50 protein-coding genes and 3 tRNA genes (2 of these 53 cut by a window edge) are annotated in these 57,671 nt (G+C 65.3%); 31 read left to right on the plus strand and 22 right to left on the minus strand.

Annotation, left to right across the window (positions count from 1 at the left end; all coding sequences use genetic code 11):
- The 4 genes in view from yidC to rpmH are tightly spaced (at most 53 nt apart) and all read right to left on the minus strand, a layout consistent with a single transcriptional unit that may run on beyond the window.
- A protein-coding gene (yidC, locus tag VX037_RS08685) for a membrane protein insertase YidC (RefSeq protein WP_235721476.1) crosses the window boundary here: on the minus strand, nucleotides 1–784 show its 5' portion. 566 nt of this gene lie to the left of the window's left edge; only the first 784 of its 1,350 coding nucleotides appear in the window; it begins with the start codon at nucleotides 782–784; its stop codon lies off the left edge, out of view.
- Between the two features lie 3 nt (nucleotides 785–787).
- Nucleotides 788–1,114 carry a membrane protein insertion efficiency factor YidD gene (gene yidD, locus VX037_RS08690; protein WP_235721979.1) on the minus strand — a complete coding sequence of 109 codons (327 nt, stop codon included), beginning with the start codon at nucleotides 1,112–1,114 and terminating at the stop codon, nucleotides 788–790.
- 50 nt (nucleotides 1,115–1,164) lie between these two features.
- Nucleotides 1,165–1,602 (minus strand): ribonuclease P protein component, encoded by a 438-nt coding sequence (gene rnpA / locus VX037_RS08695; protein ID WP_442903651.1) that lies wholly within the window; start codon nucleotides 1,600–1,602, stop codon nucleotides 1,165–1,167.
- A gap of 53 nt (nucleotides 1,603–1,655) precedes the next feature.
- Nucleotides 1,656–1,799, minus strand: a complete 144-nt coding sequence (gene rpmH, locus VX037_RS08700; RefSeq protein ID WP_006337454.1) for a 50S ribosomal protein L34 — start codon at nucleotides 1,797–1,799, stop codon at nucleotides 1,656–1,658.
- Nucleotides 1,800–2,307: 508 nt separating this feature from the next.
- On the opposite strand from rpmH, the gene dnaA reads away from it, so the two are divergent.
- The 10 genes from dnaA to VX037_RS08750 all read left to right on the plus strand — a co-directional run bounded on the left by dnaA (nucleotide 2,308) and on the right by VX037_RS08750 (nucleotide 14,616).
- Nucleotides 2,308–3,834 (plus strand): chromosomal replication initiator protein DnaA, encoded by a 1,527-nt coding sequence (dnaA, locus tag VX037_RS08705; protein WP_235721478.1) that lies wholly within the window; start codon nucleotides 2,308–2,310, stop codon nucleotides 3,832–3,834.
- Between the two features lie 541 nt (nucleotides 3,835–4,375).
- Nucleotides 4,376–5,539, plus strand: coding sequence for a DNA polymerase III subunit beta (gene dnaN, locus VX037_RS08710; RefSeq protein ID WP_235721479.1), 1,164 nt, complete (start codon nucleotides 4,376–4,378; stop codon nucleotides 5,537–5,539).
- Nucleotides 5,536–6,507: a phosphogluconate dehydrogenase (NAD(+)-dependent, decarboxylating) gene (gene gnd, locus VX037_RS08715; protein WP_328714061.1), complete on the plus strand. Its 972-nt coding sequence runs from the start codon at nucleotides 5,536–5,538 to the stop codon at nucleotides 6,505–6,507. The genes dnaN and gnd overlap by 4 nt, the downstream gene beginning before the upstream one ends.
- Before the next feature lies 1 nt (nucleotide 6,508).
- Nucleotides 6,509–7,702 (plus strand): DNA replication/repair protein RecF, encoded by a 1,194-nt coding sequence (gene recF / locus VX037_RS08720; protein WP_328713912.1) that lies wholly within the window; start codon nucleotides 6,509–6,511, stop codon nucleotides 7,700–7,702.
- Entirely contained in the window at nucleotides 7,699–8,262 is a 564-nt protein-coding gene (locus VX037_RS08725; RefSeq protein ID WP_235721482.1) for a DUF721 family protein, read from the plus strand. The genes recF and VX037_RS08725 overlap by 4 nt, the downstream gene beginning before the upstream one ends.
- 325 nt (nucleotides 8,263–8,587) lie before the next feature.
- Nucleotides 8,588–10,663, plus strand: coding sequence for a DNA topoisomerase (ATP-hydrolyzing) subunit B (gene gyrB / locus VX037_RS08730; protein WP_308191626.1), 2,076 nt, complete (start codon nucleotides 8,588–8,590; stop codon nucleotides 10,661–10,663).
- A 100-nt stretch (nucleotides 10,664–10,763) separates the two neighbouring features.
- Complete coding sequence (gyrA, locus tag VX037_RS08735) at nucleotides 10,764–13,268, plus strand: DNA gyrase subunit A (protein ID WP_328713914.1); 2,505 nt, start codon at nucleotides 10,764–10,766, stop codon at nucleotides 13,266–13,268.
- Between the two features lie 65 nt (nucleotides 13,269–13,333).
- Nucleotides 13,334–14,179, plus strand: a complete 846-nt coding sequence (locus VX037_RS08740; RefSeq protein WP_266061892.1) for a DUF3566 domain-containing protein — start codon at nucleotides 13,334–13,336, stop codon at nucleotides 14,177–14,179.
- Nucleotides 14,180–14,407: 228 nt separating this feature from the next.
- A tRNA-Ile gene (locus VX037_RS08745) sits at nucleotides 14,408–14,481 on the plus strand.
- 59 nt (nucleotides 14,482–14,540) lie between these two features.
- Nucleotides 14,541–14,616 (plus strand) — tRNA-Ala (locus tag VX037_RS08750).
- A gap of 65 nt (nucleotides 14,617–14,681) precedes the next feature.
- On the opposite strand, the gene VX037_RS08755 is transcribed toward VX037_RS08750, so the two are convergent.
- Nucleotides 14,682–16,343: an RNA-binding domain-containing protein gene (locus VX037_RS08755; protein ID WP_328713916.1), complete on the minus strand. Its 1,662-nt coding sequence runs from the start codon at nucleotides 16,341–16,343 to the stop codon at nucleotides 14,682–14,684.
- 240 nt (nucleotides 16,344–16,583) lie between these two features.
- On the minus strand, nucleotides 16,584–16,955 hold the full coding sequence (locus VX037_RS08760; protein ID WP_328713917.1) for an ABZJ_00895 family protein: 372 nt from the start codon (nucleotides 16,953–16,955) through the stop codon (nucleotides 16,584–16,586).
- Nucleotides 16,956–17,977: 1,022 nt separating this feature from the next.
- On the opposite strand from VX037_RS08760, the gene VX037_RS08765 reads away from it, so the two are divergent.
- From VX037_RS08765 to VX037_RS08775, 3 genes are all read left to right on the plus strand, one after another.
- Nucleotides 17,978–18,844 (plus strand): hypothetical protein, encoded by an 867-nt coding sequence (locus tag VX037_RS08765; RefSeq protein ID WP_328713918.1) that lies wholly within the window; start codon nucleotides 17,978–17,980, stop codon nucleotides 18,842–18,844.
- 81 nt (nucleotides 18,845–18,925) lie between these two features.
- The gene (locus tag VX037_RS08770) at nucleotides 18,926–20,188 is read left to right on the plus strand and encodes a hypothetical protein (RefSeq protein ID WP_235721488.1); all 1,263 of its coding nucleotides are present in this window, start codon (nucleotides 18,926–18,928) and stop codon (nucleotides 20,186–20,188) included.
- A 120-nt stretch (nucleotides 20,189–20,308) separates the two neighbouring features.
- Nucleotides 20,309–21,016: a hypothetical protein gene (locus tag VX037_RS08775; protein WP_266061901.1), complete on the plus strand. Its 708-nt coding sequence runs from the start codon at nucleotides 20,309–20,311 to the stop codon at nucleotides 21,014–21,016.
- 39 nt (nucleotides 21,017–21,055) lie between these two features.
- On the opposite strand, the gene VX037_RS08780 is transcribed toward VX037_RS08775, so the two are convergent.
- A complete protein-coding gene (locus VX037_RS08780) occupies nucleotides 21,056–21,574 on the minus strand; it encodes a DUF4190 domain-containing protein (protein ID WP_328713919.1) in 519 nt (172 codons plus the stop codon).
- A 421-nt stretch (nucleotides 21,575–21,995) separates the two neighbouring features.
- Here VX037_RS08780 and VX037_RS08785 point away from each other — a divergent pair, with 421 nt between their 5' ends.
- Nucleotides 21,996–22,268 (plus strand): hypothetical protein, encoded by a 273-nt coding sequence (locus VX037_RS08785; RefSeq protein WP_287016093.1) that lies wholly within the window; start codon nucleotides 21,996–21,998, stop codon nucleotides 22,266–22,268.
- Here the strand turns inward: VX037_RS08785 and VX037_RS08790 are convergent, their stop codons facing one another.
- Nucleotides 22,269–22,451 carry a hypothetical protein gene (locus VX037_RS08790; RefSeq protein WP_235721492.1) on the minus strand — a complete coding sequence of 61 codons (183 nt, stop codon included), beginning with the start codon at nucleotides 22,449–22,451 and terminating at the stop codon, nucleotides 22,269–22,271. It lies immediately after the preceding gene.
- A 119-nt stretch (nucleotides 22,452–22,570) separates the two neighbouring features.
- Between VX037_RS08790 and VX037_RS08795 the strand changes: the two genes are divergently transcribed.
- Both VX037_RS08795 and VX037_RS08800 read left to right on the plus strand, forming a co-directional pair.
- The gene (locus VX037_RS08795; protein WP_235721493.1) at nucleotides 22,571–23,092 is read left to right on the plus strand and encodes a peptidylprolyl isomerase; all 522 of its coding nucleotides are present in this window, start codon (nucleotides 22,571–22,573) and stop codon (nucleotides 23,090–23,092) included.
- On the plus strand, nucleotides 23,089–24,033 hold the full coding sequence (locus VX037_RS08800; RefSeq protein WP_372474946.1) for a rhomboid family intramembrane serine protease: 945 nt from the start codon (nucleotides 23,089–23,091) through the stop codon (nucleotides 24,031–24,033). Before VX037_RS08795 ends, VX037_RS08800 begins: the two co-directional genes overlap by 4 nt.
- 21 nt (nucleotides 24,034–24,054) lie before the next feature.
- Here VX037_RS08800 and VX037_RS08805 read toward each other — a convergent pair whose 3' ends face one another.
- On the minus strand, nucleotides 24,055–24,564 hold the full coding sequence (locus VX037_RS08805; protein ID WP_328713920.1) for a PH domain-containing protein: 510 nt from the start codon (nucleotides 24,562–24,564) through the stop codon (nucleotides 24,055–24,057).
- Nucleotides 24,565–24,679: 115 nt separating this feature from the next.
- On the minus strand, nucleotides 24,680–24,970 hold the full coding sequence (gene crgA / locus VX037_RS08810) for a cell division protein CrgA (RefSeq protein ID WP_235721496.1): 291 nt from the start codon (nucleotides 24,968–24,970) through the stop codon (nucleotides 24,680–24,682).
- 210 nt (nucleotides 24,971–25,180) lie between these two features.
- Between crgA and VX037_RS08815 the strand changes: the two genes are divergently transcribed.
- Nucleotides 25,181–25,864 (plus strand): aminodeoxychorismate/anthranilate synthase component II, encoded by a 684-nt coding sequence (locus tag VX037_RS08815; protein ID WP_328713922.1) that lies wholly within the window; start codon nucleotides 25,181–25,183, stop codon nucleotides 25,862–25,864.
- Between the two features lie 14 nt (nucleotides 25,865–25,878).
- On the opposite strand, the gene pknB is transcribed toward VX037_RS08815, so the two are convergent.
- The 7 genes from pknB to VX037_RS08850 form a co-directional block, all read right to left on the minus strand.
- Nucleotides 25,879–27,807 carry a Stk1 family PASTA domain-containing Ser/Thr kinase gene (pknB, locus tag VX037_RS08820; RefSeq protein WP_266061911.1) on the minus strand — a complete coding sequence of 643 codons (1,929 nt, stop codon included), beginning with the start codon at nucleotides 27,805–27,807 and terminating at the stop codon, nucleotides 25,879–25,881.
- 104 nt (nucleotides 27,808–27,911) lie between these two features.
- A complete protein-coding gene (locus VX037_RS08825; protein WP_328713924.1) occupies nucleotides 27,912–29,300 on the minus strand; it encodes a protein kinase domain-containing protein in 1,389 nt (462 codons plus the stop codon).
- Nucleotides 29,300–30,805 (minus strand): penicillin-binding transpeptidase domain-containing protein, encoded by a 1,506-nt coding sequence (locus VX037_RS08830; protein WP_235721500.1) that lies wholly within the window; start codon nucleotides 30,803–30,805, stop codon nucleotides 29,300–29,302. The genes VX037_RS08825 and VX037_RS08830 overlap by 1 nt, the downstream gene beginning before the upstream one ends.
- Complete coding sequence (locus tag VX037_RS08835; RefSeq protein ID WP_328713925.1) at nucleotides 30,802–32,232, minus strand: FtsW/RodA/SpoVE family cell cycle protein; 1,431 nt, start codon at nucleotides 32,230–32,232, stop codon at nucleotides 30,802–30,804. Before VX037_RS08835 ends, VX037_RS08830 begins: the two co-directional genes overlap by 4 nt.
- On the minus strand, nucleotides 32,233–33,696 hold the full coding sequence (locus VX037_RS08840) for a PP2C family protein-serine/threonine phosphatase (protein ID WP_328713926.1): 1,464 nt from the start codon (nucleotides 33,694–33,696) through the stop codon (nucleotides 32,233–32,235).
- Complete coding sequence (locus tag VX037_RS08845; protein WP_235721503.1) at nucleotides 33,693–34,160, minus strand: FHA domain-containing protein FhaB/FipA; 468 nt, start codon at nucleotides 34,158–34,160, stop codon at nucleotides 33,693–33,695. Before VX037_RS08845 ends, VX037_RS08840 begins: the two co-directional genes overlap by 4 nt.
- Nucleotides 34,161–34,339: 179 nt before the next feature.
- Nucleotides 34,340–35,578, minus strand: a complete 1,239-nt coding sequence (locus VX037_RS08850; RefSeq protein WP_328713927.1) for a DUF3662 and FHA domain-containing protein — start codon at nucleotides 35,576–35,578, stop codon at nucleotides 34,340–34,342.
- 464 nt (nucleotides 35,579–36,042) lie between these two features.
- Here VX037_RS08850 and VX037_RS08855 point away from each other — a divergent pair.
- The 6 genes from VX037_RS08855 to VX037_RS08880 all read left to right on the plus strand — a co-directional run bounded on the left by VX037_RS08855 (nucleotide 36,043) and on the right by VX037_RS08880 (nucleotide 44,640).
- A tRNA-Leu gene (locus tag VX037_RS08855) sits at nucleotides 36,043–36,128 on the plus strand.
- A 458-nt stretch (nucleotides 36,129–36,586) separates the two neighbouring features.
- Nucleotides 36,587–40,111, plus strand: coding sequence for a DEAD/DEAH box helicase family protein (locus VX037_RS08860; RefSeq protein WP_328713929.1), 3,525 nt, complete (start codon nucleotides 36,587–36,589; stop codon nucleotides 40,109–40,111).
- A complete protein-coding gene (locus VX037_RS08865; protein ID WP_328713931.1) occupies nucleotides 40,108–41,511 on the plus strand; it encodes a restriction endonuclease subunit S in 1,404 nt (467 codons plus the stop codon). Before VX037_RS08860 ends, VX037_RS08865 begins: the two co-directional genes overlap by 4 nt.
- Entirely contained in the window at nucleotides 41,511–42,431 is a 921-nt protein-coding gene (locus VX037_RS08870) for a hypothetical protein (RefSeq protein WP_328713933.1), read from the plus strand. Before VX037_RS08865 ends, VX037_RS08870 begins: the two co-directional genes overlap by 1 nt.
- Complete coding sequence (locus VX037_RS08875; RefSeq protein ID WP_328713934.1) at nucleotides 42,400–43,122, plus strand: HIRAN domain-containing protein; 723 nt, start codon at nucleotides 42,400–42,402, stop codon at nucleotides 43,120–43,122. The genes VX037_RS08870 and VX037_RS08875 overlap by 32 nt, the downstream gene beginning before the upstream one ends.
- Before the next feature lie 30 nt (nucleotides 43,123–43,152).
- On the plus strand, nucleotides 43,153–44,640 hold the full coding sequence (locus VX037_RS08880) for a class I SAM-dependent DNA methyltransferase (RefSeq protein ID WP_328713936.1): 1,488 nt from the start codon (nucleotides 43,153–43,155) through the stop codon (nucleotides 44,638–44,640).
- 92 nt (nucleotides 44,641–44,732) lie between these two features.
- On the opposite strand, the gene VX037_RS08885 is transcribed toward VX037_RS08880, so the two are convergent.
- Entirely contained in the window at nucleotides 44,733–45,386 is a 654-nt protein-coding gene (locus tag VX037_RS08885; protein ID WP_328713937.1) for a cytochrome P450, read from the minus strand.
- 232 nt (nucleotides 45,387–45,618) lie between these two features.
- Here VX037_RS08885 and VX037_RS08890 point away from each other — a divergent pair, with 232 nt between their 5' ends.
- On the plus strand, nucleotides 45,619–46,326 hold the full coding sequence (locus VX037_RS08890) for a hypothetical protein (protein WP_328713938.1): 708 nt from the start codon (nucleotides 45,619–45,621) through the stop codon (nucleotides 46,324–46,326).
- Between the two features lie 121 nt (nucleotides 46,327–46,447).
- On the opposite strand, the gene VX037_RS08895 is transcribed toward VX037_RS08890, so the two are convergent.
- The 3 genes from VX037_RS08895 to VX037_RS08905 form a co-directional block, all read right to left on the minus strand.
- A complete protein-coding gene (locus VX037_RS08895) occupies nucleotides 46,448–47,017 on the minus strand; it encodes a class F sortase (RefSeq protein WP_328713940.1) in 570 nt (189 codons plus the stop codon).
- Between the two features lie 16 nt (nucleotides 47,018–47,033).
- Nucleotides 47,034–47,621: a hypothetical protein gene (locus VX037_RS08900; protein WP_328713942.1), complete on the minus strand. Its 588-nt coding sequence runs from the start codon at nucleotides 47,619–47,621 to the stop codon at nucleotides 47,034–47,036.
- Between the two features lie 115 nt (nucleotides 47,622–47,736).
- Nucleotides 47,737–49,143 carry an RNA polymerase sigma factor gene (locus VX037_RS08905; RefSeq protein WP_328713943.1) on the minus strand — a complete coding sequence of 469 codons (1,407 nt, stop codon included), beginning with the start codon at nucleotides 49,141–49,143 and terminating at the stop codon, nucleotides 47,737–47,739.
- A gap of 124 nt (nucleotides 49,144–49,267) precedes the next feature.
- Between VX037_RS08905 and VX037_RS08910 the strand changes: the two genes are divergently transcribed.
- From VX037_RS08910 to VX037_RS08925, 4 genes are all read left to right on the plus strand, one after another.
- A complete protein-coding gene (locus VX037_RS08910; protein ID WP_328713944.1) occupies nucleotides 49,268–50,104 on the plus strand; it encodes an SDR family NAD(P)-dependent oxidoreductase in 837 nt (278 codons plus the stop codon).
- Between the two features lie 1,025 nt (nucleotides 50,105–51,129).
- Nucleotides 51,130–51,954: an SDR family oxidoreductase gene (locus tag VX037_RS08915; protein ID WP_328713945.1), complete on the plus strand. Its 825-nt coding sequence runs from the start codon at nucleotides 51,130–51,132 to the stop codon at nucleotides 51,952–51,954.
- 51 nt (nucleotides 51,955–52,005) lie between these two features.
- On the plus strand, nucleotides 52,006–53,274 hold the full coding sequence (locus VX037_RS08920) for an acyl-CoA dehydrogenase family protein (RefSeq protein WP_328713946.1): 1,269 nt from the start codon (nucleotides 52,006–52,008) through the stop codon (nucleotides 53,272–53,274).
- The gene (locus tag VX037_RS08925; protein ID WP_328713947.1) at nucleotides 53,271–53,879 is read left to right on the plus strand and encodes a TetR/AcrR family transcriptional regulator; all 609 of its coding nucleotides are present in this window, start codon (nucleotides 53,271–53,273) and stop codon (nucleotides 53,877–53,879) included. The genes VX037_RS08920 and VX037_RS08925 overlap by 4 nt, the downstream gene beginning before the upstream one ends.
- A gap of 404 nt (nucleotides 53,880–54,283) precedes the next feature.
- On the opposite strand, the gene VX037_RS08930 is transcribed toward VX037_RS08925, so the two are convergent.
- Complete coding sequence (locus VX037_RS08930) at nucleotides 54,284–55,243, minus strand: phosphotriesterase family protein (protein WP_235721511.1); 960 nt, start codon at nucleotides 55,241–55,243, stop codon at nucleotides 54,284–54,286.
- 125 nt (nucleotides 55,244–55,368) lie between these two features.
- Between VX037_RS08930 and VX037_RS08935 the strand changes: the two genes are divergently transcribed.
- The 3 genes in view from VX037_RS08935 to VX037_RS08945 are tightly spaced (at most 56 nt apart) and all read left to right on the plus strand, a layout consistent with a single transcriptional unit that may run on beyond the window.
- Nucleotides 55,369–56,706: a sulfatase family protein gene (locus tag VX037_RS08935; protein ID WP_328713949.1), complete on the plus strand. Its 1,338-nt coding sequence runs from the start codon at nucleotides 55,369–55,371 to the stop codon at nucleotides 56,704–56,706.
- A 53-nt stretch (nucleotides 56,707–56,759) separates the two neighbouring features.
- Nucleotides 56,760–57,464 (plus strand): hypothetical protein, encoded by a 705-nt coding sequence (locus tag VX037_RS08940; protein ID WP_235721513.1) that lies wholly within the window; start codon nucleotides 56,760–56,762, stop codon nucleotides 57,462–57,464.
- A 56-nt stretch (nucleotides 57,465–57,520) separates the two neighbouring features.
- Nucleotides 57,521–57,671 carry the start of a histidine phosphatase family protein gene (locus tag VX037_RS08945; RefSeq protein ID WP_235721514.1) on the plus strand. The gene runs 434 nt beyond the window's last position, so the window shows 151 of its 585 coding nt (coding positions 1–151); it begins with the start codon at nucleotides 57,521–57,523; its stop codon lies beyond the right edge, outside the window.

The following is a 57,671-nucleotide window of genomic DNA, read 5'->3' on the forward strand; positions in this document are numbered from 1 at the left end:
TCCAGTAGAGGAGAATCGCCACCGGGAAGAACGCACCGGTGACCAGAATGCCCAGCGGGAAGATGTAGAGCGCCAGCATATTCATCATGCGGGTCTGCGGGTTCTCCAGCGCCGCTTCCGGCTGGCGGGCGACCGACGCACGGGAGTTCATGTGCGTGGCGATCGACGCGATGATCATCATGGGGATCACCACGATGGCGATCTGGGTGCGGGTGAAGTCGATGGCTGAGCCCGGCTCGACGAAGGCCTGGAATTCCGAGACCGGCTCGGTGATGTAGGACGACAGCGGCACCCCGAACAGGCGGGCGTCGAGGAAGTTCTGCACCAGCTCCGGGCTGAACGCGTAGTTGCCGAGTGACCGCGTCTCCTCGGCGGACATACCGGGCTGGCCGAGACCGGTCGCCATCCGGTTGAACGACCGCAACACGTGGAACAAACCGATGAAGACCGGGATCTGCAGCAGCATCGGGAGACAGCCGAGCAGCGGATTGAATCCGTGCTCGCGCTGCAGCTTCTGCATCTCCTCGGTCATCTTCACGCGATCCTTGGCGTACTTCTTGCGGATCGCCTGCAACTGCGGGTTGATCTCCTGCATCTTCTTCGTGGTGCGAATCTGCCGCACGAAGGGCTTGTAGAGGATCGCGCGCAGCGTGAACACGAGGAACACCACCGACAGCGCCCATGCCACACCGTCGCCGCCCGGCGAGTCCGGCGTCACATGGCTGAACAGCCAATGCCAGACCCACATGATCCAGGAGACCGGATAGTAGATGAAGTTCAGCACGGGTCAGTTACCCCTAACCTCTGACGGTGTCGATTCCTCGACAGATCGTTCACTGGTGACTGGTCGTTCACTGGTGGTGAAGAGTTCGCGGAGACCGCGTTCGGGAACCGGGTCGTAGCCCGGCTTGTGCCAGGGACCGCATTTCAGCAGCCGCACCACCGACAACCATCCTCCGTAGAGAAATCCGTGTCGGGAGAGTGCCTCGACGGCGTAGCCGGAGCACGTCGGTTCGAAGCGGCATGTCGGCAACCGCATCGGGGAGACCCACGTGCGGTAGAGCTCGATCACGAAGATGACCACCTGCCGGGGCAGGCGATGGATCCAGCGCAGCGGCGACGTGGTGCGGGGCGCGCCCGGATCCGGCGCTGCGGGGTCCTCGGTCACGATCGGACCCGAGACCCATGACTCGTGGAGAGGCGCTCATCGAACGCCTCACGGATCCGGCGTCGTGACAGCGCCGCGGTGATCTGCTCGGACAGCTCGGCGCTGCCGAGTTGTGCCGTAGAAGGACGTGCGCGGATCACCATCATCGTCTCGGGCACGGAGAATTGATCGTGCACGCGCGCGAACGCGGCGCGCAATCGACGCGCCACCCGATGCCGGGTCACCGCGTTCCCCACGGCCTTGCTGACGATCAGCCCCAGCCATGGACCACCGACCGTGGCAACCATGGCGGGTCGTTCGTCGGGGTCGGCTGGGGGTGAGGTGTTCAGCGGGAGCACATGGATGACGAGATCACGCGTCGTCACCCGCACACCGCTCTTCAGCGTGCGATCGAAGTCGGATCCACGTGAGATCCGATGAGCGGCAGCCACCATCGATACGAGTAGCCGGCGGTGGGAACGCCACCGCCGGTGACATCGACGTCGACTCAGGCCGTGAGCTTCGCGCGGCCCTTGCTGCGGCGACCGTTGACGATGGCCCGTCCGGCGCGGGTGCGCATACGGAGACGGAAACCGTGCACGCGTGCGCGACGACGGTTGTTGGGCTGGAAAGTCCGCTTGCCCTTGGCCATGGGTGACTCCTTGTGCTCTTGTGTGATCGCGCCGACAGCACGCGCGAACCACATCCCTGGTTGGTGGTCTGCTGATCCCGGTGCGGTGCCGAACTGACGCCGGATGGATGACCGGTGGCCATCACGCAAATCCGTCACCTGGATGACCAGTCGAGACTACTGAGTACGGCACCGCAAATCAAACGAACCGATGGCAAGCACCCACGCCGGTGACGCCGCCCACACCATGAGATCGATCATGCTGAGAGGGGCGCTCACCAGTTGCACGATTCGTCCGATCGATTGCCTCATTCACTTTGTCGGGCGCGCTGCACTCTGTTAACTTCGGCGCAGGCTCAACAAAGAGACGATTCAGTGAACTCCCTCCTGGCCGGCTTGAGACTTCGAGATACCCCCAGATCTGTACACAGCTGTGGACAACTATGTGGACAACTCGCGTTGGGGTGCGGCATGGTGACATGCTCATGACCGACGCTGGTCGTAGTTCCGGTAGGAGGGGCGCAGCACCGTGGTGAGTGATCGTGATTCGTTCGGCGAAGTGTGGCAGAGCGTCGTCGCCGAGCTCAACGACGACGCCTCCGCCCATCATCATGAGCCGCTGACCCGCCAACAGAAGGCGTGGCTGTCGCTTGTCCAACCGCTGACCCTCGCCGAGGGTTTCGCACTCCTGACCGTGCCGACCCCGTTGGTGCAGGAGCAGATCGAGCGCAATCTGCGCGACACCATCCGCTCGGCGCTGAGCCGCCACCTCGGACAACCGGTCGACCTCGGCGTCCGGATCGCCACCCCGATGGTCGAGGAGGCGGTAACCGATCCGCCGCCGCTCACCGACCATCACGACCCCACGGCCGCTCACACCGTCATCCCGCACACCGCCGGCCCGCTCGCGCCGTCGACGGCCCCGACCGGGTTCGACGGCCGTCCGGATAGAACCGCGCCTGCTCCCGACACGTCGGATTGGTCCACCTACTTCGCCGAACGACCCACCACCGGCCAGTCCCCGTCGAGTGCCAATCTCAGCCCGAAGTACACCTTCGACACGTTCGTGATCGGCGCTTCCAACCGTTTTGCCCATGCGTCGGCGGTGGCGGTGGCCGAGGCGCCGGCGCGCGCCTACAATCCGCTGTTCATCTGGGGCGAGTCCGGCCTCGGCAAGACCCACCTGCTGCACGCCGCCGGCCATTACGCCCAGCGACTGTTCCCCGGGATGCGGGTGAAGTACGTCTCCACCGAGGAGTTCACCAACGACTTCATCAACTCGCTGCGTGATGACCGCCGGGTCGCGTTCAAACGGCGCTACCGCGACGTCGACGTGCTGCTCGTCGACGACATCCAGTTCCTGATCGGCAAGGAAGGTATCCAGGAAGAGTTCTTCCACACCTTCAACACCTTGCACAACGCCAGCAAGCAGATCGTCGTATCCTCCGATCGGCCGCCCAAACAGCTTGCGACACTTGAGGATCGGCTCCGCACCCGCTTCGAGTGGGGTCTGATCACCGACGTCCAGCCGCCTGACCTGGAAACCCGGATCGCCATTCTGCGCAAGAAGGCGCAGATGGACAACATCGCGGTCCCCGACGACGTGCTCGAACTCATCGCGTCGAAGATCGAACGCAACATCCGTGAACTCGAGGGTGCACTCATCCGCGTCACCGCGTTCGCCTCGCTCAACAACGCCGAACTCGACAAGGCGCTCGCCGAAGTGGTGTTGCAGGCGCTGCTGCCCAACTCCGGGACCCTGGAAGTCAGTGCGGCCAGCATCCTGGCCATCACCGCCGAGTACTTCGACATCTCGGTGGAGGAGCTGCGTGGGCCCGGCAAGACCCGCTCGATCGCTCAGGCCCGACAGATCTCGATGTATCTCTGCCGCGAGCTGACCGACCTCTCGCTGCCGAAGATCGGCGAGACGTTCGACCGTGACCACACGACGGTGATGTACGCCGAACGCAAGATCCGCAAGGAGATGGCCGAACGCCGCAAGGTGTACGACCACGTCCAGGAACTCACCGCGCGTATCAAGCAGCGCGCGAACTGACGGCTCACCGCCAAGCTCTCCAGTCGCCAACTCTCGACTCGAACCACAGACTTTGTGATGCCGGGATCCCACGGATCCCGGCATCGTCATGTCCGGAATCGGTTCATCACCAGCTGTGGACAAAGCTCGGGATAACCGTCGATCACATGTGTACCGGACGTGGACAGTGATGGAACGATTGTCGGCGCGCCCACAGGGCATCGGATCCCCTCACGAGTTGTTCACCAGACATCCACACGCACGCATGCCCGATGACCTGCATGAGATCGCACTGGTGCACAGATCCACAGGCCCTATGACTGAGATGGATCCCTCTCTAAAGAGAATCTTTCAAAAGAAGGTCTTGTGCACAGACGGCTCGAACGTGTGATTCGTCCGAGCTCCGGACACCCACGCAGTTCGCCCCCATTGCCTCCCCGTCTGGCAGGCTCGTTCTACAGTTGGAATCCCATCTGGAAATCCCACCGACAGCCTCAGCGTGCTCGGCGGACGACGGTGGGTGTGGCGAGAGCAGCTGAACAGAGAAGGGCAACCACCCAGCATGAAGTTCCGTGTCGCGCGTGACGAGTTCGCAGATTCCGTTGCCTGGGTGGCCCGCAGCCTGCCGGCCCGCCCGCCGGTTCCGGTGCTCGGTTGTGTGGTGCTGACCGCCGAGGACGGCCTGGAGGTCTCCGGTTTCGACTACGAGGTGTCCGCCCAGCAATCCATCGGCGCCGAGATCGCCGAGCCGGGCAAGGTGCTGGTCTCGGGTCGTCTGCTCGCCGACATCACCAAGGCGCTGCCGAACAAACCGGTCGATGTGAGCCTTGACGGGTCGCGGGTCGCGATCAGCTGCGGGAGCGCCAAGTTCTCGCTGCCGACCATGCCGGTCGAGGACTATCCGGAGTTGCCCACACCGCCCGCGGTCACCGGCACCATCCCCGCCCAGGTATTCGCCGAGGCCATCGGACAGGTTGCGGTGGCCGCCGGCAAGGACGACACCCTGCCGATGCTCACCGGCGTCCGGGTCGAGATCGACGGCAACCGCGTCGTCCTCGCGGCCACCGACCGTTTCCGACTCGCCGTCCGTGAACTCGAATGGCAGCCGACCGGCGCCGAGGCCACCGGGGCCGTGCTGGTTCCGGCCAAGACCCTCTCGGAAAGCGCCCGCACCGCCGGATCCGGCACCGGCGAGATCTCACTGGCCTTCGGGACCGGCTCGAGTATCGGCGGCGAGGGCATCATGGGCATTCTCGGCGAGACCAAGCGCAACACGACCCGGCTGCTCGACGCCGAGTTCCCCAAGTTCCGTCAGCTGCTGCCCGCCAGCCACACGGCCATCGCCACCATCGACAGCGCGCCGTTGCTCGACGCGATAAAACGTGTGGCCCTGGTCGCCGAGCGTGGTGCGCAGGTCCGGATGGAGTTCAGCGACGGCCTGCTGGTACTCACCGCCGGTGGCGACGAGGCCGGCAAGGCGGAGGAAGAGCTGCCGGTGCAGTTCCACGGCGAGCCGCTGACCATCGCGTTCAACCCCGGCTATCTGCAGGATGGCCTCTCGGCCATCGGCGTGCCGACCGTGGACTTCGGGTTCACCACTCCCAGCCGTCCGGCGGTGCTGCGGCCCTCCACCGGTGAGGAGCCCGTCGCCGACGAGTCCGGCGCCTTCGTGGCCCCGGACAGCGTGTTCACCTATCTGCTGATGCCGGTGCGTCTACCGGGCTGAGTCCCGGCCGCGCCGTTCGCAGATCCGCACCGACCGAAGGGACGTCAATGCAGCTCGGGCTCGTGGGCCTCGGCAAGATGGGTGCCAATATGCGCACCCGCATCCAGGAGGCCGGGCATCAGGTTGTCGGTTACGATCCGCGGCCGGAGGTCTCCGACGTGGGGACCCTCGCGGACATGGTCGCCGCGCTCGACGCGCCGCGCGCGGTGTGGGTGATGGTGCCGTCGGGCGATCCGACCCGCACCACCATCGCGCAGCTCGCCGAGTTGCTCGAGCCCGGTGACGTGGTGGTCGACGGCGGCAACTCCAAGTACAGCGACGACCTTCCGAATTCAGAACTGTTGGGTGGCAACGGGGTCGGCTACGTGGACTGCGGTGTCTCCGGTGGTGTGTGGGGATTGCGCAACGGATACGGCCTGATGGTGGGCGGTTCCGACGACGACGTAACCCGGCTGATGCCGATCTTCGACGCGCTGCGGCCGCCGGGTGAGCGGGCCGACGGTTTCGTCCATGCCGGTCCGGTCGGTGCCGGTCACTACGCCAAGATGGTGCACAACGGTGTCGAGTACGGGTTGATGCACGCCTACGGAGAAGGCTACGAGCTGCTCAGCGCCGAGCCGTTGATCACGGACGTCGAAGGCACCCTGCGCGCCTGGACCACCGGGACCGTCGTGCGGTCCTGGCTGCTCGAATTGCTGGTCCGGGCCCTCGAAGAAGATCCTGGTCTCGCCGAGATCTCCGACTACACAACCGATTCCGGGGAAGGTCGGTGGACTGTGGAGGAGGCGATCCGGCATTCGGTGCCGGCCAACGTGATCTCCGCGGCCCTGTTCGCGCGCTTCGCCTCACGGCAGGATCAGGGGTCCCCGGCGCTCAAAGCGGTGTCGGCACTGCGCAATCAGTTCGGTGGACACTCGGTCAAGGACAGCTCGGGACGTTCGGTCGGCGAAACCGGCACCCCGACCTGACGTGTTCGTTCGCGAACTGTCCCTGCGCGAGTTCCGGTCCTGGCGAGAAATCGATCTGACGTTGCGTCCAGAACCGACGATCTTTGTGGGCCGCAACGGGTTCGGTAAGACCAACCTGCTCGAGGCAGTGGGTTATCTGGGTACCCTGCGCTCACACCGGGTCAGCACCGACGCACCGCTGGTGCACAGCGGATCGTCGTCGGCCACGGTCACCGGAACGGTCGAGAACTTGGGCCGCGAACTCACCGTGCAGCTGCAGATCAACGCCGAGGGCGCCAACAAGGCGACTGTCAACGGTGCGCCGTCGCGCCGGAGCCGGGACATCCTCGGCATCCTGCGCTCGGTGATGTTCGCGCCGGAGGATCTGTTGCTGGTGCGCGGTGATCCGTCCGACCGCCGGCGATTCATCGACGAACTCGTCGCCCAACGTGGACCCCGTTGGGCTGCAACACGTTCCGACTACGACCGGGTGCTTCGCCAACGATCGGCACTGCTGAAGACCGCAGGATCCGCGCTGCGACGAGGCGGTTCGGACGCCGAATCGGTGATCAGCACGCTCGACGTGTGGGACGGCCAACTCGCCGATCTGGGCGGCCAGGTCACCGCCGCACGGATCGAGGTGCTACGGCAACTCCGTCCGCACGTCACCGAATCATATGCATCGATCGCACCGCATTCGCGGCCGGCGACGATGCGGTATCGGGCCGCGGCCGGGCCGGAGGTGGTCGCCGCCGACGATGCCCCGGTCTCCGCCGATGACATCACCGAGATCCTGTTGACCCGGTTGCGCGAACTGCGCGACAAGGAGATCGACCGCGGGGTGAGCCTGGTGGGTCCGCATCGCGACGACCTCGACATCGTCCTCGGCGACGAGGTGGCCAAAGGCTTCGCCAGCCACGGTGAGTCCTGGTCACTGGCGCTGGCGCTGCGGCTGGGTTCGGTGGAACTGGTCCGGGCCGACGGCATCGAACCGGTGATCATGCTCGACGACGTCTTCGCCGAACTCGACGCCCAGCGTCGCGCGCAACTCGTCGCGTTCACCGAAACCGCCGAACAGTTGCTGATCACCGCGGCGGTTGGCGAGGACATTCCCGACACCATCGGCGGTCGCCGGGTTTCTGTCGGGGTCGTGGAGGACAATGGCACTCGACATTCGGTGCTGACCGAGCCGACTGCAGGGGAGGGCGGTGCATGAGCGAGTCGAGGCCGGACGGAGCGTCACCCCAGACAGGCCCGTCACATTCGTCGGGGTATGAACTCGCCCGGCGAGCATTGGAGGAGGCGCGGGCCGCGGCCCGCGCCCAGGGCAAATCCGTCGGCCAGGGCAGGTCCTCCCCGGTGACCGAACGTCGCCGACCGGCCGGCCGCCGACGTCGCTGGTCCGGATCGGGTCCGGATGCGCGGGATCCGCAGCCCCTGGGTCGCCTCGCCGGCAGTCTGGCCCGGGAACGTGGGTGGGAGCCGCAGATCGGGCAGGGCACCGTCTTCGGTCTCTGGGAGCAGATCGTCGGACCCGACGTGGCCGCACATGCTCAACCGACATCGTTGCAGGACAACGTCTTACACATCTCCGCCGAGTCCACTGCCTGGGCCACCCAACTGCGCTACATGCAGGGACAGATCCTCGCGAAGATCGCCGGTGCCGTCGGCGACGGGATGGTCACCAGCCTGCGGATCACCGGACCCAAGCAGCCGTCGTGGCGCAAGGGGCCCAAACACATCGCCGGCCGTGGACCCCGCGACACCTACGGGTGACCCTACGGACCGCCCGCCGCGAGCCGTAGCGGCCGAGGGGCGAGTCAGCGTTCGTCAGACGGAAGAATCCGGCCTCATCCACGATCGGACCGGCATCTCACGAAAAAAATCGATCTACGCGGTTGTTAGCGGCCCCGGATACCCGTTCCTGGTCGGGTCAGGCAGTAGTATGTAGGCAGTTGTCCCGACAGGGGTGGAGCCACCTGGGCAGAGTGCCCGGACTGCATACCGATCTCGTCCGTGCGCGGAGTGCGGATGAGGTTGTCGTGCGTCCAGGCTTCACCCCCGCCGGGTTTCACCGAGACAGAAGGAGCGGACGCACCTCGTGGCCGACACCAACACCACCGGTTCCGACGACGCTGCGGCGAAGAAGAACCGCAAGTCCAAGAAGCCGGGCGAGTACAGCGCCGATTCGATCAGCATCCTGGAAGGTCTCGAGGCCGTTCGCAAACGGCCCGGCATGTACATCGGTTCCACCGGTGAGCGTGGCCTGCACCATCTGATCTGGGAAGTCGTCGACAACTCGGTCGACGAGGCGATGGCCGGATACGCCAGCAAGGTGGAGGTCACCCTGCTGGAGAACGGCGGCGTCGAGGTCGTCGACGACGGCCGCGGCATCCCCACCGACATGCACAAGACCGGCGTGCCGACCGTCGAGGTTGTCATGACCCAGCTGCACGCCGGCGGCAAGTTCGACTCCGACGCCTATGCGGTGTCCGGCGGCCTGCACGGTGTGGGTATCTCGGTGGTCAACGCCCTGTCGACCCGTGTCGAGCTGGAGATCAATTACGGCGGTTTCCACTGGGAACAGCACTATGACCACGCCAAACCCAGCAAGCTGGAAAAGGGCGATGCCACCCGCAAGACCGGCACCACGGTGCGGTTCTGGCCGGACGCCGACATCTTCGAGACCACCACGTTCAGTGCCGAGACCGTGGCGCGGCGCCTACAGGAGATGGCGTTCCTGAACAAGGGACTGACCATCACGCTCACCGACAACCGGCTCAGTGATGAGGCCGCGGTGGCAGAAGCCGAGATGGATCCGGACGCCGAAGAGGGTGCCGAGACCATCAAGTCCGAGGCGGAAAAGGCGCAGAAGGCGGCCAAGGTGCGCACCCGCACCTATCACTACCCGGATGGTCTCGTCGACTACATCAAGCACCTCAACCGGACCAAGAACGCCATCCACACCTCTGTGGTCGGCTTCACCGCCAAGGGGACCGGTCACGAGGTGGAGATCGCGATGCAGTGGAACGCCGGCTACTCCGAGTCGGTGCACACCTTCGCCAACACCATCAACACCCATGAGGGCGGCACGCACGAAGAGGGCTTCCGTGCCGCGTTGACCAGCACCGTCAACAAGTACGCCTACGACAAGAAGCTGCTCAAGGAGAAGGACGGCAAACTCACCGGAGACGACATCCGTGAGGGGTTGGCCGCAGTCATCTCGGTGAAGGTCGGAGACCCGCAGTTCGAGGGACAGACCAAGACCAAGCTCGGTAACACCGAGGTGAAGAGCTTTGTGCAGAAGACCTGCAACGAGCATCTCGCCCACTGGTTCGAGGCCAATCCGGCCGAGGCCAAGATCATCATCAAGAAGGCGGTGGATTCCGCGCAGGCGCGGCTGGCTGCCCGCAAGGCGCGAGAGTTGGTGCGCCGCAAGACCGCGACCGACATCGGCGGTCTGCCCGGCAAGCTCGCCGACTGCCGCAGCAACGACCCCACCAAGTGCGAGGTCTACATCGTGGAGGGTGACTCCGCCGGTGGCAGCGCCAAATCCGGGCGCGACTCGATGTATCAGGCGATCCTGCCCATCCGCGGCAAGATCATCAACGTCGAGAAGGCACGGATCGACCGGGTGCTCAAGAACACCGAGGTGCAGTCGATCATCACCGCCTTCGGCACCGGCATCCACGACGAATTCGACATCGCCAAGCTGCGCTATCACAAGATCGTGCTGATGGCCGACGCCGACGTCGACGGCCAGCACATCGCAACCCTGCTGCTCACGCTGTTGTTCCGGTTCATGCGTCCGCTCATCGAGCACGGCCACGTCTATCTGGCGCAGCCGCCGCTGTACAAACTGAAATGGCAGAAGACCGAGCCGGAATTCGCCTACTCCGATCGGGAACGCGATGGCCTGCTCGAGGCCGGCCGCGCCGCCGGCAAGAAGATCAACACCGACGACGGCATCCAGCGTTACAAGGGTCTCGGCGAGATGAATGCCAAGGAACTGTGGGAGACCACCATGGATCCGGCGGTGCGGGTGCTGCGCCAGGTCACCCTCGACGACGCGGCCGCTGCCGACGAGCTGTTCTCGATCCTGATGGGTGAGGACGTGGCCGCCCGCCGCAGCTTCATCGCTCGCAACGCGAAAGATGTTCGCTTCCTGGACGTCTGAGATCCGTCCGATGGTCGATCTCGCTGGTGGTTGAGGTGCGAGGAGCCTGCGACGAGCCTCGAAACCACCGCCACCGACAGTCTGAACGAAAGAGATTCCCATGACTGACACCACACTGCCCCCGGCCGGGGGAGAGGGCGACCGCATCGAGCCGGTCGATCTCGGCCAGGAGATGCAGAACAGCTACATCGATTACGCGATGAGTGTGATCGTGGGCCGTGCGTTGCCGGAGGTGCGCGACGGTCTCAAGCCGGTGCATCGCCGCCTGCTGTATGCGTCCTTCGATGCCGGTTTCCGGCCCGACCGCAGCTACGTGAAGTCGGCGAAACCCGTTGCGGAGACGATGGGTAACTACCATCCGCACGGCGACTCCGCGATCTACGACGCCCTGGTGCGCCTGGCGCAGCCGTGGTCGATGCGCTATCCGCTGATCGACGGGCAGGGCAACTTCGGTTCCCGGGGCAACGACGGCGCGGCCGCCATGCGTTACACCGAGGCCCGTCTCACGCCGTTGGCGATGGAGATGCTGCGGGATATCGACAAGGAGACCGTCGATTTCATTCCGAACTATGACGGCAAGACCAACGAGCCGACGGTGCTGCCCTCGCGCATCCCGAACCTGCTGATCAACGGATCCGGCGGTATCGCGGTCGGCATGGCCACCAACATTCCGCCGCACAACCTCAATGAGGTTGCCAATGCGGTGTTCTGGGCGCTTGAGCATCCCGACGCCGACGACGAGGCGTTACTCGCCGCGTGTATGGACGCCATCAAGGGTCCTGATTTCCCCACTGCTGGACTGATTGTCGGCAGTCAGGGCATCAAGGATGCTTACACGACCGGCCGTGGCAGCATCCGGATGCGCAGTGTGGTGGAGATCCAGGAGAACAAGGGCACCACCCAGCTGCTGGTCACCGAATTGCCGTATCAGGTGAACCCGGACAACCTGATCCAGTCGATCGCCGAGCAGGTCAACGAGGGAAAACTCAAGGGCATCAGCCGGATCGAGGATCAGTCCTCCGATCGCGACGGTATGCGTATCGTCATCACCCTGCGTCGCGACGCGGTGGCCAAGGTGGTGCTGAACAACCTGTACAAGCACAGCCAGCTGCAGACCAGCTTCGGCGCCAATATGCTCTCCATCGTCGACGGTGTGCCGCGCACACTGCGCCTGGATCAGATGATCCGGCTCTACGTCGAGCACCAGATCGACGTGATCGTGCGGCGTACCCGGTATTTGTTGCGCAAGGCCGAGGAGCGCGCCCACGTGCTGCGTGGACTGGTCAAGGCGCTCGACGCCCTCGACGAGGTGATCGCGCTGATCCGCGCCTCGGCGAACACCGAGGCCGCCCGCACCGGCCTGATGGATCTGCTCGACATCGACGAGATCCAAGCGGACGCGATCCTGGCGATGCAGTTGCGTCGTCTGTCGGCGTTGGAGCGGCAGAAGATCATCGACGAGTTGGCCGAGATCGAGCGTGAGATCGCCGATTACAAGGACATCCTGGACAAGCCCGAGCGTCAGCGGGCGATCGTGCGGGACGAGCTGACCGAGGTGGTCGAGAAGTACGGCGACGACCGGCGCACCCAGATCATCGCCGCCGACGGCGATGTCAGCGACGAAGACCTGATCGCGCGCGAAGAAGTGGTCGTCACGATCACCGAGACCGGCTACGCCAAGCGGACCCGCTCGGATCTGTATCGCAGCCAGCGACGCGGCGGCAAGGGTGTGCAGGGCGCCGGCCTCAAGCAGGACGACATCGTCAAGCACTTCTTCGTCAGCTCCACACACGACTGGATCCTGTTCTTCACCACCAAGGGTCGGGTGTATCGCGCCAAGGCCTACGAGCTGCCCGAGGCCAACCGCACCGCCCGTGGCCAGCACGTGGCGAATCTGCTCGCCTTCCAGCCCGAAGAGCGCATCGCCCAGGTCATCCAACTCAAGACCTACGAGGACGCGCCATACCTGGTGCTGGCCACCCGCAACGGTCTGGTGAAGAAGTCCAAGCTGGTCGATTTCGACTCCAACCGGTCCGGTGGCATCGCCGCGATCAATCTGCGCGGCGAGGACGAACTGGTGGGTGCACAGCTGTGCAGCGCCGACGACGATCTGTTGCTGGTGTCGGCCAAGGGCCAGTCCATCCGGTTCCATGCCGACGACGAGGCGTTGCGGCCGATGGGTCGCCAGACTTCCGGCGTGCAGGGTATGCGTTTCAACGGCGACGACCTGTTGCTGTCGCTGAACGTGGTTCGCGAGGGCACGTACCTGTTGGTCGCCACGTCGGGCGGCTACGCCAAGCGCACCGGCATGGATGACTACCCGGTCCAGGGTCGTGGCGGCAAGGGTGTGCTGACCATTCAGCACGACCGCCGTCGCGGCGAACTGATCGGTGCGCTGATCGTCGACGACGACTCGGAGCTGTATGCGATCACCTCCGGTGGCGGTGTCATCCGGACGGGGGCCAAGCAGGTTCGTAAGGCCGGTCGCCAGACCAAGGGTGTGCGCCTGATGAACCTCGAGGAGGGCACCACCGTCATCGCGATAGCACGCAATGCCGACGAGCCGGATGAAGAAGCAGGCGCATCGGCGGGTCCCGGCAAGTAGTGGCCGGGTACGGCCATCGGTAGCGGTTAGTGTGGGTCCTACGACCACCGAATGAGGGAATGCCAGTGAGCTCACCGAACACACCGGACGACAAGAAGCCGACCAACGGGGATTCGGGTCCCCACGCGGCCTCTGGTTCGGGGCCGCAGGGGACCGCTCCGGGTGGCCTCGTGCCGCCGTGGCAGCGTGGCCCCAACGGCACCGGTCATCAGTCGGAGGCACCCAACGGCAATTCGCGTCAGCCCGGCCCGCCGCCGCGGGGCATCGTCAGTGCCACCGCGGCGGCGAGCATGGCCGGTCAGCAGGCGCCGATCACGAAGCTCGACGATCCGCGGGAAGCCAGTTCGTCGTACGGTTCGTCGGCCACCAAGACCGACGACCCCGGTGAGAAGTTCGTGGAGTCGCCGACCCGGCACATCGACCGCGAGAACCTGCCGGCCGAGAAGTTGCCGAACCTCGACGCCATCCACCATGTGAACGAGCCGAAGCCGGCGGCACCGCAGGCACCCACTCCGACGCGGTCGGCTCCGGCCGAGATCGGCGCGCGCCCGTTGCGTGCGGCGGTGCAAGTACGTCGCATCGATCCGTGGGCCACCTTCAAGATCGCGGCGGTGCTGTCGGTCGTCGGCTTCCTGATCTGGATGATCTCGGTGGCCGTGCTGTACCTGGTGCTCGACGGCATGGGCGTATGGGAGCAGGTGAACAGTTCGTTCGGGACCCTGGTGACCGCCGACGGCTCCACCAGCGAGGGCGACATCATCGGTGCGGGTGCAGTGTTCGGCTGGGCCACGCTCCTCGGTGCGATCAACGCGATCCTACTGACCGCTCTGGCGACCATCGGTGCCTACATTTACAACCTGTGCGCCGATCTCGTCGGCGGCGCCGAGGTGACACTGGGCGATCTGGACTGACCGTCCTCGGGTACGCCCGGTTCGCGTTCGTCATGTGCAGAAACGTTGCCCTTCCGGTTCTGGATGCGCATAGGCGGTTTCCTTCCGGTGGTTGAGTAGCGTGCGAGCCGCTAGGCGAGCAGGCGTATCGAAACCACCACCGCGGAGCTCCAACATCGACCCCACCCTCCCTGACCACCCGTTTTGCTCCTATGCCACCACGTCGGGTAATCTCTGTCTTCGGTTCACGGGCCTATAGCTCAGGCGGTTAGAGCGCTTCGCTGATAACGAAGAGGTCGGAGGTTCAAGTCCTCCTAGGCCCACTGCGAGAGGTGTCAGACACCCATTCGCACACCCAAGTCCGGTTGTTTTCAGTCGGCACGGGGCCTTAGCTCAGTTGGTAGAGCGCCGCCTTTGCAAGGCGGATGTCAGGAGTTCGAATCTCCTAGGCTCCACCATCTCCATCCATCCACCCATTCCACCCACTCAATCGATCGATTGACCAACGACCCTTCTCTCGGGTCTATTCTCTAGGCACGTATCGCGCGCCGCGGCGTTCCCCTGTCAGGCGTAGTCGGCCGTCCTCCACCAAGCGTTTCAGGACTGATCTCGCCTGGGTCGGGGTCGTCTGGCATAACTCGGCGGCTTGGCCGCGGGTGATGGAACCGTAGGCGTCTGCGTAGTCGAGGATCATTCGCTCCTGCTGGAGGGGATCAATTCCCTTGACACGCACGTAGGCGTTGCGATCTTGGGCGAGATCATAGAACCGCGCGGTGAGATGGTATTTGCGACTTCGACCGACTCCACGAGATTCGAGAATCCCGCATTCGACCAAATGGCCAAGACTCGATTTCACAATGGCCGAGATGAGATTCAGGTCGCCTGCCACTTCGAAACTTGTCGCCGAACCGGAAGTCTTCACTTCGTGAACGATCCGCAGTTCGTCGAGACTGAGTGGCTCCTGGTGATCGCTCTCCCAGGTGAGCAGGAACCGGACGAGATCGAGGTCGGCGTTGCCGAGAGGGACGGTGACGACTACTGATTCGCTGGTGCTGTGCGAGTAGTCAGGTGCGTCGCGGCCTGCGCGCAGTTGCTGTTCGAACATGTCGTTGACTCCCTTGCCTCGTCGCTCGACCAAGCCCGCACGCTTGAATGCGGCGGCGAGAATGGGGCTGCGGGGCCGTGACTGGTCAAGGATGTTCTGGGTGGTGACGCCGGGAGGAAACCCTCCGGGGTTGGCGACCACAAATGAGGTGTCGTTCAGTTGGACGCGTATGGGACCCACGGCCGCATAGTCACGGTGTACAAGTGCGTTGGCCACTGCTTCCCGGCGCGTGATCGAGGGGATGAGTGGAATCTCAATTCGATAGAGCCCGGCCATCAGTTCGGTGACTGTGTTGCGGGCGTCGATCAGTTCACGAAGACGCTCGGCTGTACCGAGGAGGGGCTCGGCGATTCTGATGTTTGTCGATTGGTGTCCGGATCGAGCATCCTGGAAGAGCACTTCTGCGTTGGGGACCCACCGTTGCAGTGCTGCGTCGGTTCCGAACAGCAGGACGGCACCGATACTCACCGGCGCGGCGATCGGCACGAGGCCAAGAGCGCGCAACACGTCATCATCCGATAGGTCAGCGAGCTCGTCGCCGGCTTCTTGGCACAGCCGCCGGAAGCGGTCGAACTCGAGGGGATCGAGATCATCCATGCTGGCGTCTCTTGCGATGGACGCCGCGAAGTCCTGTCCGCGGGTCACCATGCCCATGCTGACGATCTCGTGAGCCGTCATTGGTGCGCACTCGGGTTGACCTGTCGACTTCAGTACCCGTTTGGTGAAGACGCCCAACTTCGTCCCGACGGGTCCCGGGTCTGCGCGGGGCACGTCGATGCGTATGACCTCGTGGCCGTCGATTGTCTCGAGGTGGACACCGACGGCGAGGGCGGGTTCGGTGTTGGCTTGGATGTATGCCGCGACGCGTTCAGGATTGGTCACCTGTCCATGGCGAGGTGAAGCGCCGACAACGGTGCCGTCGTCGTCAACTCCGATCAGCAGCACTCCTCCCTCTCCATTCGCCAAGCACGCGACCGCCTTGGTGAGGTCCTTGGCGCTGATGTCGGAGCGTTTGAACTCGGTCGTGAAGGTCTCTCCGCCTGCGATCAGTGCGCGTGACTCCATGGACCAATTATGCATAAGTATGGAATAGACTAGCCAGAGTACTCATGGAGTCATAACTTTTAAGAAGTTTGACGCGCCCACGGCTGCAGGGGTGCGCCAGAGATGGCAAAGGAGTGTGCCGCCGGCCAGGAGGCCTGTGCCCATTGCTGGTGAGGACCAATTCCAAACATGCCCCATCTCACTCATCGTGTAGTTATCACTCGAAGTCATCCACCTCCAAAGTCTGTGAGTCGGGGCATCTGCCCGACCCGCTCGTCACGACGGCTGCTGAACGCGCTTGGTGCGATTGCGCAGCGTGCGCGAGGTCAGCCAGCCATATCCGAACCAGATGAGCCCGTAGGTCACCAGCAGACCGGCGATCAGCAAGACAACGGTGAGCACCCATCCCACGGCGTCGACGAGCGCCAGCGGCGCATCAGGCACCGTGAGCACCATGGCCAGGATCGTGACGGCGGTGAGCACGACCGCGATCGCGAACGATGCGTTGACGAGAGCCCACTTCTCAGAGCTCGTCGGAATACGACCGTGGTCGCGAACGAATCGATCGCCGGCACTCATCGCGGCGATCATCGGGACGATCGCCGACGCTCCGGACCCGATGTCGAGAAACGTTCCGATGAACGCCAAGACGAGGCCCGCGCCGAGCTAAGTGAGCGCGAACCACCCCAGGTATCTGTTGAGCGACATGCTGACGATGATCCGGGTGCGCGGGCCGAATCCCTTGTGCCAGTGCCTGTCTGTCGTTCACGTAGCCGACTCGATTGTGGGCACGTGCTCAGCGTGTATTAAGTTCGACAGGTTGCAGTCAATTCGATGGGGGTCGTTTGGTCATGCGTAAAGCTCTTGTCTCCGTTCTGGTCGCCGCGTTCGGGGTGCTGTCATTTGCCGGTGCGGGGACGGCATCGGCCGATACACCGATTCCGATGTTCTGGACCATCGCTGGAGACACTTCGGGACATTCGGTGACCACGCCTACTGTCGAGGAGCGTTGCACGTCAGCTTCAGTGCTCCCGCCGGGAAGCCCGGGCACGTACGCACGACCGTGACGTCCCATGGATTCACCGGTGACGGTCCGGGCTGGGCTCGAAATCCGCACTGTCGCGTCACTCTCGTGATGACGGAGATCAGTCCTAAACACTTCTACAAGACGACACGCATTCCGATGTCTTTCGGCCGCAAACCCGGTCAACGTGTGAGCCGAATCCTCGAGCCCGGTTCAGGCCCGGCGATCATCGGAGTCGGCACGTATGGCGTCGGACGCCAGTCCGGTCAGGTTCAGTCGTACGGGTCAGAAGCTCGTATGTGGGTTCCCTGATCACCGGTACCCTCCGGCCGTGACCCGTATCACACTGACGTGCGTTAGGTGTCCTCCAGTCGAATGAATATCGATGTGTCCGTTGCCAAGAACGACTTTTCAAAGCCGAACCGGGAGGCCAGGCGTGGCACAATCCGCGCGAGAAGTGATGCGCACGGCGGCGAACGGTTCGCCATTCGGTAAGGTGCTGCACAGTTTCGTCGGGGGGTGAATTCTGGATGCGCGGTGTCGGCAGCAATGCACGTCATAGTGTGCTGGCGCGGTGCCACCGCGCGGCATCTACGCTACGTGGATCTCGCATCCAGCAGCTCCCGGCAGGCTTCGGGAGTCGCCGATGACGGGCGATCGATCGGATTGGTTTGACGATGTCCCGGCCTGGCCGGCGGGCGGAGACGCTCCGGCACGTGAGCTGGCTCGTCATCTTGCAGAGGCTCGGCTGGTGGGCGCCGGCGCTCCTATCCCGCAGCACACGTCACCGGAGCCGGACTCATATCGACCCGCGGCGGCCACCTACGGGTTCGACGCCCCTGCTGACACCGCCGCCGACTTCTCCGAGCCCGAATTCATTCCGACCGCATCGGACGACGACGATCCCTTCGAACAGATGCGGGTGCGCTCCACGAGGGCCAAGACCAAGGACGGACAGCCTGGTTTCGTGCGCACGCACCGGACCGCGCTGATCGGTGCGGCTGCCACGGTGGTCGGGCTGGTCGTGGTGGCTGCGGTGTCGATCGGACTGCTGGCCGGTCAGGGCGGTGATGACTCGACCGCGACGCAGGCCGACGCCACCGCCAGTTCGCCAGCGGACGTCTCGGATGCAACCGTCGCAGACCCCTGCCCGTCGCTGTCGGATGGGGCGGTCACCACAGGTGATGACGCGGGCGATCAGCAGACCGGCGCGGGCGCGATCAAGGCCTTCAATCACGCCTATTACGTTGATCGCTCAGCTCGCCAGGCACGTGCTGTCGCGGCACCCAACGCGGTCGCACGTGAGGATGCACTGCAGACCTTCATCGACGAGGTGCCCGAGGGAACGACGCACTGCCTGTCGATCACCGACGAAGGTGCCGGGACCTACGCGGTGGTGTTGACCGAGACGCCACCCGGCCCCGATGCCGAACCCATCGTCTACCGCCAGACGATCAAGACCATCCGCACCGACGGCAAGGTGTTCATCGCGTCGATCACCAGCGAGGAATAGCCCGCAACAGACATCGCCGCAGCGCGTGACCACGCGGCCACACACGACCAGCCCACGAAACACGAGAGGACTCACACGACGATGGCGAATCCACCCAAGCGGAGTGGCCGACACCGCGCCGAAGAAGACCGACGGTCCCCGGTGCTGATGACGATGACCTCGGCCGCACTGGCCGCGTCGATCGCGACCGGCTTCGCCGCAGGTATGGCCAACGCCGTTCCGCACCAGGGTGGCACCAGCCCGAGCGACACCGCCCCGCAGCAGGGCGGCACCACCCCCGAAGCCGAGCCGGCTCCGCAACAGGGCGGCACCACGCCGACGCCCGACGTCGCCCCGGTCAACGTGCCCGGACCCGGCACCATCCCCGGGCCGCCGCAGGAGGCGCCGTACCAGCCCTACGTCGAGCCCAGCACCTACACGGCCCCGACGTACGAGGACGCCTACAACCCGGTGCCGCAGGGACCATTGACTGCGCCGAAACCTGTTGCGCCCGTGCGCCCGATCGCACCGCCACCGGACAAGATCCGTGTCGGCAACTACATCACCGACATCCCGGAAGGCATGTCGGACAAGGACGTCAACTCCCTCAACGCCTGGGCCGCCTACGGTGAGGCGAAGATCGCGCAGGGGCTCATCTCGATCGGTGTACCCGAGGACGAGGCTACCCGGCAGGCGGCATCGACCATTATCGGTGTGGCGCTGGGTGGTACCGCGGGTGCTGCGGTCGGTGCGGTTCCGGGAGGCATTGCCGGTGCAGCCGTTGGAGTTCCGGTGGGTGCGGCCGTCGGCGCGATCTACAATGCGGTGGTCTTTCCATACCTGATCGCTCCTACAGGCTTCGGCATCGTCGGCCTCGGCGCAGCCGCCGGCGCCGGAATCGGTCTCGGAGTCGGAGCCGCTGCGGGCGCGGCCGCAGGTGCCGCCACGGGCGCGCTCATCGGCGGAACCGCCGGCGGCGCACTCGCTTACGCCCTTGGCGCCGGCGACCCCGGCGCGAACCCGGACGAACCGTGGAAGCAGGGACGGCCGGATGCCGAACCGCTGCCCAACCCCGACGCCAACCAGTTCGAGTTGGAACTGGCACCCGAAGACGCGCAGAAGGCGGGCCTGCCGTCGGTCTCGTACGTGGTGAACTCTCGCGGCGACGTCCATGCGTCCATCAACGGTATGGAGGTGAACTGGTCGGTCGAGCAGGCGTTGGCACCGTACGGATTGCTCGGCGCCGCAGGGCCGCAGGCCGAGAAGTCGGCTCAGCAGGCCACCAAGCAGCGCACCGACCAGGCGCAGAACGCCAACCCGGATCTGCATGTCGCCTGGCCACAGGAGGCCGCGCCGCAGGCCTGAGTGGTCGCAGGCGTATGCCTACACTGACTGTGGCCTGCCGCGGGGTGGGCCTCAGTCGCGACCGCGGTGAGGGATCCGGCCGGGAACACGGATTCGACCAGACACAGTTCGGAAGAGACGATGACCGAGGACATGCAGGGACACGGTGGTCCCATCCCGCCACCGTCGAACAGCGAACGTAGCGTGGTCGTCTGCGGCACCGCCGGGGGAGTGGGCACGTCGGTCATCTCCGCATTGCTGGCCGAATACCGCGCGAGCACGTCCCTGAGCGGCGCGTCGTGGTGGGTGGATGCCGCCGGCAACGACGGTGACCTCCATCAGCGGTTGCGGGCCACCGGCGACGAGGCGCTGCTGCGGACCGCGGCCGGCACCGGACTGTTGCCGGCGCCGGAGGCCGCGATCACCGACGTCGTGCTGCACACCTGGCGTTTCGGCGCGGTACCGGTGGTGGATGCGGGAGCTCGGCCGCTGACCGCGCTACCCGAGTTGTGCTCGCCGGAGCTGGCCGATGTCACACCCGTTCTGGTGGTCGGCCCGCGACCCGATCTGCTCAACCGCTCCCGCGAGGTGTTCTCGGAGTGGGAGCACGCCGGGGTTCTGCGCCGCACGATCGTGGTGATCTGTTGCCAGGTACCGACGCTGAACCACCAGGCGCTGACCGGAATGCTCACCGACGCCGTCACCGGTGAGGTGGCCGGCGTGATCGGCCTCGACTACGAACCCGTGCTGGGAGCCGGCACGGCCCTCGACAACGCTGCGCAACAGGGATTCTCACCCGCGACGCGGCAGTCGATCCACGACCTGGCCGCGGCCACAGTGCGTCGATAGGCGACACCCGCTGACAACGCGAACAGCCGCACGGCGGTCCTAAGACCCCTGACCGGCGATCCAGAAGTACGTGAGTAGCCCCAGAACGATCACCACCAGGTACAGCCAGCCGATCCAGATCGCCACGCGCGCAAACGGTTCGCCCAGTTCGCGGGTTCGCGCGATCTGCGTCCGCGCACGGTAACCGAGGTAGAGCCCGACGGGTGAGGTGATACCCAGGATCGAGAGGACCAGCGCCCAGATCGCTGTTCGGTTGGTGCCACGCGGCTTCGCCGATCGCCCTGTTCGGGTCGGCTGATTTCGCGTGGGCACCTGTTCCTCCGGGCGTTTGTCGTCGTCGATGCGGATGCTGGAGTACGCCTGCGGAGGCTTGGTCGGCTCCGAACCCTCGGTGCCGGCCGCCGCCGCGGCGGTTGCGGCGGCAGGTCCGTGCAGCGGCCGGAAGTCGTCGGACTCCGTGGCCGGCGCGGACGGACGGACCTCGGTCTCGGCGGCGGATTCCGGGTCCCGCGTGACGCGGGCGGTGACCGGGTCGTCGGCGGTGGTCGGAACCGACACCGTTCGGGTGGGCAGATCACCCGGAGGCAAGACACCGGGTGAATTGCCGCTGGGACGCGGCAGGGCTCCGTACGGCCGAGCCGGGGCACCCGCATTCGGCGGCCCGGGCCGCGGACCTCCAGGCGCGCCGGGGGGCGGGGGGCGTCGACCGGGCGGCGGGCGATAGCCAGGCGCTGGCGGGCCGCCCCGCATCGGAGGCGAAGTGTTGCGCCCGCCCGGACCGGTGGACCACGGCGGGATGCCATTGGCCGGACCGCGCTGCGGTCCCGGACGTCCGCCGGGTCCAGGACCCGGTGCGCCCGGACCGCGTGGCGGCGCCGGTCGAGCCGGACCCTGCGGGCCACCCGACTGCGGACCACCCGACTGCGGCGGCCGCGGACTGGGACGGTTCTGCGGTGGCGAATTCGGACCGCGTGGCGGCGTGACATGCGCTGGGGCTGATCCCGACGACGTGACGGGTGCCGTCGGCGGCCGCTCCCAGGGCGCCGACACCGGGGTGTTCGCAGAGGCGTCGCCGTCGGCGTCCGCGCTGCTCCGGGGGGCGCCCGGATCAGAGTTCGGACGCGAGGTGTCGTCGGAGGTCACTGTTCCAAATTACCGTTTCCGCGTCGCCGCTGTTCGGTCGGTGACCGTGCAGACACCCATCGGCGCCGCGGGGGGCCCGGCCGGCACGCTCGTCAGGACCGCCATGTGATCACGATGCCGCGGAATCCGGGTCCCCGCCGTCGGTGACTGTGCGCAGATCCTCTACGCGGGGCACGGTGGCCGAAATCGGTGGCGGCTCCCGGCGGGAGCGGCGCACGACGCCGACGGTGACCGCTGTGGCGATCAGCGCAGCAGCACTCGACACGCCCGCCCACACGTACTTGTTCGACATGCCCACCAGCGTGCCAGTCGCTCGGGTCGCCTGTCATCTCGGGTGTGTTGCGATCGGGGCGTGTGACCCGCGGTAACCGGCCGGGAACCCCTCGTCGCGGAAAGTGGTTGGATGGTGATGTGACTACTCAGAAGCAGACCGCGACCCTGCACACCAATCGCGGCGACATCGTTGTCGAACTGTTCGGCAATCACGCACCCAAGACGGTCGCGAACTTCACCGGCCTCGCCGACGGCTCCAAGGACTACAGCCAGCCGAACGCCTCCGGCGGCGACAGCGGCCCGTTCTACGACGGCTCGGTGTTCCACCGCGTCATCGAGGGCTTCATGATCCAGGGCGGCGATCCCACCGGCACCGGCCGCGGCGGGCCCGGCTACCAGTTCGCCGACGAATTCCACCCCGAGCTGCAGTTCGATCGCCCATATCTGCTGGCCATGGCCAACGCCGGACCGGGCACCAACGGCTCGCAGTTCTTCATCACCGTGGGCCCCACCCCGCACCTCAACCGTCGCCACACCATCTTCGGTGAGGTCAGCGACCCGGCGTCGCAGCAGGTCGTCGACGCCATCGCCACCACGTCGACCGATCGTGCCGACCGCCCGCTCGACGAGGTCGTCATCGAGAAGATCGAAATCAACTGACCGGCCCGCAGTACCCCGGTCCGCAGTACACCGCAGGTCCGCCTGCGGTGTGCTTTCGGCACCCCGATCGTCCCACCGGCCTGTCGTGTAGCAGGTGCGGGCGACCGGCTTGCCCCGAATGCCTCCGACCGGCCGCCGTCGGACAGCACTGCGTGGAATGTCTGCGCAACGACGGTGTCCAACGCAACGTGGCCGCCCCGACGTTCGGTGATCGCGGCATCCGACCCATGGTGGCCGGTCCGGTGGCCTCCCGGCCGTACGCGACCTACACGCTGATCGCGATCAACCTGGTCATCTTCGCGCTGTGTGCGCTGCAGGCCGGCGGTTTCGACATGCTGAACTCGCGGCTGTTCGTCGACCTCGCGCTGGTGAAACCCTTGGTCGCCGACGGCGAGTATTGGCGACTGTTCACCGCAGGGTTCCTGCATTTCTCGATCACCCATGTCGCGGTGAACATGATCTCGCTGTTCATTCTCGGCCGTGACCTCGAGATCGCCATCGGCATCCCGCGCTATCTCGGGGTGTATGTCACCTCGCTGCTGGGCGGTAGTGCCGCGGTGATGGCGTTCGGGCCCGACATCTCGATCAACGCCGGGGCGTCGGGAGCCATCTACGGCCTGATGGGTGCGGTCCTCATCGTGGTTCTCAGAGCCCGGGTGTCACCGACACCGGTCATCTCCATCATCGTGCTGAACCTGGTCCTGTCGATCACCATTCCGGGCATTTCGTTGCTGGCCCACGTCGGTGGTCTGCTGTTCGGCGCGGCCGCCACTGCGGGCATCATCTTCGCGCCCCGATGGTTGCTGTCGCCCGAGCGTCGATCGGCGGCCGCCGCCTCCCGGATCGGGTGGATCGTCATCGCCGCCCTGTTGGTACTGGCGTTGGCCGTCAGTGTCGTGGTCGCGATGTCATACACCGGGATCCGCGTCTTCGTCGGCTGAACTTGCCGCGGCGGCCGGGGATCAGGTGCGTTGGTCGTCGACCACGAAGCCGGCCCGGCGCAGGTCCTCGGCGACCGCGCCGAGGTCGGCACCCAGATCCCACCGGCTGAATACCACCAGGCGGGTGTCGTCGCGCAGCGCGTCATCCGCCGAGGCGGTTGTCGGCGCATCGTGCTGCAGGAAATCGAACTCCAGTTGGCCGGTCCGACGGCCGATACGGCGGAAGTCGAGCAACCGAATTCGATCGATCCGGTCTCGCGGATAGGTGTGCGCGCCGCCGATGGTGCGCACCAGAATCGCCGGTCGGCCGTCGGGCGCGGTGATCACCGCCAGCCGCGGGCGGATGAGCAGCGCGTAGCCGGAGAATCCCAACAGCAGTAGTCCGGCGGTGCCCATCAGCACCAGACCGGCCGGGTCTCCGGCCGCCCAGACCGCCGCCACCAACAGGATCACACCACCGATGCCCAGCGCGACCGCGGCCGGCCGAGGGGTGGCCCATTCATTTGTGGATAGATGGGCTGAGTTATCCACAGGCTTTACTCACAGTGGGGATGACTTACACACATGTGGTTTCCACAGTGTGGATGAATTACACACATGTGAGTAGGTGCTGTGGACGGATCGAGCGTCCGTTTTCCCGCACGCGTCAACGCCACCGCATGGTCATCAGCAAACCCACCACCATCAGGGCGAATCCGATCAGAAAGTTCCACGGACCCAGCTCGTACATCCAGTGCAGCGCCTTGCCTTCGGCGCCCAGCGCCGATGGGGTGGCGACGAGATAGAACACGATCAGCCAGGCGAGCCCGATCAACATGAGGCCGAGCATGATCCACACGTAGATGTTGCTGGAGGGGCCCGCCTTCACCTTCACCGGCGTCCGACTTGCCGGGTTGATGGTGTAATCGGTCTTCTTCCGGACTTTTGACTTCGGCATGACTTCCTCTGTAGTGCTGAACAGCTCATCGGGCTGTCGGTCGGTCGCGACGGTACCGGGATGACTCCCTGACAGTGGGTCCGCCGCTCGCAAAGGTGTGTCTCTACGGTATCTCACCAGGTCGCCGACCCGGCAACGTCGCGTACGGCCACCGCGGGGCGGCGCAAATCCGATGGACTGCCGCCGGGTCGCCCAAGGTAGCCTGACGGGGTGAATCAGCCGCCTGTGCGCGAGGGATCGGGGTCGTCAGCCGGTCGCATCCTCGTCATCGACAACTACGACAGCTTCGTCTACAACCTCGTCCAGTATCTGGGCCAGCTTGGTGTGGAAGCCGTCGTGTGGCGCAACGACGATCCACAGTTGGCCGATCCGGCGGCCGCGGTCGAGGGTTTCGACGGCGTGTTGCTGAGCCCGGGCCCAGGCACCCCGCAGCGCGCCGGGGCCACCATCCCACTGGTCGGTGTGGCCCGGCAGTCCGGGATGCCGCTGCTGGGTGTCTGCCTGGGCCATCAGGCCATCGGAGCGGCGTTCGGCGGCACCGTGGACCGCGCTCCCGAACTCCTGCACGGCAAGACCTCGCAGGTGATCCATGACGACGTGGGCGTACTGGCCGGACTCCCCAGCCCGTTCACCGCGACCCGATATCACTCGCTGACCGTGGTGCCCGACACGATTCCCGACGAACTGATCGTCACCGGCCGGACCGAGTCGGGCATCGTGATGGCGATGGCCCACCGCGAGCTCCCCATCCACGGCGTGCAATTCCACCCGGAGAGTGTGCTCACCCAGGGCGGACACCGCATGCTGGCCAACTGGCTGGCCGTCTGCGGCATCGACATCCCCGAATCTCGCGTCGCCGTTCTCGAATCGGAGATGGCCGCCGCGATCGGCTGAGGCTCCGCTGCGGCTCAGCCCGGCAGCAGACTCGCCTGACCGATCACCACCGAAACTGAGCCGCCCTTACGCACCCGCGAGCCGGGAGCGGGGGTCTGGCTGAGCACCTTGTCGTTGTCGGGGCTGGTGATGGGCACATTGCGATCGGTCCGGTTCAGCGTCCCGTCCCCCCAACCGGCGTCGGCCAGGCTGGCGCGGACCTGCTGTAGGGTCTGACCGCGCAGGTTGGGCATCACGAACATATTGCCGCGCGACACCACGATCTGCACGGTCGTGCCCTGCTCCACCGTCTCACCGGCCGACGGAGAACTGCTCACCACCTGCCCGGCCGGGAGTTCGGAATCGCCGGCCACACTGACCACCTGCAGACCGACCTGTTCGAGCACGGTGCGCGCTTCGTCTTCGGTTTGCCCGGTCACATCGGGCACGGTGATCTCCTTGGGACCGTTACCCACGTGCACCACGACCGCGCCGTTGACGGGCGCCTCGGCCCCCACCGGCGGGGTGGTGCCGACGACCTTGTCTTTCAGTTCGCCGGTCGAATCCACCCGGTCGGTCCTGACGTTGGAGAATCCGAGCACCCGCAAGGCCTCGGTCGCCTCGTCGGGGGTCTGTCCACGCAGGTCGGGCATCTGGTGACGCTGCGGACCGGTCGAGATGTAGAGGGTGATCTCGGAGCCCTCGGCGGCCAGCACGTTCTCTGCGGGGGTGGATCGGGTTGCCGAACCGGCCGCCACCTCCAGGCTCGGCTCTTCGAGTTCTTGAACGGTGAACCCGGCGGCCTCGAGACTGTCGCGGGCCTCCGCCGACGTCTTGCCGACCACCGCGGGCACCGGGATCTGGGCGGCGGTGTCCGAACCCCACGGGGACCACAGCAGCAGACCGGCCACCAGTGCGATCACCGCGGCCACCGCCGTCCCGACGATCAGCCCGAGGCGCCGTCGTCGCACCGGCGGATCGACGTCGCCGGTGTCGTCCTCACGGCGATGCGAGCCGCCGCTGACCGCACGACGGGGTCCGGAGTCGGTCAGGGACCGTCGCGCGGTGCTGTCGATGAACTCGGTGCGGTCGGCATCCGACATCAGCATCGGCGCCGACGGCCGACCCCCGGCGAGCACCTTGATCAGATCCGATCGCAGGTCGGCGGCCGACTGGTACCGGTTCGCCGGGTTCTTGCTCATCGCCTTGAGCACCACCGAGTCGAGTGCCGGCGGGATCTCCTCGCGAATCGACGACGGCCACGCCGGGTCCTCGTGTACGTGCTGGTGGGCGACGGCGACCGGGGAGTCACCGGTGAACGGAGGTTCGCCGGTGAGCAGTTCGAACAGCACGCAGCCCATCGAGTAGATGTCGCTGCGCGGATCGACCTTGATGCCGCGGGCCTGTTCGGGGGACAGGTACTGCGCGGTGCCCATCACCGCCGACGTCTGCGTCATCGTCGAGGTGGTGTCGCTCATCGCGCGGGCGATGCCGAAGTCCATTACCTTCACCGCGCCGGCCTTGTCGATCATCACGTTCGCCGGCTTCATGTCGCGGTGCACGATGCCGTTGCGGTGCGAGAAATCCATCGCCGCGGCCACATCGGCCATCCACGTCATCGCCTGGCGGGGCGAGACCGGCCCGTTGGACCGCAGGACGTCGCGCAGCGTGTCGCCGTCAACGTACTCCATCACGATGAACGGCAGCGGACCGTCTTCGGTCTCGGCCTCACCGGTGTCGAAGACCTGCACGATCGTCGGATGGTTCAGTTTCGCCGCGTTCTGCGCCTCACGTCGGAACCGCAGATAGAACGTGGGATCACGTGCCAGGTCGGCGCGTAGCACTTTGATCGCGACATCGCGATGCAAACGGAGATCCCGCGCGAAATGCACCTCCGACATGCCACCGAACCCGAGCGTCTCGCCGAGTTCGTACCGATCAGACAGATGGTGCGGCGTCGACATCACGTTGCGCTCACCATCTTTCGCAGCTCACGGTCCGGCCGCGGCCGAGCGGTACCCGCTCGTATGCTGCCATCCCCATCGACACCCCAACCATTATCGTCACCTCATCGACCCGACAGGCCGGGGATCGTGAAGGTCGGAAACAACGGGTTCTCTGCGGTCGGCGCGCCCGGGTCCGTGGTGTCTGCGGTGTCCGGCGCGGGCGGTGGCTCGGTGGTGGTCTCCTCGGTGGTGGTCTCGGCGGTTGTGGTGGGCCGCTCACGTGTCGTAGTGGTCGGTTCGGGCTCCACCTGCTCTTCGGTGGTCTCCGGGACCGCCGTGGTGGTCTCGGTCACCGTGGTTGTCGACGACGTCGCGGGCACCCCTGGCGACGACGAGTTCATGTTCAACAGCCAGTAGCCGATCAACACCAGCGCGGCGACCAGCAACGCGCCGGCCACCCCGGCGAGCACCTTCTGCCCGGTCGTCCAACTGTTGTCGTCGGCCGGTGGCATCGGTCGACTGGGCGGGCGGCTCGAGGTCCGCGCCGTCGCCGGTTGCGTCGACGACCCGGTCATCGCGCGGGTCGCCGACGGCCGCATGGCCGCCGCAGCAGCGGCCCCACCGGCCGCTCCGGCCGCGGCAGCACCGGCGATGGCACCCGGTCGCGGCGGACGATGCCCGGCACGTACCGCGGCCACCGCGTCGGCGAACTCGCCACCGTTGGCATACCGCTGCCTCGGGTCCTTGGCCATCGTGGTGTCGATCAGCTCGCGCACATTGGCCGGTACCGCGTTGGGCAGCGGCGGCGGCGTCTCGCGGATGTGTTTCATGGCGACGGTGATCGCGCCGTCACCGAGGAACGGTCGGCGGCCGGTCAGCGCCTCGTAGCCGACCACACCGAGCGAGTAGACGTCCGACGCGGCGGTCGCTTCGTCGCCGGTGGCCTGCTCGGGCGAGATGTACTGGGCGGTGCCCATCACCATGCCCGTCTGGGTGACCGGCGCCGAATCGACGGCCTTGGCGATACCGAAGTCGGTGATCTTCACCTGCCCGGTCGGGGTGATGAGGATGTTCCCGGGCTTGACGTCGCGGTGTACCAGATTCTGCGTGTGCGCAGCCTGCAACGCCCGACCGGTCTGCTCGAGCATGTCCAGGGTGTTGTTCAGCGACAAGCGGCCCATCCGCGAGATCACCGAGTTGAGTGGTTCGCCGTCGACCAGCTCCATCACCAGGTACGCCAGCGGTTCACCGCCGCCGCGATCGGGTGTCTCGCCGTAGTCGAAGACGTTGGCGATGCCCGGGTGGTTCAGCTTGGCGGTGGTCTGTGCCTCTGTCCGAAACCGTGCGGTGAACTCCGGGTCGTGGGTGTACTCGGCCTTGAGTACCTTCACCGCCACCCGCCGATTGAGCCGGGCGTCGAGAGCCTCCCAGACCTGGCCCATGCCACCGGTGGCGATGAGACGCATCAGCCGGTAGCGGTCGGCGATGGTGGTGCCGCTCTGCAATGTCATCAGCTTGCACCTCCCACCAGCGCGTTGATCACAGCTCGTCCGATCGGCGCGGCCACCGCGCCGCCGGTGGAGGCGGGACCGAGGTCACCGTTCTCCACCACAACCGCCACCGCGACCTGTGCGTTCGCCGACGGCCCGAAGGCGATGTACCAGGAGTACGGCGTCTCCGATTCCACGTCGGAGGTCGCGGAGTGCTCGGCCGTACCGGTCTTCGATGCGATCGACACCGGACCGCCGGCGCCGGCGGTGTTGCGTTCGGAGTCGATCATCATCGATGTCAGCGTCGCCGCCTGATCGGAGCTGATCGGTTCGTTGATCGTGGTCGGTTGTGTCGTCTGCAGAGTACGCAGATCGGCGGCCTGGAGCTTGTCCACCAGGTAGGGCTGCATCCGGACGCCGCCATTGGCGACCGTCGCGGCGACCATCGCCATCTGCATCGGCGTCACCCGCACGTCGCGCTGCCCGATCGACGCCTGGCCGAGCGCGGCCAGGTCGGGAATCGCGCCGACGGTGGACTCCGATACCGGTAGTGGGGTGTCGGGCTGTTCCTCATCGAGGCCGAAACGATTCGCCGTCTCAGTGAACACGGTGATCGGATCCTTCATCTTGGTCGTCGTCAGGTCGACGAATGCCGTGTTGCAGGAGTACTCGAACGCCTGCGTGAGCGACACGGTTCCGCCCGACGACCCGGGGCACGTCTGGCCGCCGTAGTTGCTCAGCGACGTCGCCGTGTCGGGCAGGGTGATCTGGGGAGCCGCGGTCAGCCGCACATCGGGGGTCACCCCGTCGCGCAACGCGGCGGCACTGGTGATCACCTTGAACGTCGAACCCGGCGGGTAGAGCTGGTTGACGGCGCGGTTGAGCATCGGGTTGTTGATGTCGCCGGGCTGGTTCCATGCTGCCCAGCTGCGTTCGCGCACATCCTGGTCGTGGCTGGCCAGCTTGTTGGGGTCGTAGCTCGGCGACGACGCCATCGCGAGGATCTTGCCGGTGTTGGGCTGCAACGCCACCACCGCGCCACGGCAGCCGCCCTGGCAGCCGTTGCGCAGGCCGTCGTAGGCCACCCGCTGCAGGCGTGGCATCACGGTGCTGACGACGTTGCCGCCGCGCGGGTCGCGGCCGGAGAACATGTCCATGAACCGCTGCCCGAATAGCCGGTCGTCGTTGCCGTTCAGGATCGAGTTCTCGTACAACTCGAGCCCGGAACTGCCGTACTGGAACGAGTAATAACCGGTCACCGGCGCGAACGCGTCGGCGCCGTTGGGCGGGTAGGTGCGCAGGAACTTCAGTCGGCTGTCGGTGGGCACCGACACCGCGACCACCGAACCTCCGTCGGCGGTAATCGCGCCGCGTTGCCGCGAGTACTCGTCGAGCAGCACCCGGTTGTTGCGCGGGTCCGACCGCAGTGCGTCGGCCTTGAACACCTGCACGTAGGTGGCGTTGGCCAGCAGGGCCACCACCATCACGATCACCGCGATGGACACCCGTTGGATCGGTTTGTTCATCGGCGCACCGCCTGGGTGGGCAGCGAGTCGATGCTCTTGGGTGGCGGGCGCCGACGCGTGGGGTCGGGTTCGCGGGCGGCGTTGGAGATCCGGATGAGCAACGCCACCAGAATGTAATTGGCCAGCAGCGACGACCCGCCATAGGACAGGAACGGGGTGGTCAGACCGGTCAGCGGGATCAGTTTGGTGACGCCGCCGACCACCACGAAGATCTGCACCGCGATGGTGAACGACAGGCCGGTCGCGAGCAGCTTGCCGAAGCTGTCGCGCACCGCGATGCCGGTGCGCAGGCCGCGCATCACGAAGATGAGGTACAGCATCAGGATCGCGGCGAGCCCGGTGAGTCCGAGTTCCTCACCGACGGTGGCGATGATGAAGTCGGTGTTGGCGAACGGGACGATGTTGGGCCGGCCCGAGCCGAGGCCGGTGCCGAACAGACCGCCGGTGGCCAGACCGAACAGGCTCTGCCCGATCTGGTAGCCGGAGCCGTCGAAGTCGCTGAACGGATCCCGCCACACCTCCACCCGCACCTGCAGGTGCCCGAAGAGCTGGTAGGCGATCAACGCGCCGATCACGAACAGCGTGATGCCCAGCACCAGCCAGCTGGCACGTTCGGTGGCCACATACACCATCGTCAGCACGGTGGAGAAGATCAGCAGCGAGCTACCCAGATCCGACGAATAGGCCAGCACCGCGATCGACACGAACCACGCCGCCAGCAGCGGTCCCAGATCGCGGGCGCGGGGGAAATCCATACCGAGGAAATGCTTTCCCGCGGTGGTGAACAGGTCACGCTTGGACACCAGGAACGCCGCGGTGAAGATGATGATCAGGATCTTGGCGAACTCGCTGGGCTGAATCGAGAAGAACGGCAGGATGATCCAGTTCTTCGACCCGTTGATCTCCGACATCGACGACGGCAGGATCGCCGGGATGATCAGCAGCACAAGGCCACCCAGGCCCAGCGTGTAGGCGTAGCGCGACAGGGTGCGGTGATCGCGTACCAGGATCAGCACCGCCGAGAACGCGATGATGCCCAGGACCGCCCACAGCAGTTGCTGGTCGGCATTGTGGGTGACATCGGAGTCGTTGATGGATTCACCGGTCGGTCCGGTACCCAGGTCGACTCGGTGGATCAGCACCAACCCGAGGCCGTTGAGCACCGCGACCACCGGCAGCAGCAGCGGATCGGCATGCGGGGCGTAGCGCCGCACCACCAGGTGCGCGACGCCGAACAGCGCCGTGTAGGCGGCGACGTACTTCGCCAGATCCCAGGTGAGGCTCTGTTCCTGGGCGGACTGCACGATGAGCAGCGCCACGGTCACCAGGCCGATGGCGAACCCGAGCAGCAGCATCTCGGCGGTGCGGCCGGTCTGTTCGGGAGGTTGGCGCGGCGGAGCGTGAACGGTCGCGGACGGTTGACTCATCTAATGGCCCCGGCAGATCTTGTTGCCGTCATTGTCGTATTGGGGTGCCAGCGACGACGACGTGGTCGAAGCGGGCGTGGACGACGTCGGCGATGGGGCCGGTGGGGTGGCGGGTGTCGGGGAGGGCCGAGGGGCCGGCTGACCGGGCACCGGCGCGGGTGTCGGGGTGGGCTCGGGCAGCGGTTCCGGGCACAGCGGCAGGAAGTTGAGCGCCTCGACGCGGTCCTCGGCGTCGGACAGCGGCATGTTGCGGATCGACTTGCCCTCGACGGCGTTGCGATCGAGTTCGGCCAGATCCGACGTCTGCAGCGGCGTGCAGGTGTCTGAGGTGTCGTATTCGACGAACTCCACCTGCGGCTGTTCCTGGTCGAGACCGGTCACGCACACTGATTGGTTGGCTGAACTGAGGTCGAGGAACAGCACCTTGTCCGGCGAGCCCTGGAAGATCACCACCTCGTTGTTCTCGGCGCCCACGTAGTAGCTGTTGCGCACCATCGCCCGGGTGATGAACGCACCCACAATGATGAGTGCGATCACGGCCACCGCGGTCCCGGCGAACACCCAACGGCGCCACGGTCGGTGCGGCGGTGCCTGATCGTCGTCGGCCATGATGGTGGGACGTTGCGGTTTCTCGGCCGGTGGCCGCAGGGCGGCTGCGCGTCCGGCCGCGGTTGCCGGGTTGGGCGTGTAGCCCTCGTCGTCGCCACCGGCGGCGCCGCCGACGATGGGTCGCGAATCGCCGTACTCGGTGTCGACGACGTCGGCGACGATGACGGTCACATTGTCGGGACCGCCACCACGCAGCGCCAGTTCGATGAGCCGGTCGGCGCACTCCTTGTAGTCGGTGATGGATCCGAGGGTGTCGGCGAGGGTCTCCTCGCTCACCACGTCGGACAGGCCGTCGCTGCACAGCAGGTAGCGGTCGCCGGCGCGGGCTTCCCGGATGGTCAGCGTCGGCTCCACCTCCTGACCGGTGAGCGCCCGCATGATCAGCGAACGCTGCGGGTGGGTGTGGGCCTGTTCGGCGGTGATGCGGCCCTCGTCGACGAGAGTCTGCACGAACGTGTCGTCGCGGGTGATTTGGGTGAGCTGGTCGTCGCGGTACAGGTAGCCGCGGGAGTCACCGATGTGGCACAGGCCGATACGGCTGCCCGCGAACAGGATCGCGGTGAGGGTGGTGCCCATGCCCTCGAGTTCGGGGGAGTGCTCCACTTGGGCGGCGATGGCCGCGTTGCCGTTGTGGGTGGCGCGATCGAGCTGGGCCAGCAGATCGCCGCCGGGCTCGTCGTCGTCGAGGCTGCGCAGCGCCTGGATCACCAGCTGGCTGGCGACCTCCCCGGCCGCGTGACCGCCCATGCCGTCGGCGAGCGCCAGCAGCCGGGCACCGGCGTACACGGAGTCCTCGTTGTTCGAGCGGACCAGCCCACGGTCGCTTCGCGCGATGTAGCGCAGTACCAGGGTCACGGGCGCAACTCGATCACGGTCTTGCCGATCCTGATCGGCGTGCTCAGCGGAACCCGCACCGCGGTGGTGACCTTGGAGCGGTCAAGGTAGGTGCCGTTGGTGGAGCCGAGGTCTTCGACGTACCAGTCGTCGCCGCGCCGCGACAGCCGCGCGTGCCGTTCGGATGCGTAGTCGTCGGTGAGGACCAGCGTCGAGTCGTCGGCGCGTCCGAGCAGCACCGGTTGGGTGCCCAGCGTGATCCGGGTGTTGGCCAGCGCGCCCTGGGTCACCACCAGGTACCGCGCGGAGCCGCGGGCCGTGCGCGCGCTCGACCGATCCCTTTTGTCGCCGCGCGTATAGCGCGCCAAGCGGCTGCCGCCGGCAGACGCGATGTCGGCGCGCAGGGTTCGGATGACGGCGTACACGAACAGCCAGAGCAGCAGCAAGAACCCGATTCGGGTCAGCTGCAGCACCAAGCCCTGCATCTAAGTGTTCACCTCCAGCGCCATCACTTCTCGGCCCACGCGTTCCACCCCGGGCGCCGGTCGTACAAACGGACCCGACTGCATCTTATGGGCAGACTGAGTTTTCGCCTGCATTGAGATGTGACAGTTCAGTATCAACGCCCGGTCGCCTGGTGAGCGACCGGGTGAATGCGTGGTGACTACTGGAACCGGACAGTGATGTCGGAGTGGCCCACGCGGATACGGTCACCGTCGGCGAGTTCCCAGCTGCTGACCTGCAGGTCGTTGACGGTGGTGCCGTTGGTGGAGTTCAGATCCGTCAGCATCGCCACGGAGCCGTCCCAGCGGATCTCCACATGCCGGCGCGACACGCCGGTGTCGGGCAGCCGGAACTGGGCGTCCTGGCCGCGCCCGATGATGTTGGAGCCCTCCCGCAGCTGGAAGGTGCGGTTGCTGCCGTCCTCGAGAAGCAGGGTGATCGCCGCTGGCGCGTACCCCGGCCGGCCGTAGCCCTGGTCGTAACCGCCCTGGCCGTAGCCGTAGGCGGGCTGACCGTAGCCCTGCTGCTGGTAGTCACCCGGCTGGTAGTCGTAGGCCTGCTGGTAGCCACCCTGGTCGTAACCACCCTGCTGGTAGCCCTGCTCGTAGCCGGGCTGGGCGTAGGCCTGGTCGGCATAGCCCTGACCGTAGTTCTGGTCGGCGTAGGCCTGGTCGTAGCCGCCCTGCTGGGCATAGGCCGGGTCGTAGCCCTGCTGATAGCCCTGGTCATATCCGGGCTGTCCGTAGCCCTGCTGTGCGTATCCCTGGTCGGCGTAGCCTTGCTGGCCGTAGCCCTGGGGATAGCCGCCGGCCTGCTGGTAGTCGTAGCCACCCTGCTGGCCACCCTGGTCATACGCCGGGTCGGTCCCCCTGCGCTGGTCATATCCGGGGTTGTTGGTCATCTGTGGGGCTCCTACTTGTCGATGTGCACTTTCGGGGTGCTGCTCTGCCTGGGGTGCGTGCGGCGCCGACGGTGCCTGCGCTGCGGGTGGATCTTGTCGGCCGGGCGACATCGGTCTGGGTCGGGCATCCGGATTCACCGATCCGTGGGCACGGAAGATACCGGTATGCAATGACGGGGACTCGTCGAACTCTACGACGACCCGGCCGTAGGTTTGCCAGCCGTTGTCGGAGATGAAGTTCTCGAGGTGCTTGGAGAAGGTCTTGCGGTTCAGTTCGTACTCGGCCGCCACGTGCTTGAAGTCGGTGGAACTGAGCTGCAATCGATAGCTGTTGGGGGCCAGGATCGCGCCGTCACCGAGATCGCGCAGACCCTCCTGCGCCTCGCGCTGTAGTCCGTTCTCGATCTCCTGCGGTGCGACCTGGCCGCCGAAGACACGCGCGAAGCTGTCGTCGACCGCGCCCTCCAGCTTGCGTTCGATACGCTGCAAAATACCCACCGGCGACCCTCCCTTCGCGGCTTGCTGCACACGGTCGTGGCGTGTCGCCGTGCGTATGGCCTTGATAGATGATACCGATTCTGACCATTTAGCCTGGGTCGACGTCAATGCAGCAACGTTCGCAACATCAGCAACAGCGACGTCGTGGTGTTCACCCTACCTGCCACACCGTCGCTGACCAGCGCATACGGGTGTATTTCCGATCACGAACCGATACATCCACGTCCACAAACCCCGTCGAGTGGGCGCCATGTCCCGTCGACTGGGCGCTGTTTTTCGTTGAGTGGGTACGCGGCGGCGAGCTCGCGAGCGGTCGTCGGTCCCTGAGGAGCGAGCTTGCGAGTGACACGAAGGGCGCCCCGTCGACTGGGCGCTGGTTTCCGTCGGCTGGGTCCTCACGCGACGCGTTTTGCTTCCGCCCCGTACCCCTTGCTATCGTTCTCGGGTCTCACGCAGACAGCCACGGGCGAGTGGCGGAATGGCAGACGCGCTGGCTTCAGGTGCCAGTGTCCTTCGGGACGTGGGGGTTCAAGTCCCCCTTCGCCCACCACGGAGCGGTTCAACTCAAAGCGGTACATCGGGTCAGGTTGCACAAATGTGGCCTGACCTCGTTTTTTCTGCTCAAATCTCCGCGCATTCGACCGCGCTCGCCGTTGTGGGGATTTCTTGGGTCGCTATCCCCGCGCACGCGTTACTCGGGGCTTCTCTTGGGCTTCCCTACCTTCACTCACTTTTCAAGGCGGTCAGACACTCGTCTGTGAACCTGGATAGATCATCGTGCGCCCAGTCATCTGACCCGCCCAAACGGCTGGGACGCCTCCTGCGACGCGGACGGAATCGAGCACGTGGCTCGGCCATCCAGATCGTGTGCGACATAATCTCCTGGCATCTGTCCTAGGGCACACACGCGACATCGGATCGAGTCCGGCAGCGGCTTCGCCAACCTCTGCCCGAAATCTCGATAGAGTCGAGCGGCTTACGGCGGCGACGGACGAACGAAGGAAGTGCATGGAGATCGATCCACGCCTGGTCGCGGCGGCGTCCGAATCCCGAAATTTCGGCCTCCTGATTCAAGTGGAGCCGCTGCTCGCGATCTACGGCGCCGGCGCGGAATCGACCGCGTACTCCGACCCTAACGGCGCGATCATCAAGTGCCGTCAGTTCGGGGAGGTTGCCGCAGAACAGCTCGTGATCCGCAGCTCGACGCGGTTCGATGGCAGTCGCCAAGTTGATCGAATCGCAGCGCTGGAACGGAATGGAATCCTCACGGCCGCCGTGGCTGACGCCTTCCACGACATCCGGAAGATCGGGAACGATGCCACCCATGAGCATCTGTTCGACGTCCGCGCCGCGCTCACCTCACTGGAACGTTGCTGGCAGATCGGCAACCTGCTCCGCCTGGCGCTGCTCAACGATCAGACTCCCCGGAGCTTCATCGCCCCTGAACCTCCGACCACTGCACGATTCGGTGGTGAAGGCAACGGCCGCGACGTAGCGGATCTTCTGAATCGTTCCCGAACCGAACTCACTGAAACCCTCACGAAACTCGATTCCACTCGAACTGCCGCTGAAGCCGAGGCTCGGGGCCGGCGGGCGGCCGAGGCCGAACTGGAGCACGCTCGCCGACAGCAGGCTGTAATGGCCGAAACCGTGGCGGCGCTGCGGGCCAAGGTGGACGGACTTGTCGAATCCGGGAGGCTCGGGTCGGCCGCCATCCAAACTCCCGATAAGGCTCAAGCGGCAGACTTCACCCACAGGTTCCGTCGTCGTCCCCCACTGAACGAAGTCCAATCTCGCAGAAACATCGATCGACAGTTGACCGAGTCTGGCTGGACTGTGCAGGACTACGCGGCCATCGATCCCACCGCTGCTCTCGGCGTCGCGGTCCGCGAGTTCCCGCTCGCCTCTGGATTTGCCGACTACCTGCTGTACGTCGACAGCCGCATCGTCGGAGTCATCGAGGCTAAACGCGAAGGAACCGCACTGATCGGGGTAGAGCACCAGACACGCAAGTACGCCGAAGGGTTGCGTGCTGAACACCGACTGGCGGCGTGGCGGCGCGGGGAACCGCTGCCATTCCGGTACGAGTCCACTGGCACCGAAACACGGTTCACCAATCAGCTCGATCCGAAGCCGCGATCCCGCGAAGTCTTCCAGTTCGCCCGGCCGGAAACCGTCCAGACCTGGATGCACCAGGCCGAAGCTGATCCCGAGTCGCCGACACTCCGCGCGAGGATTCTCGCTCTCCCCGAATTACAGCCAGATGGCCTGCGGCCCAATCAGTTCGACGCGATCAAAGGGATCGAGAAGTCCCTCAAACAGACCCGCCCGCGCGGTCTCGTTCAGATGGCTACCGGCGCAGGCAAGACTTTCACCGCCGTCACCTTGAGCTACCGGCTCCTCAAACACGCTCGTGCATCCCGTGTTTTGTTCCTCGTCGACCGCAACAACCTCGGCGAGCAAGCAGAGGGCGAGTTCGAGAATTTCGTTCCGCGCGACGATGGTCGTCGTTTTGGCGAGATCTACAACGTTCAACGTTTGAGCGGGCGAACCGTGCTTGGCTCCACGAACGTTGCGCTCTCTACTATCCAGCGGCTTTACCTCCTCCTTCAGGGACGGGAGCTGCCGGAGGTCGATGACGACGTCGACGGCGATCTCGACGAGCCGGATCGGCCGGTCGACGCGGTGTACAACCCGGCAGTACCGCCGGAGACCTTCGACCTGATCGTCGTCGACGAGTGTCATCGTTCGATCTACGGTCGTTGGCGCAGTGTCCTCGACTACTTCGATGCGCCGATCATCGGACTCACTGCAACGCCGACCAAACAGACTCTGGGGTTCTTCGATCAGAACTTGATCAGTGAGTACCCCTATGAGCGGTCAGTGATCGACGGAGTCAATGTGCCGTTCGACGTGTACCGGATCCGCACCGAGATCACCGAGCAAGGCGCAACGATCGAGGCGAACACAGTGGTCCCTATCCGGGACCGCAAGACGCGCGTCCAACGGTATGAGGAACTCGACGACGACTATGCGTACGCTGGTGCAGCGATCGGGCGTGATGTGATCGCCGAAGACCAGGTTCGCACCCTGCTCTCCACATTTCGCGACAGGTTGTACAGCGACATTTTCCCCGGACGGTCGGCGGTTCCGAAGACGCTGATCTTCGCGAAGACCGACGCGCATGCCGATGTGATCGTCGAGCAGGTGCGTGAGGTGTTCGGCGAGGGCGCCGATTTCGCCGCCAAGATCACCTACACCGCATCGGATGCGAAGCAGAAGCTGCAGGATTTTCGGAACAGTCCGACGCTGCGAGTCGCGGTTACCGTCGACATGATTGCGACAGGCACTGATGTACGCGCCATCGAGTGTGTCTTCTTCATGCGGTCTGTCAGGTCGGCAGTGTATTTCGAGCAGATGAAAGGTCGCGGTTCCCGAGTGATCGATGCCGACGACTACGCGGCGCTCACGCCCGACGCGCATCCCGGCTCCACCAAGGAGCGGTTCGTGATCGTCGATGCTGTCGGGGTCACCGATTCGCCGTTGGTCGATGCGACGCCGATGGAGCGAGTGCCGAGTCTGTCGCTGGAACAGTTGCTGGCGAAGGCCGGCCGAATGACCATCTCACCCGACGAATCCGCCACATTGGCTGTCCGTCTCGCCGCACTGGCCTCGCAGCTTGACCCCGACGAGGATGCCGAGATCACCGAGGTAGCCGGCGGAACCTCGCTGCGCGATCTCGCGCGGCGAATCGCCGATGCGAGCGATGACGACGCCGTGGTGAAGGCCAAGGACGAGGGCGGACATGCTGCAGTGCGCTCCCTGATCGACGACGGAGTCGCACCTCTGACATCGAACCCTGCACTCCGACAGCGGATCCTGGACATCCGTCGCCAGAAGGATCTGCTGTTCGACCAGGTCAACGCTGACACTGTGCTGTCCACCGAGAGGATCAGTTGGGCGGACGCGTCACGCGATCGGGTTGCCTCGTTCAGGGAGTATCTCGCCGAACACCGTGACGAGATCGCCGCGATGCAGGTAGTTCACGGCAGCGGCACCGGACGTCCCACTTACCGTCAATTGAAGACGCTCGCCGAGCAGGTGGCCCGGGTGCCGGCGATCGGGAGTGTCGACGCCCTGTGGAAGGCGTATGCCGAACTCGGTGAGATTGCTGACCCCGATCACAAAGCCGAGGTGCCCGACCTGATCGCGATCCTGCGCCACGAACTCTCGAGGGAGTCTGACGGCAAGGCGAAGATTCAGCCGTTCGCCTCAGCGGTGGAGGCCCGGTTGGCCGCGTGGTTGTCAGAGCAAGAAAGGCGCGGCGTCGCCTTTTCCGAACAGCAGCTTCGGTGGATCGATGGGATCGTCGACGTGGTGAAGACAAGTGTCGTGATCACTGTCGACGACCTCGACCAAGTACCGCTGTCATCCCTCGGAGGTGCCGACCGCTTCGCTCTCGACTTCTCGATTTCGACACTGGAGGATGCACAAGCATTGCTTGATGAACTGAATACGGAGCTGACGGCGTGAACCGAGACACGCTACCGCAGGGCTGGAACTGGGTTTCATTGAAAGAAGCTGGCACCTGGTACGGCGGGGGCACACCGAGTAAGAGGAACCTCGCATTTTGGGATGGAGGTAGCATTCCTTGGCTCTCGCCGAAAGACATGGGCGAACCAACTCTAAGCGGAACCCGTGATCACGTCACCGAGTCGGCGGTGTCGAACTCCTCCACGAAGCTAGTGCCCTCAGGAAGCGTGGCGTTCGTCGTTCGCTCCGGAATTCTTGAGCGAGCGCTACCCATCACCATGGTTCCATTTGCGACAACGATGAATCAGGACATGAAGGCGATCTCGCCCCGCAGCGATATATCGGCGAGTTGGTTGCGCTATGCCCTCATCGCCGCGGAGCCTCAACTTCTGCGGCATTGCAAGAAAGATGGCACGACGGTCGCCTCGATGGACACGACTCGTATGATGAATTGGCAGATACCACTGCCTTCGCCTGCCGAACAGGACCGGATCGTCAATGCGCTCGAAGTCCACCTCTCCCGCCTCGACACCGCAGAAGCGACTCTCAGTACCGCGCGGGAGAAGGCCCAGAGACTTCGTGCTCAGGCGATCGACAACGTGTTAAGGCCCATCACCATCTCAAGAACGAGCGAATCTGCCGCGGAACGACTCTCCGCCATCGTCCAACGTCGATCGGCAATGGTCGCTCGCCGCAAAGTGGCTCCGCTCCCTCCCGCATACTCGCTGGATCTACCGCCAGGATGGGTTACCGCTTCGGTCGACCAACTCTGCTGGAGCATTCAGTACGGAACCTCAACGAAAGCTCACGCTAGTCCCGAGCACGGTGACGTGCCGGTCTTTCGGATGGGCAACATCCAGGACGGTGAACTGGATACATCCCACCTAAAGTTCATCGCAGCTGACGATCCCACCATCGACGGTCTGCTACTGGAACCCGGCGATATCCTCTTCAACCGGACAAACAGTGCCGAGCTCGTCGGGAAGACGGCTGTTTTCCACGAAACACCCGCTGTAGCAACGTTTGCCTCGTACCTGATCCGCGCACGAGCCGTGGATGGCGTAGCGCCAGAATGGATCTCTCTCATCGTGAACAGCTCGATCGGCAGACGCTATATCGAGTCAGTGATGTCACAACAGGTCGGCCAGGCAAACGTCAACGGCACAAAGCTCGCAGCGATGCCCATCCCGATCACGGCGGCAGGAGCGGAGGAAGCACTCCTCGGTGAGGTTACTGAGCTCCGAGCCGTCGCTGCACGTCTATGCACCGAGATTGATCGCGCAGCCGATCGGGCGGTAATTCTACGTCGTTCCCTCCTGCGAGCTGCCTCCGCCGGTGAACTCGTTGACCATGTTCACGCCGATGCGCAGATTCCCGTAACCCTCGCGGGCAGTCGATAGTGTCCGCGACATGGGCCGCCGTCGATGTCGCGAGCTGGCTTCAGGCTGACAGCGAGTTCGAGGAGCCCCTTGGCGGTAAGGAGAAGTTCTGGTTCACCGGCCCTGACGGCCACCGCTACCTCTTCAAGTACGCACGTTGCGATGATGAAGGCAGCAACGTCCGTGGCGAGGATTGGGCCGAGTGGGTCGTCGCCGAACTCGCCGCGCTGATCGGGGTGCCGACAGCTACCACTCGCCCGGGCCAATACCACGGCCGACGCGGAATCCTCTCGAAGTCTGTCGTCTCCGGCAGCGAGCGCCTGGTCCACGGCAACGAGCTACTTGCGGGCGCGATCTCCGGGTACGAGGCCGACACCGAACGTCACAACCCCGGATACACCGTCGAGGCCATCCAAAAGGCACTGGCAGATGTCGGAGCGCCGAAGGACTGTGGGCCCTCGGTCGAGAGCGCTTTCGACGCCATTGCGGGCTACATGATGCTGGATGCCTGGGTAGCGGGTCGTGATCGACACCACGAGAACTGGGCTGTGATCACCGACGATGGACCACCTCGTCTTGCACCGTCATACGACCATGGCAATGCCTTGGGTTTCCAAGTGCCCGAAGAGAAGCTCACTGTGCTTGCCGTGGACGACACCAGGCTCAGTGTGTGGTCGCAGCGCGGCAGGAGCCATCACTTCGCAGGCAAGCCGACATTGGTCGATGTGGCCGTTGAAGCGCTGTCTCGCACGACACCGAGGGCAAGAAAGTACTGGCTCAACAGACTGTCGAATGTGCAGGTCGTAGACCTGCATGCCATTCTGGATGGCGTACCTTCGTCATTAATGTCAGACCTCGGACGTAAGTTCAGGGTTCGGTTGCTCGTCCACAACAGGGAAAGGATCATCGATGAGTGTTCTCAACTCGCCGATTTCGGTTGAGTCACTGCCAGCTGTCGCCCGTCGCCTGCTCCTGATCTGGCAGAACCCGGATTCTCGCCAGTTTGTCCGTGTGGGCCATCTCGACGAACTGGTCGATGGTCGTTACGCCTTCCAGTACTGCGACGGCGTGGACTCCGTTGAGGGATTCCACCCGCTGACTCAGTTTCCCGACACTTCGGTTCCCTACGTCTCGGACACTCTTCCGGCATTCTTCGGCAACCGGCTGATGTCGCGGCAGCGGTCCTCCTACTCGCGCTACCTCGAATCTCTCGGCCTGGACCCGTCTATCAGCACTCCGATGGAACTACTGGCCCGCACCGGCGGGCCGCGCGCCACCGACACTTTCCATCTGGTCGACGACTTCCGTGAGAACGCTGAAGGTCGGGTTGTCAGTCGGTTCCTCGCCTCGGGAGTTCGGCATGTCGACGACTCAGGGGTGCACCTCCGCGCGCTCGCGCCTGGCTCACGCTTGCGTCTTGCTTCAGAGCCCGACAATCCAATGAACCCTCGGGCTCAGCTGGTGTGCGTCGAAGACGGCTCGCCGGTCGGGTACGTTCCGGACTGGCTCCTCGACGACGTCGAGGAACTCCGAACCCGAGCGTCAGAATTCGAAGTGATCGCCGAGCACGTATCCCCCGATGCACAGCCACACCTCCGACTGCTCTGCCGGATCGAAGCGACCGTCACCTGACCGTCGACTCACTCCGGCTAGGCTCGATGAGTGTCAAACCATGCTGAACTCCGCCGCCTCGTAGACAAGCTCTGGAGTTATTGCGACGTCCTGCGAGACGCGGGCGTCTCCAATATCGATTATGTCGAGCAGCTCAGTTACCTGTTGTTCCTCAAGATGGCTGATGAGCGGCAGAAAGGGATCCGCCGAGAACGGATCATCCCGGCCGCACTCGACGTCTCATGGGATCGCCTTACCGAACTGAGCGGCACCGACCTGGAGTTCGAGTACCGACGCGTCCTCACTGAACTCGGCCGACAGCCGACGAATCTCGGCGTGATCTTCCGCAAGGCACAGAACAAGATTCAGGAACCTGCACTTCTCGGTCGGCTGATCACCGACCTCATCGGATCTGAAGTTTGGTCAATTGGCGGAGATCTCAACGGCGATGCCTACGAGGGGCTTCTTCAGAAGTCGGCCAGCGACGTGAAGTCGGGTGCTGGACAGTACTTCACACCGAGAACACTGATTCACGCGATGGTCGAAGTCATGCGCCCCAGCCCAGACGACACCGTCGTAGACCCGGCGTGCGGTACCGGCGGATTCCTCCTGGCAGCCCTCGAGTACATCAACGAGCACCATTCACTTGACCCCCAGCAGCGCCAAGACCTCAGCGAAGGCCGCACCGTGCGCGGCGTCGAACTGGTCGACGCTACAGCGCGGCTATGCACCACGAACCTCTTTCTCCACGGCGTCGGCCGGGCGACCGGCGAACCCGTGATCGACGTGCGTGATGCCCTCGGCACCAGGGGCGACGCTGCGTCGATGGTTCTCGCGAATCCACCCTTCGGACGTAAGTCGTCCGTCGCTGTCATCGGCGACGACGGGCGTCCCGAGCGCGAGGACATTGCCTACAGTCGGCCCGACTTCTGGGTCTCGACCACCAACAAGCAGCTCAACTTCGTCCAACACATCGCATCGATCCTCAAGATCGATGGGCGGGCCGCCGTCGTCGTGCCCGACAACGTCTTGTTCGAGGGCGGCGCCGGCGAGACGATTCGGCGGCGGCTCCTCGCCGAGTACGACGTTCACACACTCCTTCGCCTTCCTACTGGGATCTTCTACGCAGGTGGAGTAAAGGCCAACGTCTTGTTTTTCGACCGCAAGAAGGCCAACCCAGGCAAGCCGTGGACAGAAAGACTCTGGGTGTACGACCTACGCACCGGATCCCATTTCACGCTCAAGCAGCGTCCGATGCGCGACGAGCACCTACTCCCGTTCATTGAGGCGTTCCAGGTCGCTAACCGCTCTGCACGGACGGAGTCCGAGCGATTTCGTTCGTTCGCCTACGACGATCTGATCGCCCGCGACAAGGTGAATCTCGACATCACCTGGTTGAAGGACCCCGCGGCCTCAGACCTCGACGACGGCGTACCTCCCGAGGTGATTGCGCAGGAGATCGTCGACGACCTGACCGCGGCCCTCGTCGAGTTCGCTGCCGTGGCCGAGGCGCTCGCATCACGGGTACCGACTGACTGACCTGACTGCGGCTCCTAGCTTGGTGCGTCTCCCGATCAACTTGCTAACAGCGAGTTTCGACGCCATATGGGAGTCGACACCGTCGAAGTTGTTCACGGGGCGGACGCGTGGGCCTGCAGACCGTGTATCTCTCGGATCGGGCCGATGGTCGGCAGATCATTGGTCGACTCGCCCGCCCAGGTCAGTGCGCGGCCGAGCGCCTCGAGGAACTCCTCTGTGCCCGTCAGTGCCTGACCGGTGTCGCCGAGCAAGCCCATCCGTTGGGAGAACCCGGCTCGGCCGATCACCTCGAGAGTGGCGGCGGTCATGTCCTGATGCATATCGACCGTAGGTTCCTTCTCCCAATGGGCCGACAGGTCGGCTGCGACGCTGGCCATCACATCGTGATAGGTCCGCATGGCGGCCTGGGAGAAACCTGGTGTGAGGATGCGCCGAGCCTGACCCCACAGCGGGTCTTTCGTCTTCGCGGTGAACAGGCCGGCGCCGGCCACCTCCCCCAGCTTTGCGAGGGGTCCGACGAGGGCGCGGCCCCAGTTCCGTTCGTCGAGGGTTTGGCTGGCGAGCTTCGCGCCGCTGACCACGATGAGCCGCTCACCGAGCAAAACTCGTTGGAAGATCGGCCCAAGTTCGCGAGCCAGTTCTGTCTCGTGCTGGGTGGGCTTGCGACGATCTACCGAGGTCACGTCGCCGAGTAGTGGGATGCGGCCGGCAGCATGTGGCAGTTTGCTCAGCGGCTGTGGCGTCACGACAGCACAGTGTCCCAGAGAGCCGATAGCTGCGCCGTACCGTGCCGTCGAGATCACCACTCGCGCGAAACCGCCGTGACCGCGCAATCTCCCGGACCCCGAAATCCCGAACAATCATTGAGACCGTAACCGTCCGTGGATTCATCCTTTTGAGCGAATTCGACCCAGTCGACAATTGATACGCTGGCCCACGGATATGCCAACGAAGCCAATCCATGGAGGTACCTTTTCGATGCGTCGAATTGTCCGCACCGCGACGGTGGCCAGCGCACTGGCGGCGGCCGCAATGATTTCTCCGGCCGTCGCAACGGCCGCACCCGACACCGGCAGCCTCGGGTCGAATCAGTGTGCACAGATCTCGGCCGAACACCAGACCAATGGTTGGGGCAACACCGCGCCCGACGAGCAGGGGCAGGCCGGCACCTACTCGGCAACCAATGTCGTCGACACGGACGGATCGTTGGAGCTCAAGACCGACGCGGCGAACAAGCGCAAGGCCTCGTATCACTCGGGCGGCCAGGTGAAGCTCTCCGACATCTTGGGCAAGCCGCTCACCTTCGAGAGCAAGGGCGGCAACGCCAACTGGCAGATCCGCTCCACCGGCGCCGACACCGGCGAAGGCAACGGCTTCGTCACCTTCGTGTGGAGCACGAGTGCCGAGGATGCAGGCCAGCGCGATGCGACCACCTCGGATCAGTGGTGGGCCACTCGCGATCTGGGTGACAACTTCCCTCGCGGCACACGTGGCACGCTGCAGGAACTGTCGGATGCGGCGGGCGCGAACACCGTCGTCGACGACTACGGCATCTCGAGTCAGCCTTCATCCACGCCGGACACGGTGTTCGTCGACAATGTGACATTCAACGGATGTACCACGAACTTCGCGAAGACCGCCCCCAGCACCGGATTCGGATCTCTGGAGAACATCCTGCCGTTCTGATGCACTGACGGTTTCCATGGAATACGCAAAGAATGCGGGCCCTCGACGACGGGCCCGCATTCTTTTCGCAGTAGTGTCGGATTTCTCCTTTTACCGAAATATGTCGCTCCTCACGCTCGTCCTATATCAGCGAGGCGTAGACGAGATAATTGTCGTCGGTGGGCTGTCCGTCGACGACGAAGCAGGTCACCAGGATCAGTCGCCCGGGCACTGCCTGCCACACCTCGTCGTATCGGGCGAGATTCCACTTGTCGTAGGTGGCGGTCGCGTCGACACGGTACGTGCGTGCGCCGGCGGTGGTGTCGAGCCGGATCTGCGCACCGGGCTGCACCTGCTGCAGCGGCGCGAAGACCCCGTCGCCGTTGTGGATGGCGTGACCGGCGAGGTAGACGGTGTCGGCCGAGCCCGGCGCACCCCGTTCGTTCCACCACCACGCATCGTCCTCGGTGGGTGGATCGATCTCGCCGCTGTCATCGACGATGGGCAGCACGGCCGCGTCCACCTGCACCGACGGCACCGCGAGCCGGACCGGGTCGCCGACCGGCGCGGTGCGGGTCGCCGACGGCTCGGTGCTACCGGACAGCACCTGTGCCGGCCGGACGTCGGTGGCGCCGCATCCGATGAGCATCAGCGCGGCTCCGAACAATGCCACCACCGCGGCGATGGCCGTCAGCAAACGTCTTGTGCGCATTGATCTCTCCCGCCGATCAGCGACGAGGCCGACGGACGACGGCGACCGCGGTACCGCCGACGATGACCAACGAGATGGCACCGCCGAGCAGGCCCGCCTGCGTCACCGACCGCTCGTCACCAGTGTCGAAGGTGGGCCGGTCGGTACTGATGACCGGCTTCTCCTCGACGATGGGGTCCGGAACCGTGGACGTCGGCGTCTCGCAGTCGTCGTTGATGCAGGGCTCGCAGTAGTCCTCGCCCTCCGGGCACACCCAGCATTCCGGGTCGTCCTCGGGGCACGGGCAGGTGTCGTCCTCCTCGCAGGGCGGAACCGGATCGATGGGCGGGGTGGCCACATCACCCGGCCCGCCGTGCCCGGGATTATCCCCGCCGCCGGTGGGTGGCTGGAGCACGTCGGGAACCTCGGGATCGTCGGGATCGGCGACCGGCGGCAGCAGATCGTCGGCCGGCCCCACGGGCGGCGGAGCGATGATGTCGGCGCCGTAGCCCGGCTGGAACGGCTCGGCGGGACTCTCGGCGAAAGCGGTGCCGGGTGCGGCCAGCGCGGTGGCGACAGCGACTCCGATGACGATCCGGCGGGTGGTGGTGAGGGTGGTGTGCATGGCTGGCTCCTGGGGTCCGAGGCCAACCGTTGTCGGCCTTCGGGTGTAGGAGTCAGCCGCAACCGTGGCTGCAACACTTTTCCGGATTAAATCGTGGTCTCGCCGAAACGGCAGGTCAGCGGACCGCGGGCCCTGCGGGATCGCTCGACGGACCGCACAGCGGCGGGCAGGCCGCGGTACCGAGTTCCGGGGCCGGGTCCGGCTGTTCCGGGTCCACCGGCGCCGGATCGGGTTGCTCGGGCTCTCCATCGCGACCCGGCACCACCTCGGGCGGCGACGACACCGGCGGCTCGTCCGGCTCGATCGGTCGGGATACGGCCGGGTCCGGCACCCCATCGGGCTTCGCGGCCGTGTCGGGCGGCGGCAGCACCGTCCCGTCCGGAACCGACGACGGGACGACGATGGTCGGCGCCGACGTCGCGGGTTGTGCCGGCTCCGACTCGACGACGGGCGCGTCCACGACGGGCGTCGGCTCCACCCTTGTGTCGGCGCCGACCGTCACCGCCGCCACGATCGCCCCCGACACCACCAGAACAGCGACCGCCGCGGTCGTCCACAGCCACCACCGCCGGCCGGTCGGCGCGGCGATCGGGTAATCCCAGGCGGGTTGGCCCGCGATGATCGTCGTCGACGTCGCATTGGGCACCACGTCAGCCCCGTTCGCGTCGACGGGACCGGGCACCGACGTCGCGGCCTGGGCCTCGCCGGCATGCTGCGCATAGGCCGCCAGCACGGGCTCGGCGTCGGTCATCACCCGGTCGCGCAGCACGATCGGCGCCGCAAGCATGGGCAACGCCACCAGAATTGCCGCCGGGGTGAACCGCCGCCGACGCTCACCTGTACACGACGCGCAGCTGTCGACGTGCTTGGCAATTCGCTTGCGCCACAACGGCGTGAAGTTTCCGTCCCAGGGCTGCAGCAGCTGCGTGAGTTCGTCGCATCCTTCGCCGCCGGCGCGCGCGACCAGCAGGGTCCCGAGGCTGCGTTCGAGCGCCTTGCGGCTGCGGGAGGTCAGCGCGGTGACGTGCGACGGTGACACGCCGAGCACGGCGGCGATCTCGGCGTTGTCGAGGTCGTGGTGCAGGCTCAGCTCCATCACTTCGCGGTCCTTCGGCGACAAACCGTCGAGCGCCGACCGCACGAGTTCACGGATCTCCTGCCGGTGCAGCTCGGCATCCGGCAGGTCGTCGTCGGCGGTGTCGTGCCAGTCGGTGAACACGGTTTCGCGTTTGGTACCCCGCAGTGCGCGTAGGCACTCCGAGCGCACAATCGCGTATAGCCACGGACGCAGTCGCGCGGGATCGCGCAACTGACCGATCCGGGCGACAGCGATCAGCAGGCTGTCGTGCGTGACGTCGGCGGCCCGTTCGCGACTGCGCACCATCGAGTAGGCGAACGTGTGCAATGCCGCACCGTATCGGTCGTAGACGACGCCGAGCGCCTGCATGTCGCCGGACCGCAACGCCGCGACGACCATCTCGTTGGTGGGGCGTGGGTCTCCGGTCTCCAGCGGTGCGGACATGCGGTCTCCCTGGGTCGGTGTCCGAACGGGTCATCCTGATGGAGGCGTGAGTACGTGCTGATGCAACGCTTTCGGTGGAGGTATCTCCGGCGCTACCGTCGGGGATGTCGTCGAAAGGACACCGATGCCGTCGTTCTCCGCAGGCCTGCTCGACCTGGTCCAAAGGCGGACGCTGCTGCCCGGTCGAGTGGAGCGGACCCTGACCGGGCCCGGCCGCGATGTCGCCGGCCTCACCGTGGTGGTGACCGGGGCGTCGGCCGGGATCGGGAGGGCCACCACACAGTTGCTCGCGCAACGTGGTGCGCGGGTGATCGCGGTGGCACGCCGCGAGCACGAACTGCAGACCCTGTCCGACGAGACGGGAGCGGAGTATCTCGTCTGCGATCTGTCCGATGAGTCGGCGATTGTCGACCTGCTGGCTCAGCTTGCCGATCGGGACGTGGACGTACTGGTGAACAACGCCGGGCACTCGATTCGCCGCTCCATCATGGACTCGACCGACCGTCTGCACGACTACCAGCGGACGATGCAGCTCAACTACTTTGCCGCGGTCCAGCTGAGTCTGGGGTTGCTGCCCGGCATGGTCGCCCGTGGCCGCGGGCAGCTGGTGAACGTGTGTACCTGGGCGTTGATGGCCAACACGTTTCCCCGGTTCTCCGCGTATGCGGGGTCCAAGAATGCGCTCGCGATCTTCGGACGCAGCCTCAACGCCGAGCGCCCACACCCGAAGGTGCGCGCGACGAATGTGCACTTCCCGCTGGTGCGGACCGAGATGATCTCCCCGACCGCCGAATACGATGACGTCACCGCGTTGACGGTTGACGACGCGGCGCGCTGGACTCTGCGGGCGGTGACCCATCAACCCGCCGCGGTCGCGCCCGCGGCATTGCGGGCACTCCTACCGGCGATCGACTACGTCGCCCCGACGGTCGCCGACCGGGCGATCGCTGCAGTGACCTGACCGCGCCGGGCGGCGGTCTCGACGATCACCAGAGGAAGTTGCCGACGGCGCTGAGAATGCCGTATACGAGATCGGCGATCAGACTGAACATGGCGCACCTCCCTCCGGTGACCTGGGATTACCCGCGTAAGTGTAATCCAGATCACAGCATGGAGCGATGGGCATGCTTTGGTCGGACGACCCCCTGACCGGGGGTGCCCGAGGAGGTGGGGAGACGGCGAAACGCCCGGACTCACCACCGTTGCGAATATCCGTCCAAAGTGGCGCGGAGTGAAAAAGGCAAGTCTTCACCCCGAGCGGTTTCGGAGGTGTACTCGAAATGAGTACAGGATTGATCAGTGAAAAGAGAGTACAGGGGGGGAACGACTCTCGTTTGCGTTGATCATCACGCAATGTCGGTGAGGCCGGGCGTTCGCGTCATATGGCACTCATCAGGCACCCCAGAAACCCTGGAGGAAGCCGAGTGCGGTCTCGATGAAGCTACCGAGAATGCTGAACAGATCCATTGTTGTCACCTCCTCTCCACACGTAACGGACACGGACACCAACGACCGTGAGAACCAAAGGGGGCCTGGATCTCTCGGCCGAAGCTCGGGGGTCTGGCAGATCTCGTGGGATCGCCGCGGGCTTGACGATCCTCTGGTCTGCGTTTCGGTGACGCTCAGTGATTCGTTACAACCACCGAAGAATTTATTCTCACGAACACCATATACCGAAGTGTACGGATGACCCAGTCGGGTGTCACCTAAATCTTGGTTCTCCCCCAGCAAAGTCTCAGTTAACCCCGGTAATGTGAATCTGTTCTTTTCCCAACGGTAGTTGAGAATTCTCAACGGACGTTGTGAAAACACATTGTTCCTGATTGTTGAACATCGTCGATGTCATTTCCCTCTGCGCTGGTGAACAGCGGTGGGGCACCTGAACGACACTTGAACCTGAACGCAACTTCAAGTAGGTTTCGAGCCAAACCCGACGCGACCGGGTGATGCCACTCGGCCGCAACCGTCCACGACGAGGATGTGGTGATGGAGCTCGACGGCAAGGTGGCCATCGTGACAGGAGGCGCCGGCGGTATCGGCGCAGCGCTGGCCGAGGCACTCGTGGCGCGCAACGTAAGGGTGGTGATCACCGACCTGGCGGCCGAGGGACTCGACTCCGTCGCAGCGACGGTGTCGGAGTCCGCGCCCGGATCGATCGCCACCATCGCCGGTGACGCCGCCTCCACCGAGCACATCGATGCCACCATCGCCCTCGCCGAATCAGAGTTCGGCCCGGTCGACCTGTACTTCGCCAACGCCGGTATCACCGGTGTCCCCGGGCTGGCGGCGACCGACGACGAGTGGGCCCAGATCATCGACGTCAATGTGATGAGCCACATCCGAGCCGCTCGACGGCTCGTTCCGGAATGGGTCGAGCGTGGTGCCGGCTACTTCGTGTCGACCGCGTCGGCGGCCGGCCTGCTCACCCAACTCGGGTCGGCCACTTATTCGGTGACCAAACACGCGGCCGTGGGATTCGCGGAGTGGCTCAACGTCACTTACGGCGACCGTGGCGTGCGGGCGAGCTGCTTGTGCCCGATGGGTGTCGACACCAAGCTATTGCGCCCCGACGACACCCCCGCCGACGAGGGCGCGGTGCTCATGCAACGAGCGGTGGAGACCGCGGGCCGGGTGCTGACCACCACCGAGGTCGCCGACGTGGTGATCGAGGCCCTCGGCGATGAGCGCTTCCTGATCCTGCCGCACCACGAGGTGCTCGAGATGTATCGGCACAAGGGCGCCGACTACGACCGATGGCTGCGCGGCATGCGCCGTTACCAGCAGGGTCTGGTCGACTCCGCGAAACCGTGAACCGGCGCCTCGGCCGGCCAGAGCTGAACCCCCTCGACAAAGGAGAATCGGATGGATCTGTTCACTCCCTCTGAACGTGCGGAGCATTATCGCGCGCAGCTGCTCGAATTCATGGACGCCCACATCTACCCGAACGAAGCGGTCTACGCCCAGCAGATGGCCGAGTCCGACAACCCGCACGCCACACCGGAGATCCTGCTCGAGCTCAAACAGAAGGCCAAGGACGCCGGGTTGTGGAACCTCTTCCACCCGCATCCGGAATGGGGGCCGGGCCTGACCAACCTCGAGTACGCGCCGCTGGCCGAGATCATGGGACATGTGGGCTTCGCGTCGGAGGTGTTCAACTGCAACGCCCCCGACACCGGCAACATCGAGGTGCTGACCTTGTTCGGCACCGACGAGCACAAGGAGCGCTACCTCAAGCCGCTCCTGGACGGCGAGATCGCGTCTGCGTTCGCCATGACCGAACCCGACGTCGCGAGCTCGGATGCCACCAACGTGGAGATGTCCATGGTGCGCGATGGTGACGAGTATGTGCTCAACGGGCGTAAGTGGTTCGCGTCCAACGTGATGCGTCCCGACTGCAAGGTGCTGATCGTCATGGGCAAGACCGACCCGAGCGCCGCGACGCATCGACAGCAGTCGATGATGGTGGTGCCCACCGACGCACCCGGACTGACCATTGTGCGGAACCTGCCGGTCTTCGGCTACGTCGACCGCGAAGGCCACGGCGAACTGATCTTCGACAACGTGCGCGTGCCGGCCGCCGACGTGCTCAAAGGTGAGGGCGAGGGATTCGCGATCAGCCAGGCCCGCCTCGGTCCCGGTCGCATCCACCACTGCATGCGCACCATCGGGGTCGCCGAACGCGCACTCGAGGCGATGTGCGCGCGGGCGTCACAGCGGGTGACCTTCGGCAAGCCCATCGCCGAGCGCGCCAACATCCAGGACTGGATTGCCGAGGCGCGCATCGACATCGAGATGGTTCGGCTGCTGACGCTCAAGGCCGCCTACATGATGGACACCGTCGGCAACAAGGCCGCCGCAACCGAGATCGCGGCCATCAAGGTGGCCGCGCCGAACATCGCCCTGAAAATCATCGACCGCGCGATTCAGGTGCACGGCGGCGGCGGGGTCACCGACGACTTCCCGCTGGCCATGGCCTACGCACACATTCGCACGCTGCGGCTGGCCGACGGCCCCGACGAGGTGCACAAGCGCGCCATCGCCCGGCGTGAGCTGCGTCCGTACCGCGACGCGACGGCCGCGGCGAAGGAGACCGTGGCGGGTGTGTCGGATCAGGCGCTCGTATCGCGATGACGGTGCGGCCGCTCACCGCGCGCGGTGAACGTACCCGGGCGGCGTTGATAGTCGCAGCCCGAACGGTTTTCGAGCGAGACGGGTTCGCGGATGCCCGCCTCACCGACATCACGGTGGAGGCGGGCTGCGCGACCGGCTCGTTCTACACCTACTTCGACTCGAAGGAGGACATCCTCGACGCGGTGCTCGCCGCTGCCCAAGAGGAGATCCTGCATCCCGGGATGCCCCATGGCGAACCGGACTCCGATGATCCGATCGCGACCATCGAAGCGGCCAACCGCGCCTACTTCCAGGCGTATCGACGCAACGCCAAGCTCATGATGGTGCGCGAACAGGTGGCCGGGATCAGTCCGGACTTCCGGCAGAAACGGGTTGAGCGCGGCCAGGTGTTCATCGAACGCAACGCCCGCGGCATCCGCGAACTCCAGGAGGCCGGCCTCGCCGACGCCGACCTGGACCCCTTGCAGGCCGCGCGGGCGCTATCGGGGATGGTGTCACGGATGGCATTTCAGAGTCTGGGCGTCGGCGGCGCCGACGACATCGAGGAGCTGGTCTTCACCGCAACACGCTTGTGGGCCAACGCCCTCGGCCTCACACGCAAGTAGCTTTCGAACCCCTCGGTGGTCGACCTCAGTCGGCGTCGCCTTTCGTCGGTGGTCGAGTACCGTCCGGGCCGCTCTGTCGACGTTGCTTTTGTCGGTGGTCCAGTAGCGTCCGAGCCGTTCTGTCGGCGTTGCTTTTTGTCGGTGGTCGAGTAGCGTCCGAGCCGCTAGGCGAGGGTGCGTATCGAGACCACGCAGGCTGACATGCTCTGTGTGGGTGGTGATCTCGATACGCGCACTCACTTCGTTCGCGCGCTACTCGATCACCGAGGGAGCGCGCACTCACTTCGTTCGCGCGCTACTCGATCACCGAGGGAGCGCGCACTCACTGCGTTCGTGGGCTACTCGATCACCGAGGGTACGCGCACTCACTTCGTTCGTGGGCTACTCGATCACCGGTATCGCCCTCACTCAAAGTACCGCCGCGGCACGTCGACGAGCATCGTCTGGATGTCCTTGTCGCTCACACCCCGCTCGCGCAGCGCCGGCAGCACGTCCTCACTGATGTGCCGATAGTTCCACTTGGGCACCGCCTCGCGCTTGGCCTCCGGCGAGAACCAGTCGATGAAACAGGCGGCGTCGTGCGCCAGGCCCATCCGGTCGGCATAACCACGTTCGCACAGGGTGGCCACCGTGTTGACGCGCTCCTCGAACGGCAGCAGCACATCCAGTCCGAAACGATCCATGCCCAGAATCGAGCCGGCGTCGGCGAGCTGCATCAGATAGTCCAAATTCGTCGAGTCGCCGGAGTGGCCGATGACGACCTTCGTCAGGTCGACGCCCTCCTCCTTGAGCACCTGCTGCGCCACCAGCCCCGACTGGGTGTGCGGGTTGGTGTGCACGGTGATGGGCGCCCCGGTCTGCACGTGGGCTTGTCCGACGGCGCGCATGGCTCGCTCCACCCCGGGCGTCAGACCCTGCTCCTCGATGGCGCATTTGAGGAATGCCGCCTTCACCCCGGTGTCGGCGATTCCCTCGGTCAGGTCCTTGACGAAGAACGTGACCAGCGGTTCGGCAACGTCGAACAGCAGGCCTGGACCGGTGTAATGGAACTGGAACGGGATGTCGTTGTAGGTGTACAAACCGGTCGCGACCACGAGCTTCAGGTCGGTCTGCTCGGCAATGCGCTGGATTCGCGGAATGTAGCGGCCCAACCCGAGCACCGTCGGATCCAGGATGGTGTCCATCCCCAATCCCTTGAGTTCCGTCAGGTCGCGCACTGCCTCGGCGATCTTCTCGTCCTCGTCCCAATCATCTTGGTAGTTCTGCCGATACTCCTCGCCGAGGACAAAGACGTGCTCGTGGATGAGGACATTGCCGAGGTCAGCGGAATCGACGGGTCCGGTGACGGTGTTGACGGTGCTCATGTGGCTCCTTTGCGCAGGCGGGCGGCCGAATCGTGTGGTCTGGGTCACTCTCTCCGGACTGTATTTGAGGGTGACTTCAACTTCAAGAGCGGCTTGATCACCCTCATGCGCGCATCATGGAAGTCATGTCCACTGCGCAATCCCTCGGCGTCTCTGCTGCGGATGCCCGCAGCAGCGAGACCCCGCGCGAGAACGTCTTGATGATCCACTGGCACGACCTCGGCCGGCACCTCGGGTGCTACGGGGCCGCCGGGGTGAACAGTCCCCATCTGGACGGGTTGGCGGCCAACGGAATTCGATTCACGGCTGCGCACGCCACCGCGCCACTCTGCTCGCCCGCGCGTGGATCACTGTTCACCGGTCGCTACCCGCACAGCACCGGACTCATCGGCCTCGCCCACCACGGTTTCGAGTACCGCGACGGGGTGCGCACCTTGCCGTTCCTGCTGTCGCAGGTGGGCTATCGAACGGTGCTGATCGGGATGCAGCACGAGAGTGCCGACGCCACCACCCTCGGCTTCGACACCGTCGACGACTCCGACACCCGCGGCGACGTGGTGACCGACCGCGCAGCGAAGTGGCTCACCGAACACGTGCGGGTGTCCGACGAGCGGCCGTTCTTCCTCACCGCAGGCTTCTTCGAAGCCCACCGTCCCTACGCCGAGGACAGGTATCGGCTCGCGGACCCGACATCGATCACCGTCCCCGACTTCCTGCCCGACACCGCTGACGTCCGCGCCGACCTCGCCGGCCTGCACGGCGCCATCGCGACCGCCGACGCTGCGGTGGGACGCCTGCTCGCCGCGGTCGCCGACCTCGGGCTCGACGAGACCACCTGGATCGTCTTCGTCACCGACCACGGACTCGCCTTCCCGCGCGCGAAATCCACTCTGTACGAGTCGGGTACGGGAATTGCGCTGATCATCCGCCCGCCGCGCCGCCGGGACCTGCTGCCCCGCAGCCATGACGGACTGATGTCGGGCGTCGACCTGGTACCGACGGTGCTGGACCTGCTGTCGGTGCCGGTCCCCGACGATGTCGACGGCCTGTCGCATGCCGAAGCGATCGTTGGCGATACTGAAACACCATGCAGAACCGAGGTTTTCACCGAGAAGACCTACCACGACGCATTCGATCCGATCCGCGCGGTACGCACCAGAGACTTCTCCTACATCGAGAACTACGCCATACGGCCCGCTCTGCAGCTGCCGCGCGACATCGCCGAGAGCCGCTCGGCCCGTTCGATAGACCAGGCGGCCGCCCAGAAGCCGCGACCGCCGCGCGAACTGTACGACCTCACTGCCGATCCCGGGGAACTGCACAACCTCGTCGACGATCCCGCACACCGCGAGACACAGCGCATCCTGGCAGAGACCCTGGCACAGTGGCGAGAACGCACCGGCGACACCATCCCCGAAGAGGCCGAGGGCGACGCCATCGCCGAACGCTTCACCGACCGATAGATCAGATCGGCTACCCTGCCCTTCGGGGTTCGTTCGATCAGGGGGTGGAATCAGTGCGCACATCACTATTTCGGGTGACGGCGATATCGGTGTCGGCGGTCGCCGCGATCGGTGTTACGGGATGCGGGGATTCGGGTTCGCAACCGGACACCGGCGAGTCGGCCGAGCAGTCGGCGTCGGCAGAGGTCAACGCGCTGTTGCTGACCACCGACGAGCTTCCGGCCGGATTCCGCACCATGCCCATCCCGGCCGGGCAGGTGGCGCAGGCCGCCAACAGCGTTCTCGATGTGGCCAAGGGTGCCACTATCAGTCCCGCCGAGTGTGCGGCGACCGGTACCGCCGACGACTCCGGGATGGTGATGTTGATGGCCGTCTCCGGTTCCACCACGGTCACCGAGACGGTGACGCCCGGTGGCGGGGGCTCGCTCGACGACGTCCGCGCCTCGCGCACCGGACAATGCGCGAGCGTGACGGCGACCATCGGCAACGGAGGTGGCGCAGCCGAATCGAGAATCACCAACGACCCCATCGACCTTTCCGACACCGCCGTCGACGACGTGTTCGCGGTAGAGCAGACCAGTACGTCGACCTTCAACGGCCGTGAGGTTGCCTCCACCACCCTGCTGGCCTGGGCGTCGGTCGGCGATTACGCAGTGACGGTGAGCTCGGCGGGCGCCGTCGCCGACGATCCGGACGTGAACACCTTCCGGCAGGCGGTGACCTCCGCGATCGACAAGGTGGCGGCGGCGAGCCGGTGACGGGTAACCAAGCCCCCGACGTCGCGCCGGCGTCGACGATGCGATGAACTGAACCCATGGAGCTGCTGCTGATCCGTCACGCCAAACCGTTTCGGCTGTCCGATCCGGCGGGGGCCGACCCCGATCTGATGCCAGAGGGCGAGGACCAGGCGAAGCTGCTGGCGAAGGCGATGGCCGCCGGACGCTACGGCCAGGTGGATGCGGTGG

Source organism: Gordonia sp. Z-3 (assembly GCF_036233855.1).
Classification (GTDB): domain Bacteria; phylum Actinomycetota; class Actinomycetes; order Mycobacteriales; family Mycobacteriaceae; genus Gordonia; species Gordonia tangerina.

Bases quoted from the DNA above. Each gene is read 5' to 3' on its own strand.
- VX037_RS08825 (WP_328713924.1), bottom strand. From the start codon at position 29,300: ATGACATTGCAGAGCGGCACCACCATCGCCGACCGCTACCGGCTGATG.
- rpmH (WP_006337454.1), bottom strand. From the start codon at position 1,799: ATGGCCAAGGGCAAGCGGACTTTCCAGCCCAACAACCGTCGTCGCGCA.
- VX037_RS08915 (WP_328713945.1), top strand. From the start codon at position 51,130: ATGGAGCTCGACGGCAAGGTGGCCATCGTGACAGGAGGCGCCGGCGGT.
- VX037_RS08725 (WP_235721482.1), top strand. From the start codon at position 7,699: ATGAGCGAGTCGAGGCCGGACGGAGCGTCACCCCAGACAGGCCCGTCA.
- VX037_RS08830 (WP_235721500.1), bottom strand. From the start codon at position 30,805: ATGAACAAACCGATCCAACGGGTGTCCATCGCGGTGATCGTGATGGTG.
- VX037_RS08930 (WP_235721511.1), bottom strand. From the start codon at position 55,243: ATGAGCACCGTCAACACCGTCACCGGACCCGTCGATTCCGCTGACCTC.
- rnpA (WP_442903651.1), bottom strand. From the start codon at position 1,602: ATGGTGGCTGCCGCTCATCGGATCTCACGTGGATCCGACTTCGATCGC.
- VX037_RS08790 (WP_235721492.1), bottom strand. From the start codon at position 22,451: ATGTCGAACAAGTACGTGTGGGCGGGCGTGTCGAGTGCTGCTGCGCTG.
- VX037_RS08905 (WP_328713943.1), bottom strand. From the start codon at position 49,143: ATGTCCGCACCGCTGGAGACCGGAGACCCACGCCCCACCAACGAGATG.
- VX037_RS08895 (WP_328713940.1), bottom strand. From the start codon at position 47,017: ATGCGCACAAGACGTTTGCTGACGGCCATCGCCGCGGTGGTGGCATTG.
- VX037_RS08925 (WP_328713947.1), top strand. From the start codon at position 53,271: ATGACGGTGCGGCCGCTCACCGCGCGCGGTGAACGTACCCGGGCGGCG.
- VX037_RS08890 (WP_328713938.1), top strand. From the start codon at position 45,619: ATGCGTCGAATTGTCCGCACCGCGACGGTGGCCAGCGCACTGGCGGCG.
- VX037_RS08860 (WP_328713929.1), top strand. From the start codon at position 36,587: ATGGAGATCGATCCACGCCTGGTCGCGGCGGCGTCCGAATCCCGAAAT.
- VX037_RS08775 (WP_266061901.1), top strand. From the start codon at position 20,309: ATGACCGAGGACATGCAGGGACACGGTGGTCCCATCCCGCCACCGTCG.
- pknB (WP_266061911.1), bottom strand. From the start codon at position 27,807: ATGTCGACGCCGCACCATCTGTCTGATCGGTACGAACTCGGCGAGACG.
- VX037_RS08755 (WP_328713916.1), bottom strand. From the start codon at position 16,343: ATGCATAATTGGTCCATGGAGTCACGCGCACTGATCGCAGGCGGAGAG.
- VX037_RS08920 (WP_328713946.1), top strand. From the start codon at position 52,006: ATGGATCTGTTCACTCCCTCTGAACGTGCGGAGCATTATCGCGCGCAG.
- VX037_RS08935 (WP_328713949.1), top strand. From the start codon at position 55,369: ATGTCCACTGCGCAATCCCTCGGCGTCTCTGCTGCGGATGCCCGCAGC.
- VX037_RS08835 (WP_328713925.1), bottom strand. From the start codon at position 32,232: ATGAGTCAACCGTCCGCGACCGTTCACGCTCCGCCGCGCCAACCTCCC.
- VX037_RS08845 (WP_235721503.1), bottom strand. From the start codon at position 34,160: ATGCAGGGCTTGGTGCTGCAGCTGACCCGAATCGGGTTCTTGCTGCTG.
- VX037_RS08910 (WP_328713944.1), top strand. From the start codon at position 49,268: ATGCCGTCGTTCTCCGCAGGCCTGCTCGACCTGGTCCAAAGGCGGACG.
- VX037_RS08875 (WP_328713934.1), top strand. From the start codon at position 42,400: ATGAGTGTTCTCAACTCGCCGATTTCGGTTGAGTCACTGCCAGCTGTC.
- dnaN (WP_235721479.1), top strand. From the start codon at position 4,376: ATGAAGTTCCGTGTCGCGCGTGACGAGTTCGCAGATTCCGTTGCCTGG.
- gyrA (WP_328713914.1), top strand. From the start codon at position 10,764: ATGACTGACACCACACTGCCCCCGGCCGGGGGAGAGGGCGACCGCATC.
- VX037_RS08900 (WP_328713942.1), bottom strand. From the start codon at position 47,621: ATGCACACCACCCTCACCACCACCCGCCGGATCGTCATCGGAGTCGCT.
- crgA (WP_235721496.1), bottom strand. From the start codon at position 24,970: ATGCCGAAGTCAAAAGTCCGGAAGAAGACCGATTACACCATCAACCCG.
- VX037_RS08765 (WP_328713918.1), top strand. From the start codon at position 17,978: ATGACGGGCGATCGATCGGATTGGTTTGACGATGTCCCGGCCTGGCCG.
- VX037_RS08770 (WP_235721488.1), top strand. From the start codon at position 18,926: ATGGCGAATCCACCCAAGCGGAGTGGCCGACACCGCGCCGAAGAAGAC.